Origin of the sequence: Paenibacillus sp. FSL W8-0439 (assembly GCF_038008995.1) — a bacterium.
Classification (GTDB): Bacteria; Bacillota; Bacilli; order Paenibacillales; family Paenibacillaceae; genus Paenibacillus; species Paenibacillus polymyxa.
Map to the genome: position 1 here is coordinate 2,622,501 of NZ_JBBPAK010000001.1, position 57,671 is coordinate 2,680,171.

The following is a 57,671-nucleotide window of genomic DNA, read 5'->3' on the forward strand; positions in this document are numbered from 1 at the left end:
TTGTTCCCTCCGAGACGGATCCCGAGTAGTGCGGGGCACGTGAAACCCCGTATGAATCCGGCAGGACCATCTGCCAAGGCTAAATACTCCCTGGCGACCGATAGTGAAGCAGTACCGTGAGGGAAAGGTGAAAAGCACCCCGGAAGGGGAGTGAAATAGATCCTGAAACCGTGTGCTTACAAGAAGTCAGAGCCCGATCTATGGGTGATGGCGTGCCTTTTGTAGAATGAACCGGCGAGTTACGTTCCCGTGCAAGGTTAAGGTGAAGAGCTGAAGCCGCAGCGAAAGCGAGTCTGAATAGGGCGACTTGAGTACGTGGACGTAGACCCGAAACCGGGTGATCTACCCCTGTCCAGGGTGAAGGTGCGGTAACACGCACTGGAGGCCCGAACCCACGCATGTTGAAAAATGCGGGGATGAGGTGGGGGTAGCGGAGAAATTCCAATCGAACCCGGAGATAGCTGGTTCTCCCCGAAATAGCTTTAGGGCTAGCCTCGGAAAGAAGAATCGTGGAGGTAGAGCACTGATTGGGTGCGGGGCCCGCAAGGGTTACCAAGCTCAGTCAAACTCCGAATGCCATAGATTTAGTTCCGGGAGTCAGACAGTGAGTGCTAAGATCCATTGTCGAAAGGGAAACAGCCCAGACCATCAGCTAAGGTCCCCAAGTGTGTGTTAAGTGGGAAAGGATGTGGAGTTGCACAGACAACCAGGATGTTGGCTTAGAAGCAGCCACCATTGAAAGAGTGCGTAATAGCTCACTGGTCGAGTGACTCTGCGCCGAAAATGTAACGGGGCTAAACACACCACCGAAGCTATGGCTTGATGCTTGCATCAGGGGTAGGGGAGCGTTGAATGCGGGTTGAAGGTGTACCGGAAGGAGCGCTGGACTGCATTCAAGTGAGAATGCCGGTATGAGTAACGAAAAGATCTGTGAGAATCAGATCCGCCGAAAGCCTAAGGGTTCCTGAGGAAGGTTCGTCCGCTCAGGGTAAGTCGGGACCTAAGGCGAGGCCGATAGGCGTAGTCGAAGGACAACAGGTCGAAATTCCTGTACCACCGTAATCCGCTATGAGCGATGGGGTGACGCAGTAGGGTAGTGACGCGGACTGATGGATGTCCGTCTAAGCAGTGAGGCTGATGTGTAGGCAAATCCGCACATCGTAAGGCTGGGCTGTGATGGGGAGCGAAAATTATAGTAGCGAAGGTCATGATCTCAGACTGCCAAGAAAAGCCTCTAGCCAGGAGAAGGTGCCCGTACCGCAAACCGACACAGGTAGGCGAGAAGAGAATTCTAAGGCGCGCGGAAGAACTCTCGTTAAGGAACTCGGCAAAATGACCCCGTAACTTCGGGAGAAGGGGTGCCTCGGTAGGGTGAATAGCCCGAGGGGGCCGCAGTGAAAAGGCCCAAGCGACTGTTTAGCAAAAACACAGGTCTGTGCGAAGCCGCAAGGCGAAGTATACGGGCTGACGCCTGCCCGGTGCTGGAAGGTTAAGGGGAGTGGTAAGCCTTCGGGCGAAGCTATGAACCGAAGCCCCAGTAAACGGCGGCCGTAACTATAACGGTCCTAAGGTAGCGAAATTCCTTGTCAGGTAAATTCTGACCCGCACGAATGGCGTAACGACTTGGGCGCTGTCTCAACGAGAGATCCGGTGAAATTTTAATACCTGTGAAGATGCAGGTTACCCGCGACAAGACGGAAAGACCCCATGGAGCTTTACTGCAGCTTGATATTGAATTTGGGTACGATCTGTACAGGATAGGTGGGAGCCGTTGAACCTTGAGCGCCAGCTTGAGGGGAGGCATCCTTGGGATACCACCCTGATCGTATCTAGGTTCTAACTTGGTACCGTGATCCGGTACGAGGACAGTGTCAGGTGGGCAGTTTGACTGGGGCGGTCGCCTCCTAAAGAGTAACGGAGGCGCCCCAAGGTTCCCTCAGAATGGTTGGAAATCATTCGAAGAGTGCAAAGGCAGAAGGGAGCTTGACTGCGAGACCTACAAGTCGAGCAGGGACGAAAGTCGGGCTTAGTGATCCGGTGGTACCGCATGGAAGGGCCATCGCTCAACGGATAAAAGCTACCCTGGGGATAACAGGCTTATCTCCCCCAAGAGTCCACATCGACGGGGAGGTTTGGCACCTCGATGTCGGCTCATCGCATCCTGGGGCTGAAGTAGGTCCCAAGGGTTGGGCTGTTCGCCCATTAAAGCGGTACGCGAGCTGGGTTCAGAACGTCGTGAGACAGTTCGGTCCCTATCTGTCGTGGGCGTAGGAAATTTGAGAGGAGCTGTCCTTAGTACGAGAGGACCGGGATGGACGTACCGCTGGTGTACCAGTTGTTCCGCCAGGAGCACCGCTGGGTAGCTATGTACGGAAGGGATAAGCGCTGAAAGCATCTAAGCGTGAAGCCCCCCTCAAGATGAGATTTCCCAGTATGTAAGACCCCTTGAAGACGACGAGGTAGATAGGTTGGGGGTGGAAGTGCAGTAATGCATGGAGCTGACCAATACTAATCGGTCGAGGGCTTATCCTAAGATAAGGCGCAATGAAGTTTCGGATCCAGTTTTCAGGGTGTAACCTTGAAGGTATGTAGAAATACATACGACAAGCGTATGGCTATTCATTCACACGATCTGTGATGAACCTAATAAGCATACGGAAGAATTTGCGGAGCAAATTCATGTTTGGTGGCGATAGCGGAGGGGTTCCACACGTACCCATCCTGAACACGACCGTTAAGCCCTCCAGCGCCGATGGTACTTGGACCGCAGGGTCCTGGGAGAGTAGGACGTTGCCAAGCACGAAAAAAGAGCACAGCCATTAGGGTTGTGCTCTTTTTGTATAACCGATTTATTTATCAGTCACCTGAACGGCTCATGCCATGCCTTCGGTTAAAAGTACTACAATACTCTGGTTGTTCCTTATACAGTACTGCCTGGAGGGCACTTAAGGATTGAAGTTTATGGGTAATTTCCTTTTGCCACTTTGTATCTCCGACTTGTACGGCAAGATTGAGAAGATCCAAATTCGGTTTTATTTTTGAAAATATCATGTTAAACTTTTCTCATAAAATAAACGGACTTTCAGAGGTGAGTTGTAGTGCTGGAACGCTCTATGGAGAATACAAGGGATTTAAACAACGGAAAGGGAGTGATTTAAAGAAGAAAAGGAGACGATGAGGATGAGCACTTATCAAACGGTTATTAGTGATGGATTTGAGCTGAAATATACTATAAGAGGTAACGGAAAGCCGATATTGGTGATCGGCAGTAGTGTATATTATCCTCGCATATTTTCAGACCATTTATATAAAAAGTTTCAGTTTATTTTCTTAGATCATAGAGGGTTTGCAAAACCAACTCGTGCTTTAAAACCAGAAGACTATACTTTGGATAAAGTCATCAAAGACATAGAAACAGCAAGACAATGCCTTCATTTAGATCCATTTATCATATTAGGACATTCCGGGCATGCTTTTATGGCTTTGGAATATGCTAAACAATACCCAGACTATGTTGAAAAAGTGGTGCTATTAAATTCAGCGCCTACGAACAGCCAAGAAAGACAACGGCAAAGCTTGTCATACTTTTATGAAACGGCCAGTCCAGCCAGAAAAGAACGTTTTGAAAAAGATATTGTTTTATTAGAGGATGATATCAAAAGAGATCCTGACAGAAGATTTGTTCACATGTGTATACGTATGGGAGCCCAAAGTTTTTATGATTATACCTATGATGCAGCTCATATGTGGAATGATGTGCACACGAACATGCCTATCATTGATTATTTATGGGGAGAAGCCTTCGGAAAGATAGATTTGATACAGTCCTTGGGAGATGTCGATAAGCCCATGTTTATTGGTCTTGGAAGAACTGATTACTTAGTCGCGCCTGTTTCATTGTGGGATCGGGTCGATGATAGCTATACGAACGTAAAAAAGGTGGTTTTTGAGCATAGTGGCCATAATCCGATGTTTGAAGAACCTCATTATTTTGATCAAACATTAACCGAATGGATTAATGAAAATCACTAGGTTTTTAAAACAGTCGATTCCGGTACTGGAAACAGACCTGAAGATGATGGCAGGTTGACCCTAAAGATCTACGAATGGAGAACAAATAGTTTGAATTTTAAAAGGAGAATGTTTACCTTTAGGCTTGTCACTGAAGCATCGGGGACAGCTTGAGTTAGCATTCTCCTTTCATTTATAAATCGCTATGGTAGTAGTTTGGCACGAAGCATGTTACTTCGCACTGGCTCAAACTCATAGAAAATATTACTCTATTCTTTTTGTCATGACTTGACGGATCAATGAGGTTCTGTATAATAACCGAGAGATCATACTGTAATGATAGTTTATTTCCATTTGATATGGAGGTTGGAGGTCGTTTTGAAATACGAAATTATTTTGTTTGATGTTGATGATACGCTGTTTGATTTTAAAATGGCAGAGAGCCATGCGTTACATAATACGTTCACCCAATTTGGATTGCCGCAAGGGGCCACAGAGTATAAATCCAGCTATGATGAGATTAACAGTGCATTGTGGCGAGAGGCAGAAGAAGGACTCATTACCTCGGCACAGCTGCGGGTGGAAAGATTTAAACGATTGTTTACTGTCCATAAGCTAGACTTCAATCCAGACGCCTTTAGTGCTGCTTATTTACGTTATTTGGGTGAAGGTGCTTTTTTGATGGACGGAGCGATTGAATTATGTGATGTACTATCTGAGTGTCGTTTGGCGATTATTACGAATGGAATCAAAGAGGTACAAACCTCAAGAATTCAGCTTTCCCCGCTGCGTGATGTGTTTGAGCAGGTAATTATTTCAGAAGAAGTGGGTTGCCAAAAGCCACAAGCTGGTATTTTCGATTACGCATTTGCCAAGCTAGCCATTTCAGATAAAAGTAAGGTCCTTATGGTCGGCGATTCTTTAACCTCTGATATTCAAGGAGGGAATAAGTACGGAATTGATACCTGCTGGTTCAACCCTGCCAGAAAAACAAATACGTCTGGTATTCAACCCACTTATGAAATAACAAGTTTAATGGAACTACTGAGTAGTGTACTTTCAATAGGGTCTGTACTGAATCGTACGTCGGCGGAAATCTAGATGAATGATGTAGAAATCAGAAGACCGAAAGTTAAAGATGCCGAAAAGTTAAATGAATTGTTTAGAATAGTGATTACAGACACATTTGCTAAAGAAGGTATTGGAAGCAAGCTGGAGGATATAGAGGGTGAAATTGAGACTAAAAGAGCGTATTTGGAAAGTGACTTAGAAAGCCACGGTGAGCAACGATATTTTTTAATCGCTGTAGACGGGGATCGAATAATGGGTTCAATTGAATATGGCCCGGCAAGTGAACTTATAAGTAAATCTACCAATGATGCATTAAAAAATTTGTGCGAGGTAGGAACTGTATTTGTTCACCCTGACTACCAGAGGATTGGAGTAGGAAATTTATTATTGAAATCAATGTATCTGGCGTTGAAAGATAGAGGAGTAGAAGAATTTTGTTTAGATAGTGGGTATCTTATTGCACAAAAAATATGGGAAAAGAAGTTTGGAACTCCTGATTATTTATTAAAAGATTATTGGGGAAAAGGCTTTGATCATATGATATGGAGAATCAAAATCAAGGATGCTATTAAATGGTCACAAAGTTATTAAACAAGGCAGGTCGGAAAATCGACCTGCCTTGTTTTAATTTTTTATCGTCACCGGCTGAACTATGATTAACAGGAGATAGCTTTAAGGCGGAAGGTAGAGCTGGCAAAATCCCCAGTGAGATCCGAGACAACAAGTCCAATCTTCATTAGACGGTCACCTCCAAAAATTTCACCGTCGAACGCCACACGGAAGGGGGAGACGCCATCTTCAGCCAAGGTACCACCGACAGGTTCTGAAGTATTGCTGGTTGCCCCGGTTTCGATTATATACTTTTTAGCTGGGTCAAGTCCTTTTAGAGTTAGTCGCCGGATAGGACCATTTGGCTCAGCCAACACACGGAAGTAAGCGACAAAAGCTTCGGACTGGTCCTCGCTAACAAACATCCAGGCAGTATTGCCTCGGCCCTCAAACGGACTAAGAAGTCGATACATATCTCCCTGCTGTACAAGGGAACGGATTTCTTTATACTGGGCAATTTGTCTGGCAGCAAGCTCTTTTTCTTCATTCGTAAATGCAGTAAGGTCAAGCTCGTAGCCAAAATTCCCGCTCATTGCCACGTCGCCACGTATGGCGAGGGAGGTGTTTCGTCCCACCTGGTGGTTCGGCACGTTCGATACGTGGGCCCCCATGGTACTGGCCGGATACACGATGCTGGTGCCGTACTGGATAGCCAATCTTTCAATAGCATCAGTGTCATCACTGGTCCATGTCTGCGGCATATAGTAGAGCATCCCGGGATCGAATCGTCCACCTCCACCAGAACAGCTTTCAAACAAGATGTCCGGGAAGCGTGAGGTCAGGCGTTCCAGCAGATCATAAAGTCCGAGCATATAACGGTGCGCAGTTTCTTTTTGACGTTCGCTAGTAGCGGTAGCCGAAGCAATCTCCGTCATATTACGATTCATGTCCCACTTGACATAAGTAATTGGGGCGATCGAGAATACGGAGCTCAGCGTCTCGTACAAGTAATCGCATACTTCCTTGCGGGAGAGATCAAGCACCAATTGGGATCGGCCTTCCGTCCGCCGCCGACCTTCCGCATGTAGGCACCAGTCGGGATGGGTGCGGTACAGTTCACTATCAGGTGATACCATTTCCGGCTCAACCCACAAGCCAAATTGTAATCCTTGTTCATTAACCCGTTTGGCTAGGTCGGTGAGACCTCCAGGTAGCTTGCGGCGGTCTTCGAACCAGTCCCCAAGCGAACTGTTGTCGTTGTCGCGCTTGCCAAACCAACCGTCATCAAGAACAAATAGCTCAATTCCAAGAGGTCCCGCTTCTTTGGCAATCGCCTCGATTTTATCGGCGTCGAAGTCAAAATATGTGGCTTCCCAATTGTTCACGAGAATCGGGCGTTCCTTGTCGCGATAAGTTCCTCGGCACAGACGTGTGCGGTAGAGTCGGTGATAGGTGCGCGACATGCCCCCAAGACCTTCTTCGGAAAAGACCAGCACGGCTTCAGGGGTCTGGAATGACTGACCCGGTTCAAGCCGCCAGGAGAAGTCAAAAGGATTGATTCCGATACTTACACGGGTCTGATTAAACTGTTCTACTTCCGCCTGCGCAACGAAATTGCTGCTGTAGATTAGACTGAAGCCGTACACATCCCCACGATCTTCTGTTGCATCTGGACGAAGCAGGGCCAGAAAGGGATTCATTTGGTGACTGCTCGAGCCTCGCCGGCTTTCCAACCGAATGGCGCCGGGTCCAAGATCGCGGCGTTGGATATGTCTTTCCCGAACCCAGGCGCCAGATAGATAGAGAGCTTGATAATTGGAATCGGCGAAGTCGACAGAGGCGCTCATCGCCTGCTCAATATTCATGACAGCGCTTCCCTTATGTTCAAAAAGAGTAGACCTAGCAATAGCGCTGTGGTTCGCAAATACAGTATAGAGCAGTGTAGCCTTAAGACCTGAGTGCTGGTCCTCAAGGAACAACAGGAGAGTTGTTGCTTCATCATCCGATTCGGTATAGACGGAAGGGAGGCCTTCAAGCTTTGGTTTGCCCGGTTCAACACGGTGGCCACTATATTTTAGCTCCGTAGTTCGAGTTCCATCCGCAAGCGCAACCTGATAAGCCGGTTGACGGAAGTCGCTTGTCCCATACTGTGGATATTCCTGTGGAAGCGCATCCAAAGAAAGCGTGCGATTGGAAGAAACAGGAGTGGGGGAGAAGGAGCAGCGCTCTCTAAGCTCCAATATACTTGCGAGACTTTGGTCATGATGAAGCTGAGCTCCCCAATAGACATGTGCAGGATATCCTTCTACCAACTGGATAATATAGCTGCAATCCTTGGACTGCAGGTGAAACAAACCAAGCGCTTCGTTAACATGAATGTTCATGATATTCACTCCTTAGGGGGTTATCATCTCGATTGACTCTCAAATATTGATTTTACTGTTGATGCATGAGCTTTCCCGTATGACAAGCTTAGTCCCGATCACGCTGTACGCAGGTGGTTCACGTCCCTCAAACCGTTCAGAGAGCAACTGCACGGCAGCTTTTCCCATTTGTTCGGGATAGGCACGTACAGTAGTTAGCGGAGGCTGCACGAAGGCCGCCATCTCAATGTCGTCGAAGCCGACAACAGCCATATCTTCGGGTACCTTGACTCCATGTCCATGAAGGGCGCGGAGGGCTCCAATGGCGAGCGGATCGCTAGCAGCGAAGCAGGCTGTCGGTCGTTCCTGCTCGGCTAGAAGCTCGTTCATCATTAGATATCCATCCGCAGTACTCCAGGCGCCTATGCGGACGAACTTCGGATTATACAAACCTCGTTCCCGCATGAATCGTTCAAAATAATGCGCCCTTCGCTCTCCATCGCTCTTCCCGCCAATAAATCCGATTTGTCGGTGGCCAAGCTCGAGCAGATGTCCAAGTGCCTGGTCAACCGCCTGCCGAAAATGGAGTCGTACGGAATCGTATTCCAGCTGCTCATGGTACTGGTCGACAAGGACAATGGTGTTCTTGTCCGGGTATAGCTTGGACACCTCTTCAGGATCAACGCCGCCCACGACAATCAGACCGTCCGCCTTCTGTAAGGTGTCGAGAGATGAACGGCCTCGCAGCGTCTGTCCCAATGTCAGGCCAAGCTCTTCACAGCGCAGTTCGATTCCACGGCGGATCGAGGCGTAATACGGATCGTCTCTTTCCTCCTCAATGGAACACCACAGCAGGAGGGAGACCGTTTTCCCGGCACGTTCCGTGTTCCTCTTTAACTGCCTCAGGCGGGAAGGCTTATACCCGAGCTGCTCAGCAATTAAAAAAATTCTGTTTTTGGTGTCTGGACTCACGGATAGTGACAGGTCGTTATTTAAAACCCTTGAAACGGTTGCGGCAGACACTCCCGCTTCGCGGGCAATGTCTTTAATGGTTGCCAAAGAGCTCACACCTTTTTAGTTAATAATTTTACTAAAAATCGACTTTATCCTAACACATACTTTTGGCACTTTCAAGATGGATTGTTGAATTTTTTTAACATTATTTTAGTTCTACTACTGTTCAGATTAGTTGTGTTAACATGATGAATATTCTCTGATGACGGAGGGGTCTTATTTGAATATTCTGTCCCTAGCTCGTAAGTGGTTTGGTCGCCTTCGCTTTAAAAGCAAGGTTATAGCGGTATTTCTCCCGCTGATCATTATTTCTCTGCTCATTCTTGGACTTGTGTCCAACCAACTTTTCAGTCGTTCATTGATAGAGCAAACGACCAGCAACGTAGTTGACGAATCTCAGCTTATCCTGTCCCGGACCGACTACATATTCAGTAGTGTGGAAACGGCGGCCAACATTATGGTCACGAATATTAACCGGATGTATGATTCATACGGTGCAAGACCTGATACTGCCATAGATCGTGTTCAATTTGGTAACCTGATGCAAAGCCGTCTATCTATTGATTTATCAATCTTTCGCGAAGTGGATGCGGCGGTATTTATTGATAATGAAGGGACAATTTTTGCTTCTTATACCGAAAGTGGGGATGATAGTAAAGTCTATAGCATGCTCAAGCGGGTAAGGGAATCCGAAAGTTATGGACAAGCACTCTGGTTTGATATGGAGAAGAGAGATTTCCTAACACCGGATCCCAACTCTCCGGTTTTGACGCTGGGAAAGATGGTCATTAATATAGACACCGGCGAACCCTATGGAACGCTTTTTCTGTTAGTGAAGGAAGAAGGTTTGTCTGATTATTTTCGTTCCAGCGATCCCGATGCGCCCAAATCTTATTATTTTTTAGATAACGAGATGCGTGTGGCTGTGGCAGAAGACAATGGGATGCTGATGAAGCCAGTGAGTTCACAGTTAGCGGAGGCCATCCAAGGCTGTGGATCTGATGTGTCCCCAAAAACATGTTCATTTGAGGATAGCGGCAATCTCGTAACGGTCAATGATTATAACCGGATGGGTTGGAAGCTGGTCAATATTGTTTCTCTTAGCCTGCTTACAGCTGATGTCCGGCAAAATGTAAGGCTTTCACTCTTAATCGGCGTATTTTGTCTTGCTTTTTCCTGGCTCGGTGCTAGCTTTCTGTCCAAAATGGTCGTTAGTCCTCTCGAACAGCTGACTAGAGCCATGCGAAAAGTAGTAGCTGGCGATTTACAATCGGTTGCGACAGTCCGAACAGAAGATGAAATCGGTACCATTGCTGAAGCTTTTAACTTTATGATAAGACGGATTCGGGAATTACTGGATGAGGTGAGGCAGGAGCAAAACCGCAAGCGTGAATATGAACTCGCACTGATGACGGCTCAAATAAAACCGCATTTTCTGTACAACACTTTAGATACCATTTATGCACTGAATGAGTTGGATCGTAATGATGAGGCTAGAGATACTACGAAGGCGCTGGCAGATTTTTATCGAATGGTGCTAAATAAAGGACGGGAACTCATTATTTTAGAAAAGGAAGCTCAGATTACTGATGATTACCTGACTATTCTGCAAATCCGTTATCCCGATGTGTTCCGCTATGAAGTGGATATCCCTCCAGAACTTGCGGGTACACCGATTCCGAAACTCTCGCTCCAGCCACTTGTCGAGAATTCGATTTACCATGGTCTTAAGAAGAAAGGAACCAAAGGTTTTATCCGTATTTTCGCTTTTGAACAGAACGATAGAGTGATCGTCCGGGTGGAGGACAACGGTGTGGGGATGGACGAAATTCAAGTTCAGAATATTATGTCCAGACATTTACCGAAAGAAGGAATACGATCAATCGGTACCTATAGCGTTCAGCAACGGCTGAGCCTGTATTTTGGCGAGGAGTATGGGATATCCGTGCAGAGTGTTCTCGGAGAGGGGACCATTGTTGACCTGTCGCTACCAACGCAGCCAAAGGGGAGTGTACACCAAGATGTATAAAGTGATGATTGTTGATGATGAGCCGCTGTTTCGAGACTTTCTGCGAATTAAGATAGACTGGGAAAGTCACGGCTTTCGGGTTTGCTGTGAAGCAAGGAACGGGCAGGAAGCACTTCAGGAAGCCGAGCGGCATCAGCCGCACCTTGCCCTCGTTGATATCAATATGCCCTTTATTGACGGAATTGAATTAGCCGAGAGGTTGAAAGTCAAGTTCGAACGAATCGTAATTGTATTCATATCCGGGCATAACGAGTTTGAATATCTACAGAAGGCCGTTCGAACTGGAGTGCAGGATTATTTGCTGAAACCGTTCAATGCAGAAGAAATGCTCTCAATGTTGGAGCGTATTAAAGCGAAATTACCAGTGCTTCCACAGGAGAGTGAAAGTGCAGAGTTAAGGGGACAGGACGGCGAAGTGTTGCATAGCAGAGCAGGTATGCCTGATTTGGGTCATCTACGCGATGCGGTTGTGCTTGACCTCCGAATGAAAGACAGTGAAACGCTAGAGGAGGTCCGCAAGGCAATCCGCCAGCTTAGTAAATATAAATGGGGAGATGAATACGCAGATGCGATGCTTATGGGAATCGTATCTTTAGCCCTTTCTTTTGCCAGTGAACGTGGCATTCCTTATGACCAGCTATGGGAAAACGGAGGAGACAAGTCTCCTTACGAACGGCTGCGAGAGTTAGATTCCTGGGAGGCTGCTGAAGGTTGGATGCTCGCCCTATACCGCAAGCTGATCCTGCTCATGGAGAATATGCGTCCTACGAAGGCTTCCAATTTATTCGCGGCGGCGATCAACTATATTGAGGAACATTATGCAGACGCAGAGTTGTCTGCTGAGCAGGTGTCGTGCGGAGTATTCGTCGATCCCAGCTACCTGCGCCGCGTATTTCGCAAGGAGTCTGGCTTTTCCATAGTGGATCACATTACACACATCCGAATGAAGAAGGCTAAGGAGCTTCTGCTGAAAGGCAATCGGAAGCTGTCAGAAATCGCTGAAAGTGTCGGTTACAGTGACCCCAACTATTTCAGCAAATGTTTCAAGAAACGTTTTGGTATGACACCCACTGAATATGAGCAACTCAAAAAGAGATAGCATCTGCCTTGTGAGGCAGAACACATCAATTTAAGCCTGGCGGTTTTCCTATATGGAGGACCGCTGCTCTATTTGTCCCGTTTTTTACTGATAATACCCGTTTTATTCCTTAAAGAAGAATAGAGGCAGCGGTATACTGTAGTCAAGCAAATGAAAGCGCAATCATCAAAGACTCTTCATGAGGGGGATAAAACAAATGAAAAAAAATCTTAAAATTTGGAGTGCAGCCTTGCTAGTACTCACCATGTCCGTAGGATTGGTTGCTTGTGGCGAAGACAACTCAGCCTCTTCCAATAACGGATCAGGGGACGGAACGATCAAATTGAAGGTGTATGCGCAGCATTTCGATGACGATACCATTAAGCCGTTCGATTATGCGGTGGCAGAGCTCAAAAAGAAGATGCCAAACGTAGAAATTGAATTGGATCCTGCCGTGCAGGACGGAGGCCAGAAGCTTAAAACATATGCGGCAACGGGCAACATGCCAGATGTTTATTTAGCGGATTGGTCTGTCCTGCAAACTTTTGCAAAATCGAAAAATGTCGAGGTTCTTGACAACTATGACACAACAGCCGAATTTAAGAAGAGTCTTAACCCGGGAGTTGAATCGCGTTTGGTAGCTCCTGACAATCATGTGTATGCTTACCCTGAAACTGGTATTGAATTCCAAATGATTTATTACAACAAGTCCATTTTTGAGAAGGTAGGAATCAAAACACCGCTTAAGACGATTGACCAGATGGCCGATGCAGCGAAAAAGTTAAAAGCTGCTGGTTATGTACCGATGTCGATCTTTGCAAAGGAAAAATGGATTACGACCGCTTTTTATAACGGACTGGTTACAAGAGAGCAGCCGCGTGGATTTGGAGCACTTGAGGAGAAGGGTGTAAAAGCATTGCCAGAAGCATTCGTAACAGCAGCACAGCAAATGAAGCAACTGCAAAGAGCCGGATTGTTCGATGCCAACGCTACGAACACCAATTATGATCAGGCATCCTCCCTATTTTATCAGGGCAAAGCTGCCATGTTCGTGAATGGACAATGGGAAATTTACAGTTCCCAGGAAAAGCTGGGCGATCAAGTCGATTGGATGTACTGGCCTGCAAAGGATGAAGCAACCTACGAGAAGTCCAAATATTTTATTGACGGCTCAGGTTCTCCGCAAGGTTATGCAGTATCAGCGAATAGCAAAAATAAGGAAACAGCCGTAAAGGTAGCGGCATTCCTTGCCTCGAAGTCAGCAGAGTACAGATACACTCAACTTGGAAGTCCGATAGTTCCAGTGAAAGTAGATAAGCCAATGGCCTCCAATGTTCCAGCAATGATGCAGCGAGTTGTCAAAGAGTTGCTGCCTAATGCGCAGGAATATGCTCAACTTCTGAGCAATACAAAAATTCAGAACACCATTAATGACAATACTCAAAATATGATGGTAGACAACTTTTCTGAAAACGATTTTGTGAGCAATCTGAATAGCACATTGAATAAAGAAAACTGAGAATTCAGGGAATCGGCAACCCTTGGCGGCATAAGGCGCTGGGGGGTGCTGTTCCAAAGATAAGGGGTGGAAGCAAGACATGAATAAATATTTGGGGAACAAACCGGCGCTCGCACTGTTTCTCCTCCCTGCTTTGATACTGTATAGCGTGATTCTAATCTATCCTGTTTTGCAAACCGTTCTTCGCAGCTTTTATGATTGGGATGGTCTTAGTACGCTGACCTTTTCGGGATTGAATAATTACCGAGAATTATTCTCCGATCCTCTACTTGGGACTTCGCTTAAGAACGGATTGATCTTTGCAATTGTACTGGCAGTCTTTCAGATCGGACTGGGAACGATATTGGCACTAATCTGTGCGGACCCACGTACACGCGGGCGGAAAATACTGAAAACGGCTTATTTTATCCCAGTTGTCCTATCGGTAACCGTGGTGTGCCAGCTATGGATTGCAATCTACGATCCAACCAACGGATTAATCAACCGACTGTTTGAACTCTTGAACATCCCGTATCAGCAAAATTGGTTGAGCTCCCCAACAACATCCATTATTGCCATCGCCTTTGTTAATGCCTGGCAGTTTATGGGATACCAATTCTCTTTGTTATATGCGGGAGTTAAGTCAATACCCGAAGACTACTTTGAGGCGGCCACGATTGACGGTTGCAGCAAATGGAAAGCGCATCTGCATGTTACGCTTCCTTTAATGAGGGAAACATACAAATTTTGCTTCATTATCGCGATAACCTCTGGAATAGGGGCGTTTGTGCAGATGCTGATTATGACAAATGGTGGGCCCGGCACTACAAACTATACAATGACATTCATGATTTATCGCTATGCTTTTATGGAGAGCAACTATGGTTATGCGTGTGCTGTATCCGTGCTGCTTGTATTAATCTCGTTATTGGCAACTGTAGTTATCAATAAGCTGTTCGACCGCGGACAAACCGCCTGATGAGGCGTGTATTGAAAAGGAGAACGAAATGAGTAAAACCGCTTTGAGCAAGTTCAGACATGCTGCCCTGCAGATACCACTGTGGTTGTATCTAATTGTTTCGGTCTACCCGTTGTTTTGGATGGTATCCTACTCGTTAAAGAACAACGATGAGATCTTCGTCTCTAACCCATTTGGACTGCCAACGCATTTTCGATACGAAAATTATATTAATGCCTGGACACAATTTAATATTCCCCGTTACTTTCTGAACAGTCTGGTCGTATCCACGATTTCGACTCTGTTTATCCTTTTACTAGCTCTGATGTTTGCCTTCGCAGTGGCTCGTATGAGGTGGAGATTTCGTTCTACTGTCCGGACTTATATGACCATAGGAATGTTTATGCCACTTCAGGTTATCATGATACCGCTGGCGATTCTGGTTCGCGATTTTAATCTAACGAATACGTATGGAGCTCTTATTCTTCCTTATATCGCAATTGGCCTTCCTTTCTCGTCCATGATTTTCTATGGGTTCCTTACAGGAATCCCTAAGGAGATAGAAGAGGCAGCATGCATGGATGGAGCTAATATTTATAGACTGTTCCTGAAAATCATTGTACCCCTTGCATTACCTGCAATTGCAACTGTAGCCATTTTTCAATTTTTGAACAACTGGAATGAGTTCACATTGGCCTATATTCTCATTTCTGATGAAAATATGAAGACATTGCCGCTAGGCTTGCTTTTCTTCCAAGGTTCTTATAGTACAGATTGGGGAGCCATGGGGGCTGTTATGACTATTGCCTCCTTACCGATGGTACTCGTGTATCTGTTCTTGAGTGAACAAGTGGAGCGGGCGATGACGGTAGGTTCCGCTGTAAAAGGATAAAAATAGACTTGCAAGCAAACTGCCTGGGTTAAGGATCAGAAAAAGATCCTCTAACCCAGGCAGTTTGTTCGATACAGACATCAAACAATAAAATCGATATTTTCCACTATAATAGATAATAATATCCCCTTTTTTTGGGTGGTTTTTCTTTATAATGAAGGCGCACCCATAACAATTAAAGGAGCTGATATGTTTTGACTCGTAACAAACGCTTAAGAAAATGGTCCACGATCCTGTTAACGGTGCCTATGCTCACGATGTTCGCCTCAAGTGCAATGGCCGAGCAGGATATGAACGGGCATAAGCCTCCGAATTCTGCTGGAAGCGGCGTGTTTTACGAAATTTATATCAATTCTTTTTATGATTCGAACGGGGACGGACATGGTGATTTAAAAGGTATTACGCAAAAGCTTGATTACTTAAACGACGGCAATCCCCGTTCGGGTAAGGATTTGCAGGTCAGCGGTCTCTGGCTCATGCCACTGAATCCGTCTCCAAGCTACCATAAATATGATGTAACTGACTACTATCAAGTGGACCCGCAGTACGGGAATCTGAATGATTTCCGCACCTTGACGAAAGAAGCAAAAAGAAAAGGTGTCAAGGTGATCATTGACCTTGTTATCAATCATTCAAGCAGCGAGCACCCTTGGTTCAAGGAGGCCAGTGCCAACCCGCAAAGCAAATACCATGACTATTACGTATGGGCAGATGAGAATACAAACCTGGATGAAAAGGGATCATGGGGCCAGCAGGTATGGCATAAGAATCCGAATGGCGAAGGGTATTTTTACGGTACCTTCTGGTCCGGGATGCCGGATCTGAATTTTGATAATCCCGAAGTCCGCAAGGAAATGATCAAAGTCGGTAAGTATTGGCTACAGCAAGGTGCAGACGGCTTCCGGCTTGATGCGGCGATGCATATTTTTAAAGGGCAAACGAAGGACGGTGCCGATAAAAACATTGCGTGGTGGAATGAATTCCGTTCCGAGATGGAAAAGATAAATCCAAACGTATATCTGGCAGGAGAGGTATGGGATAAACCGGAGACAATAGCTCCTTATTACGAATCGCTCCACTCTCTGTTTAATTTTGACCTGGGCGGAACGATATTGAACTCTGTGAAAAACGGTCGAGATCAAGGTATTGTTACATTCTCCGAGAAAACGCTGAAGCTGTACAAATCATACAATAAGGCGGCACTCGATGCTCCATTTTTAAGCAATCATGACCAAACCCGAGTTATGAGCGAGCTGGGCGGGGATGTACGAAAAGCCAAGCTGGCTGCATCCATTCTTTTGACGTTGCCGGGTCAGCCGTTTCTCTATTATGGGGAAGAGATCGGCATGAAGGGAGAGAAGCCCGATGAGTATCTTCGAGAGCCTATGCGCTGGTACAAGGGAGAAGGCCTCGGTCAAACAAAGTGGGAGGAACCCAAATACAACAAAGGCGAAGTATCGGTGGAAGCGCAGTTGCGGGACAATGATTCTCTGCTGGAAAGCTACCGCACGTTTATCCGTCTGAGGGAAGAACATGAGGCTCTTCGCAGCGACAGTCTAGAGCCGATCCAAGCAGGTTCTGCCAGCGTGACGGCATACAAACGTTCTTCAGGCAAAGAAACATTGTATGTATATCATAATCTGTCAGGAGAGCCGGTTACCATCCAGATGAAAGATCGAGATAAGGAAAAGCGGAAAGTGGTTTTCTCTACCTCAAAGGATGCTAAAGTAAGGAAAGAAACGGTGACGATTCCCGCTTACAGTTCTTTAATTACCCAAGAAGATAGAAAGAGCTGAGCTACGCAAACTTACAGCCACAATAAGGATGGATATTTATTGGTAAATACATGTGGGGGGTGTGAAGAACACCCCTCTTGTAAAACTGTAATATATACTCAAATATAAGCTCGTAAGGAGGATGCAACCTGATCTCTTCCACTCATCAAAAGCGTATAGTTGCTGTGATGAATTCGTTACCGGTAAAGCAAAAGTATTCTAAAAACGAATTACTGATTAATGATTTCAAATTAAAGTCTTCGGGAGACGTTGAAATGTTCTATTCCCCGCATAATGAATATATCAATTCTTCCGCGAAAGTAATGCTAGTTGGTATTACACCCGGTTGGCAGCAGATGGAAATTGCCTTTCGAACTGCCATAATATCTTTAAAGGATCAACAGTCATATGAGGAAGCTTGTAAAAAAGCCAAATTTGCGGCAAGGATGGCCGGTTCCATGCGAGACAACTTAATAAATATGCTTCAAGAAATAGGATTGCATGATTTTTTGAAAGTGTCGCATGTACGTAAACTATTTGATTCAGATTGCTCGTTGTTACATACAACTTCCTTAATTCGTTTTCCAGTTTTCGTGAATAAAGAAAATTATAATGGACATCAGCCTCCTATTATTAACCATGCTTTTTTGTATGGGTCAGTGCTTGAGTCTTTTCTTCCTGAATTAGAATGTTTGGATTATCCACTTATTATTCCATTAGGAAAGTCAGTCGAGACCGTTCTTCGTCGCTTGCTTGATGAACAAAAAATTCAAGAAAACAAAATTCTGTGGGGATTCCCTCACCCGTCCGGTGCCAATGGTCATCGAATAAAACAGTTTCAAAATTCAAAGAAGTCAATGCAGGAAATCTTGAGTGAGTATTTATCCAATACTGAATCCCCTAGATCTTAATATCCCCCTTTTTTTGGGGAAAGATTTCCTTTATAATGAAAGCGTATGCAATAACATCTTACAGATGACCTGCATGGCAGTAACCGATTTACAATTGAATTCGATCCGTGAGCAACCGTTTGATAGGTGGTGGCTCAATTTAGGAGTGGAAGGAAAATGAAAATGGACAATCGGAAATACAATGTAGTTATTATTGGTTATGGAGGTATGGGAAGCTACCATGTTCAATTAATTGAACCTATTGAGCAGCTTGCCATTGGCGGTGTATATGATATTGTCGATTATCGGATGGAATTGGCTGCAGCAGCCGGCTATAAAACTTATGCCAGTCTAGATGCCGTTCTCGGCGATCAGGACGTAGATATTGTATTAATAGCAACGCCTAATGACGTTCATAAAGAAATTGCGATTCAAGCATTGCAAGCTGGCAAACATGTTATTTGTGAAAAGCCCGTTACCATCACGAGCGCAGATTTCTTAGATATTGTCGAGGTGGCCAAGCAAGAAAATCGTCTGTTTACAGTACATCAGAATCGCAGATGGGATGAAGACTTCCGTATTGTCAAAGATATAATCAGTAAGAAGACTGTTGGCGATCTTTTCCATCTGGAATCGCGGGTTCAGGGAGCTAACGGCATTCCAGGCGATTGGCGGCAGTTGAAAGCGTATGGTGGAGGAATGCTGCTGGATTGGGGAGTGCATCTGTTGGATCAGCTACTTCAGATTACGGACAGTCAAATCGAAAGCGTGACCGCTACCTTAAGTTATATTTTGGGGACAGAAGTGGATGACGGCTTTAGTAGCTTCATTGAGTTTAAGGACGGTCTTACAGCGGTCATTGAAGTAGGTACAACGAATTACGTAAAGTTGCCGCGTTGGTATGTTAAAGGAACCGAAGGAACCGCAGTGATCAAGGATTGGGATCTGAGCGGAGAGATTGTCACTCGGAATCCAGATGTCGCTCACGTGGAACCCAAACCGATTCAAGCAGGTCAAGGGTTGACGAAAACGATGGCACCTCCGTCTGAGGAATCCACCCTTAAGTTCCCGATTGAGAAAATACCTGCTGCTGCAGAAAGCTTTTACGAAAATTTTGTCTCCACCATTGAAGGAAAAGCCGAGCTTGCGATCAAAAGCGAAGAAGTGCACCGTGTACTGGTGCTGATTGAGACGATTTTTGAGGCGGCAGCGAACAAAAGCGTGATTCGAAGAGATATTTAACGAATTGTAAACAAATCTAACCCCCATTGTCCTCATATTGAGGATAATGGGGGTTATTGTTTTAACTTTCAATCTGTTCTGAATATGGCTAGAAGCGATTTAATCTATTTTTAAACTTCAACAGCTTCAGGTCTTTTCACTTGAAGGGGAGGAGGCACCAGCCATCCTTTTTCTTTAGTCATTTGAAGAATCTTAACTCCTAAAGCTGTTTTGGTAGCATGATATTTTGCAAACAAGGCCCCTATATCCTCTCTAATGGATTGCCCCATCACTTGACTACAAGCCACCAGTCCCAATGAGGTATCAGACGCAATTTTAGCAGCAATCTCCGGGTCAGTAAAGCGTGCACCAACAGGAATATCTTCAAGTTTCACTGGAGGTCTTTCTGGTAAGACTGGCGCTGGAGCAATCCCATTATCAGTAAGGAGTGTATCACACTCTTTAATTTCAAGTTTCGCTTGATCAATGAGTGCATCCAATATTTTTTTCAAATCCTTATCTCCTGCATGATTCAGGAATGCTTGGTAGAAAGACAGAGCTCCTTTTGCGGCCAATGAAAATTGCCAAACACCGGAAATTTCACCATAGTGCATTGGTTCATCTTTTGGATTTCCACTTAATATTCCCATCATAACCGCTCCTTTAATATTTTTTACACCGATCTTATAGTTCCAATTAATGATTAAAAGTATCCAAATAAATTTGTAAATACACAATGGAATAAGGAGCAGTTTTTTGGAGAAATTATATGCATCACACTTTCAGGGAGGATTCCTTTTTATGAAAAAACAAATAGTCACTGCTGTAGCTTCCATGTTCTTCTTTGCAGCTTTAGTCGTTCCTTCATCAGCACAAAGTGCAAATGTAGATGTGGCCAATGACACAGCTAATAATGCTTATCACAACAACAATTCAACCTACAACGCTAACAGTGTACGAGCAAACGCCGTAGATAATGACAACGATATGGATTGGGGATGGATTGGCTTACTTGGGTTACTGGGACTGGCTGGAATGCGCAAAAGAGTATCTGACCATAAATAATTAGTAAACTACAATAGGTTTCAAAACAAAGCACCTTCAGGAGAATGCTTCCATTTCTAAATATGGAGGCCGATTTTGAAAGGTGTTTTTGTGTTGACCACTTAAGTCACTGCTTCAGAAAGGATTTTTTATAACCTCTATCTGTTCTTAAGGGTTTTGACCATTTCCGGTAACCCTGATAGAATTAATTATTCCCTATAATGACTCCTATAATATGTGTTATTTATACTTTAGAATAGAACGGGTGAGTCGAAATGCATAACAACAATACTATCGAACTTTTAAATATTTGGCTGTCCCTTACTAAACTCCAATCGAACATAAACGATGAATTGGAACATGCACTTCAAGAAAACTATAGTTTATCCTTAAATGAATTTTTGGTTCTGTATTTCTTATCTCAAACCGAGGAAAAGAAATTAAGATTACAGCATTTACAAGAGATGGTTGGGTTAAGCCAAAGTGCATTATCTAGACTGGTAGTCAGAATGGAAGCAAAAAGCTGCGGAGCTTTGCAAAGACATATATGTGAAGATGATCGTCGGGGAATCTATACAAGCATGACCGATTTTGGGGAAAAGAAGTTTGACAGAGCGCTCGAAACCTTCAACCAAATTTTGGAGTCGGCTCTTTCAAAAGATGAGTTGAAGCAAAAATTACAATCACTCATTGAAAAAATATAATTCTTTCATATAAAATTAAAACTTAATACGAAATTTAATGTCTGAATAGAGTAAAATTTAACCCTAGGTCTAGAGAATACAATCTCTGGGCCTTTATTTACGTAAATGCATAGTTTAAACGGTAGTTGACAAATAAAAAATGCATGCTGTATTATATGCATGTGCATGCATATAATATGTTCACTATAAAACCTAGAAAGGGGTCTTTCTTAATGAAAGATTTATTTAGTCCTTATAAATTTAAAGACTTGGAATTAAAGAACCGGGTCGTCATGCCTCCAATGTGTCAATATTCTGTTGACAAGAAAGATGGTATAGCTACCGATTGGCATTTTATGCACTATGTAAGTCGTGCCATTGGTGGAACTGGATTCATTATAGTTGAAATGACTGATGTAGAACCAGATGGACGTATTTCTGACTTTGACCTGGGATTGTGGTCTGATGAGCAAATTCCTGCATTGAAAAGAATTGTAGATGCCTGCCATAGTTATGGAGCAAAAGTAGGTATTCAAATTGCTCATGCTGGACGTAAAGCAGAAGATGCTGAAGTGCCTGTTGCTCCGTCCGCTATTCCATTTGATGAGAAATCTACATTACCTAGAGCACTTTCAACACAAGAAGTTAAAGAAATGGTGGAGAAGTTCCGCGGCGCTGTAGCACGTGCTGTGAAGGCCGGATTTGATGCCATTGAAATACATGGAGCTCACGGATATTTAATCCATCAATTTCATTCGCCTCTTACCAACCAAAGAGATGATGAATACGGGAAAGATCTCCTAAAATTTGGTCGAGAAGTTATTCAGGCAGCCAAGGCAGAGATGCCGGAAGACATGCCGCTTATCATGCGCATTTCCGCTAAAGAATACGTAGAAGGCGGATACGATATTCAAGATAGCATTTCTTTTGCCAAAGAATACCAACAAGCAGGGGTAGATATTTTTGATATTTCTTCAGGCGGGGAAGGACCTATCGCTGCATGGGGTAGACCAGGCAGTCACGCAGCATACCAGGTGTCACTTGCTCGAGAAATCAGACAAGCACTTGAAGTTCCAGTCATTGCAGTCGGAAGACTCGATGATCCGATCCTGGCTAATGCTGTAGTAGGAAATGAGGACGCAGATCTTGTGGCTGTCGGGAGAGGAATGTTAAGAAATCCTTACTGGGCTCTTGAGGCCGCAACAAACTTGAAAAAAGAGACAACGATCCCGAAACAGTATACTACAGGTTTTTAGATACAAAATATTCCTATGCTGCCAGGTGTTATGAAGACAGAATGCTTTAACATAGTAATTTAACATACACGTTGATACACCCTGGTGTTCTTGAAAATAAACTTGGAAGTAGAAATGACTCAAAAGCAACCGGTATGCCGGTTGCTTTTTTATTATGGTGGTCAAACATTCAGTAAGCATATATTAACAAAATTCACTATACTGGAATGATCAGAGAGTGCAATTAGTAGGTAAAATGGAAGTAATAAAGGAGGTCTCTATGTATGAAGAAGTCTCATACTTCTGAGCATATTAAAATTCCGCCAGGATTTTGGACAGGTTTGTATCAATTAGGAATTTCCGCTCACGACGTAGCTTGTAAAGCAAGACTGCCGCTCACCATTATTCATGAGCCCGTAGTCACAAGCGTACAATATCTCGCGATCTGGCAGGCATATTCCGATCTCATTGGTGACACTGCAAAAGGAATCGTTAAGCTTGCAACTGTCTTTGAGACAGCGAAGTACCCACCGACCGTCTTAGCGACTTACCACGCTCGTGACTACCGCGACGCTCTAAACCGAATGGCTCGGTACAAACAACTATGTCCTCCCGAAACCTTACGTGTCACTGAGGAGGGGGAGCACTGTACCATAGAACTGGAATGGCTATATACCAAACAGCCCGGTCCACCGATGCTGACGGGTATTACACTTGCATGTCTTCTGGAGCTTGGGCGCCGAGGCACTGGCCAGCCTTTGACGGCGCAGCTCGTAGAATTTTCGCAATCCATGGGAGATGTACAGGCTCTTGAAGCTTATTTTGGGTGTAGTGTCCAGGTTGGTGCAAAATGTAATCGATTGACGTTATATCGAAGAGATCTGGACCGAACTTTTGTCTCATACAACCAAGAGTTGTTAGAGATTCTCACACCCGCTCTGGACCGGTCGCTGGATGAACAGTGCAGCCGCTCAATTACTGAGGCGGTCAAATGGATTATAAAACGTAGCCTCACCGGAGGACGCCCCGACATTCAGGCTGTGGCGAAGGAGCTCAGAATGAGCGATCGTACCTTGCAGCGCCGGCTTACTGACGACAATACGAGCTTTAAACAACTGTTAACACAAGCTAGACATGAGCAGGCACTAGAATACTTGGCAGATCCCTCGCTTGATATAAAAGAAGTGGCCTTTTTGATTGGATATGAAGACCAGAACTCATTTTACCGCGCTTTTCGTCTTTGGGAAGGGGATACTCCTTCAAATTGGCGCACTACACATTTAGATACCAACTCGATATCAAAAGAATCGCTAGGAAGATCGACTATCTATTAATAGTTTCCCAACTCCATTCATTCTACAGAGAGCTTGTAATTACTGACCTTATTCATCTGGCGTGTTAAACAAGAACTTTGGCGCAATATGCTAGTTACTGAGCATTGCTGCCCAAGGTAATATAATCAGATACCAGAGCTTAAGGTTGTTTAAAAATAAGCTAAGAATTCGCTTGCCAGCAAAGATAAACGAATGAGAGGGAGAAAAGTATTATGGATATGGGATTAAACAATAAAACAGCTTTAGTTACAGGGTCTACGAAAGGTATAGGTAAAGCAATAGCCGTTGAGCTTGCCAAAGAAGGTGTGAATGTACTTATTAATGGACGGAATAATGAAGAGGTAGAACAAACTGTAAATGAAATAAAATCAAATTTTCCAACGACCTTTCCTCAAAATGCTACAGCCGATATTGTGGATCTGGAGCAGAGGGAGGTTTTGTTTGAAAAATACCCCAATATCGATATCTTAGTGAATAATATGGGGATTTATGAAATTATGCAATATGAAGACGTTGACGATGAAGTATGGGAAAAATATTTCCGTACTAATGTTCTTGCTGCAAACGGATTATCTAAATTTTATTTACCTAAAATGTTGAAAAACAATTATGGCCGTATTATTTTTATTGCGAGTGAAGAAGCAATCATGCCTTCAGGGCAAATGCCACAGTATTGTATGACCAAATCGATGCTGTTATCACTGTCAAAAAGCTTATCTAAATTAACAATAGGAGCAGAAGTTACAGTCAATACGATTATGCCAGGACCAACGCTTTCTGAAAATGTACACCAAATTATTGAGGGTATTTATGCCAATGATGATATGACTTTTTTAGAAAAAGAGAAACAATTTATGGCCGAAAACCTGCCTCAATCCGAAATACAACGATTTATTAGACCTATAGAAATAGGTAGACTAGCTACATTTGTATGTAGTCCTTATGCAGCCGCATTTAAGGGCTCTCCAATCCGTATGGATGGGGGAATGGTGCCAACTATTTTTTAACTAAACTCCTTTCTCTTTCGTTGAAAAGTTAACGTTAAATAAAGAGCAGAGGGGTTTATTTGAAGAAACGGTGAACCTATGACTCTCGCAATTGTCCTGACTCCCGGCGTCGCCGACTCATGAATACCAAAGTCAATGCAATTACCGTAAGGACAATCCCAAGCACTTGAAATCCCTCGAAGCTGAACTTACCTCCCATTACGATACCTATCAACAATGAAGAGAAAATGGTTCCCAGATATCTTGATGTATTAAACAATCCGGATGCTACACCGATTATTTCTTTTGGAGAACTTTGGAACAAGGCAGCTTGCATACCTACATTGTTCAGTCCGTTGCTAATACCGAATGCAGCCAAAGCCAAACACACGCTGATCACCGGAGAAGTTGGATTTAATGTTACAAGCCACACAGATCCCAATGTCATCAGGATTGCGGATACCAGTAATGCCGGTCTGGGTCCTGATTTATCAATCCATCGTCCTGCTATTGGAGAAGCAGCTAGCGAGCACAAGCCTAAGCTTAGCATGAGAATCCCTGTTTGGAACTCGCTTACATGCCTTACCACTTGCAAGTAGGACGGAAGCCCGAAAAAAAGCGAGTAATAGAGTACGTTAACGAACATGAATTCGACATTAACCCAAGTCAACGCAGGATATTTGGCGAACGTGCGTAAAGGAATAAAGGGTGACGTCGCTTTTAACTCATATCGTACGAATGCCCCCAGCGCAGCGAGGCCTATTAACCCGACAATGACGTTTTCTAACGAGATATGCCCAGATGATTTTGCCGAGAGTAATCCAACGAGCAAGGCAACCAGCCCTAATGTGAAGAGCAGGATTCCTCTTGCATCAATTAAATCAAACCATTTACGAAAGGACATGTTGCGTGCAACGGATGTTGGTGATTCGTCCTTAGGAATAGTCCTCCAAGCCAATAGAAAGCTGGCTACCACAAACGGAATATTGATGAAAAAGATGGCAGGCCAATTCCACCAATGAATCAAAACCCCGCCAATAAAGGGTCCAATTGCTGCCGCTCCTGATAGGAAAATGGACAAAACAGACAGCGCAGTCGCTTGTTTCTCTGTAATATGGATTCGAACAATGGCCATTCCAACCCCAACCATCATGCTTGTTCCGATGGATTGCACAATGCGGAACACGATGAGCGATCCAAAGTTTGGTGACAATGGGGCTAGTAATGATGCAATGAATGATACAACAAGACCTGTAAGAAATATCTTTCTACGACCGAATAAATCGCTGGCTTTGCCCATGACAGGTTGAGCGATGCTGCTTGCAATGTAGAAAGAAAAAATAATCCAGGAAACACCTGTAAAGTCAAGGCGAAATACCTTTTGCAGACTTGGAATCGCAACAGAAACCATCGAAGAATTTAATGGATTCAATAGTATCCCTAGACCAACTGAAATCATTAACCACCAGCTGCGAACACTCATTTCTGGTCCCCCTATAGCGAATTAATGTCATCGTACTCGAAATCGATTATTTATTCCAATGCATTTGATGTTATAATCTCATTGATTTGAGGGAATGAATGGAGGATGCGATTTGGAACTTCTTCAACTGCAATATTTTCTCGCTGTAGCTCGTTTGGAACATGTAACAGAAGCTGCACGAAGTCTGCACGTTACTCAATCGTCGCTCAGCAAAACGATTCAACGCTTGGAGGAAGATCTGGGGGTCCCTTTATTCGATCGAACAGGGAGAAAACTGCGATTGAATGAGTTCGGGAGCAAATTTCTTCACCGTGCAGAAAGGGCTTTGTTTGAATTAGAACAAGGGAAGCAGGAGCTTAGCGACTTATCCAGCCCAGAACACGGAACTCTCGAATTGGCAGTGACCACCGCAAGCACATTGCCAAATATCCTTCGAGAGTTCCGGAGAAAACGACCCTATATTCAATTTCATGTGCAAATGCTGACCACGCAGGAAATGGTTACACTTCTTCATAGAGGGGAGGTTGATTTTTGCTTATCCTCACCTCCTGTAGAAGGGAATGACATCGAATGTAAAATCGTATGTATCGACCCCATTCTTGTAGCTGTTCCAAAGGGGCATCGGCTTGCGGATCGAAATAGCGTATCCTTGACAGAGCTAAGGGAAGAATGGTTTGTCGGCGTAAAGAGAGGCTATGGTACTCGTGATTTAGTGGACTCTGTATGCATGTCGGAAGGATTTGTGCCTAAATATGTGTATGAGGGGGATGAACCTGCAAGGCTTAGTACTCTTGTGGAAGCCGAAATTGGCATAGCTTTCATACCGAGCACGGCACGAAATTCGCAGGAGCATCTCAAATACCTCCAGGTAGAGAATCACGAATTGATACGGGAAATTGCTTTATTATGGAACAGGAATCGGTATATTTCGCGGGCTGCTCAGGAATTCCGCGAGATAGTTGTAAAATATTTTGCGACAATTTCCAAACAAACAACTTAGTTCCATATATGTTTTTGATGATCTACCATTGAAAATAAATAAGTAGGAGATTGCGTTAATAAGATAGCGCAGAGGCTAAACATTGTTATCCAACGAGTGGAACTAACCGTTTTTGCTTTACCTCGTCATGAAATGATTATCGTCAAAAATAACAGGTGATATTTTTATTATTTTAGTGATAATATGGTTAGGTAATTGAAATTAAACAGATTTTTACTTTTATTTTGTGGAGGCGTTAGAATGAAGTACATAGTGAAAAGAAGGGCACAAATTAAAGGGGATAACGCATCACTGGCCCTATAAACTGCGTAATCCCTGGCATTTTTAAGGGGTTTGCATAATGGAAAAATCGATTGAGAAACGTATTCCTAATTCTTTGATTTGGCTGTGCGTGCTTGCATTTTTCAGCGTATTGAATGAGACGGTGTTCAACGTATCGTTGCCCGACATTGCCGCTCAATTTGGAATTAAGCCATCCGCTGCAAATTATGTTAATACCAGCTTCATTCTTTCTTTTGCTGTTGGAACGGCCGTTTACGGAAAAATATCGGATATTTACGGCGTAAAAAAACTCATTTTCATCAGTATGATGATATACGGCGGGGGATCGCTAATTGGCTTGCTTTTTCATGCCTGGTTTCCGATTTTGCTTGTTGCACGATTTATCCAAGGAGCGGGTGCTTCTGCCGTCCCTGGGCTGATTATGGTCATCGTCACCAAAAGTATCGAAATGCAGCATCAAGGAAAAGCTTTTGGTATGATTGGATCGACCGTTGCCTTGGGAGAAGGTTTTGGTCCTATACTTGGAGGCTGGATCGCGGACTATGTACATTGGTCCTATCTGTTTTTCCTGCCCATGATGACGCTAGTCACACTACCGTTTTTCTTACGGACGCTCTCTGACGAACCTGTGAAAAAAGGTGGGCTTGATGTTCCGGGAGGCCTGCTCTTTGTTCTTGGAACGGTTTCGTTCACTTTATTTACGACACATTACGAGTGGTGGTATCTGAACATCAGTGTCATTCTTTTCATAGGATTTGTGCTGAGAATTCGAAGAGCTAAGGAACCTTTCATAGAACCAGCTTTATTCAAGAGGAGAAGATTTATTGTCGGCGTATTTGTAGGTGGAATACTTCTAGGAACCGTTGCAGGATTTATGTCTATGATCCCTTATATGATGAGAGAAGTGCACCAGATGTCGACAAGCCTTATTGGAGGCGGTGTTCTGTTTCCAGGAACGATTAGCGTGATTCTTTTCGGGATCGTTGGCGGTTCTTTGGTCGATAGGCAGGGAGCTCGTTTTGTCATGGTTGCAGGGTTATTGCTTCTGGGGTCGGGTCTTTTAATCGTTTCACTTTTTGCCGATCGTAGCCCCTGGATCATCTCAGGAGCATTGGTTTTGATTTTTGGTGGACTATCCTTTGTCAAAACGGTCATCTCAACCATTGTGGCAGGCTCGCTAAGTGCTGACGAATCTGGCTCAGGTATGGGTTTTTTGAATTTTTCCTGCTTTTTGGCGGAAGGGATCGGTATCGCAGTTGTAGGCGGACTGCTTACACAGCTGAGGTTCAACTTTTCTATTTTCCCAATCGTTACTGACGTTGCAGCATATTTATACAGCAATTTAACGTTACTACTTCTAGCTGTAGTAATTACAGGCGGTGCCATTTTTATGATCGTGTTCAAGGGAGAAAAGGCTTCCTTGGATCATTAATAGGAAATAATAATTTTTATAGAGCTGACATTGATACATCATGATGTCAGCTTTTTTGTACAAAAAACTAAACATTTTACAGCATAAGGTTAAATCTTTGCAGGTTAAATAAGAAGAATTCGATGATAAAACACCATCTGTAAACGTTTACAATTAATAGATACGAGGCTGTTTTTGGCAATTAAACTCGTAGCAGAGCAAGGGAATGCAAACGGAAAATCTTTCAGTCCAAATCTTGGTGAAAACAAATACTATATGAATAGGATATACTTTTATGCTTAAAGCAAAGCTAGTAAAAGGCACAATGGCTCTGATGCTTATCGGTACATTGTTCTCCGTACCGATGATGTCTGTCGCCAGTGCTGCCGATGCGAGTTGCGCGAACGGTTACGTAGGTTTGACGTTCGACGATGGCCCAAATACCAGTAACACGACAAAACTGCTTGCGGCTCTGAAGCAGGCCGGTTTGCGCGCAACGATGTTCAACATCGGGCAGAACGCGCAGAATAGCCCGTCTCTGGTACGGGACCAAGCGGATGCAGGCATGTGGATCGGTAACCACTCCTATACGCATCCGGATATGACTACGTTGAGTAGCTCGCAAATGTCGTCAGAAATCACACGGACGCAGCAGGCGATCCAGTCGATTACTGGAACTGCACCGAAGCTGTTCCGTCCGCCATACGGTGCGACCAACTCGACCTTGAAATCCACCGAGAGCCAAAATGCTCTTACTGAAGTGCTGTGGAGCGTTGATTCCCAGGATTGGAACGGTGCCACTACGGCCCAAATCGTAGCGTCTGCGAACAGGTTGCAAAACGGCGACGTGCTCCTTATGCATGACCAGTACCAGACGACGCTCCAAGCGATCCCGCAGATTGCACAAAATCTCAAGAGCCGTAGCCTATGCTCTGGCATGATCTCGCCGACCACCGGTCGCGCGGTGGCGCCTGACAGCTCTACATCTCCTCCAAGCGCAGGTACAAAAGTGGAAGTCGAGAGTATGACCAAAGGCGGTCAGTACACCGGGAATATCAGTTTGCCGTTCAACGGAGTTGCTTTATATTCTAACAATGATTTGGTGAAGTACACGCAATATTTTGCGAGCGGCACCCATCATTTTTCACTCCGTGGTGCTTCAAGTAATTCCAACATGGCCAGAGTCGACCTAAAAATCGGTGGACAGGCAAAGGGGACCTTCTACTTCGGCGGGAGCAATCCCGCGGTCTATACTCTAACCAATGTCAGCCATGGAGCCGGAAATCAAGAGATTGAGCTCGTTCTAACAGCTGAAAACGGAACATGGGATGCATACATTGACTATTTGGAGATCAACTAGAAGCAAAGGAAGTTAAAAATGCACAAAGAAGAAAAGGGTAAACTTGTTGTCACTGTTATCAATGGATAAAAACATATACGCTTGGAAGTCGCCATATTGGCGACTTTTTTTTGTTTATTCGATATTACTGAACGTTTCCTATGAGGCTGAGCATCGCGTATAATATATAGTAAATGGTTATGTACTGTGTGTGAATTCGTTTATTTTGGTTTGGGGTGAGTGTAGTGGCATCTATCCATGAGGTGGCCAAACAAGCAGGGGTATCAGTGGCAACGGTATCCAAAGTGATTAATAATTATTCTGATGTCAGCAGCAAAACGAGGAATAAGGTAAACAAGGCGATTGAATTGCTAAACTACCAGCCGAATGTGGTTGCCCGAAGCCTCGTGAAAAAGCGTTCCTGGACGGTCGGGATGTTCCTGCTGGATTTCTTCACGAATCCTTTTATTTCGGAGCTTCTTGATGGGTTAAGAAAGTCTCTTGAAGATAGCGGTTATGACCTGCTCTTTCTATCACCGAATCTTAGCAATCCCGATTATACCTTCACTAAGCATTGCATCAGCCGCAATGTAGATGGAGTTGTCATGTTTGGTGTCGATCGAACTAATCAAAATTTTTTGGATCTGCTTCAGGCTGAGATGCCGACGATGATGATTGATACCGATCTGCTGGGACCTAGAACCGGCTATGTAACAGCCGACAATCGCAGAGGTGCTTACTTAGGTGTTCAGCATTTGGTGGAACTTGGACATAAACGCATCGCCTTTATTTCCGGGGATTTGGGATGTCTGGTTGGTCAAACGAGATTTTCCGGGTATCAGGAAGGGCTGCGCTCGAGGGATCTTCCTTACTATGCCAAATATGTTGAGGTAGAGAAATACAGCATTGAAGGTGGATATAAGGCGATGAAGCGCCTGCTACAGCTTCCGGAAGCACCGTCCGGCGTGATCTGCTCTTCAGACTATATGGCGACCGGTGCGATCGAAGCAATTCGCGAAATCGGAAAGCGAGTACCTGAGCACATTTCCGTCGTTGGGTTTGACAACACGTTCTATGCGGAGCTGACCATGCCTAAGCTTACGACGATCAATCAGAACATTACTCTAATGGGAATGAAAGCAGGAGAGCATCTCATCCGAATGATTGAGAATCCCGATTATTCACCGCCGACGGAGATTGTCCCGGCAGATCTGGTTGTACGAGACTCGACAGGACAGTATAAGGAATAGTTTTTTAAGAATTGACAAACACAAAAACAAATTGTATTTTAATTATGATGTAAGCGCTTAATATAAGTTTCCTTGAATCAAACATTCTTCTGCTCGTTCTTGTTTCATTCCCGAGTTATGGACAAAAGGGAAAGCCTCATATTGCGTCAGAGGGGAGGAAACTAGAATAGATATGATTTTGAAAGAAGGTGATGACCCGGAAGACGTAGGGAGATATGTTATAAACCCAATGCAAGCCTGGAGATGTTAATGGTTGAATCTATGGGAGCAGGAGGTTTTACTAACATTTTCAGCTTAATTACCGAAAACGTTTTCGAAAATTAAATGCTAAGAACTTGATGCCGACTGATCAAATTTCATATTCTTCTTTGAAATCAATAAATTTATACTTTTTGTGAAAGATATAAAACTAGAAAATTGGTATTGAATTCTAAAACGTTTTCGATAACAAGTATGTATACTGTCACTGTTCTTGAACCCAGCCGATATGCTGATGAATATCGGGGCTACTTGCCGAAATTTTTCGCGTAACCATGCCATATTAAAGGGAGAAGAGAATTATGAAAATGTCGTTCAATTCATTCACTAAGTCGTTAACCATGATCCTACTGTTCAGCTTATTAACGCTGCTTTTTCAAGCGGTCATACCTGCAACGCCTGCTTCTGCAGCTGCCTGCGCAAACCCTGTAAGCTATTTCGGTGAAATGAAAGCAAGTGGAAACAAGATTAACGGCTCCAAAACGAATCGGCCGATGATGGTCAAAGGGGCGAGTTTCTTCTGGAGCAACTGGTCCGGTCCATTTTGGAATACCACCACGGTGAATCGGATGGTGGATGAATTTCAAGTAGAGATCGTAAGAGCGGCATATGGTGTGGACCCCAGCGGAAATCCATATAACACGGCCGATGAGTCCAAAGTTCGTGACGTGGTCAATGCGGCAATCGCAAAGGGGATCTATGTCATTATCGATTGGCACTCACATGACGCGCACAATAACGTCAACGCTGCCAAAAGTTTCTTCAGCCGGATGGCGCAGGAATACGGAAGCTATGATAACGTCATTTTTGAGATCTATAACGAACCTACCCAAGTCTCGTGGGGGACAATCAAAAGTTACGCTGAGCAAGTCATCCCGGCCATTCGTCAACATTCCGACAATCTGATTGTCGTTGGAACGCCGTTCTGGTCTCAGAGTGTAGATCAGGCAGCGAACGACCCCATTACATCCTCTGGTAATATCGCCTATACATTGCACTTTTACGCTGGATCTCATTTTCAGTCGCTCCGGGACAAAGCCAACTACGCAATGAGCAAGGGTATCCCGCTGTTTGTTACCGAGATGGGCTTTGTTAACGCGGATGGCGACGGCGGCATTAATTACGATTCCACGAACCAATGGCTTGACTGGATGAACCAGAATAACCTGTCATGGGCCAACTGGGCGATTAATGACAAGACAGAAGGCGCCAGTATTTTCAATACGAACGGGAGTCTCACAGCAGGAGGTAACTATCTGAAAAGCATTTTAGCTGGGCACGCTCCATATGCCGAGTGGAGGCAGAATGCGGCTTGCGGTGGCAGTAGCGCACACACATTATATGACTTCGAGGGTAGTATGCAGGGTTGGACCGGTTCGAATATATCCGATGGTCCATGGAGCGTAAACGAGTGGTCATCCAAGGGCAGTAATTCTCTTAAAGCGGATATCATCATGTCTGCCAATTCCCAGCACTACCTGCTTCTCTCACAAAGCCGCAACCTAAGTGGTAAGACCACGCTAAGCGCGACCGTCAAACATGCATCTTGGGACTCCGCAGGTGACGGACTCCATGCCAAGATTTATGCCAAGACAGGATCAGGTTGGGCTTGGTATGCTGGCAAAGCCGTCAAGATTAATTCGTCTGGAGGTACGACGTTGTCGTTCAACCTTACATCTGTACCTAATCTTGACGATGTTAGGGAAATCGGCGTACAATTTCTTGCCTCGGAGAACAGCAGCGGTAAGTCAGCCGTTTACGTTGACAACGTGACGCTGCAATAACACATTCCTAACAGGTCTTCATGAAGTACCGTGTTTTGTAGTTGGGAAAAATAAGGCTACAGCTGCGAGGACATATAATTAAAAATTTTGAAAGACAACTGGTAAGAGAAGAGTTCGTCACCCTCATCAAGCGAGGAATTGAGTAATTTTTTGATCTTATTTACGCGGTAAAGCAGCGTATTTTTGTGAATATTCAATTCACTGGATGTTTTGGCGGTATGTTGTCCGTTGTGCAAAAATGCCATTAACGTGTGGCTTATAAATAGAATCAATAAACCTCCTTTTAAGTGCAACCTTATCTTAGTCCTCGGACTGGAGCAAGGTTGTTTTTCTTTGTTATAAAATAGGCATCTTTCGTTGTGTCACACAAAACGTCAGAAACGGCTGATGTTTTCATGAACTGCAGTCCAAGGTGCAAAGATTACTGTATTATGTTCCGAGTTGATTATTCCCTAACTAATCATTAACATTATGATATCGCGGATTAACGAGAGAAGACGGGGGTTATGATGAATAAAGCAAAAATTCTCATTATTGAAGATGATACACCAATAGCAGATTTATTATCATACGGACTTTCAATGGAGGGGTTTGAAACGCGAACTACGGCAAATGGAGCAGCAGGGATGGTTGAACTTCAACAATTTCAACCTAATCTTTTGCTACTTGACTGGATGCTGCCGGATCAAAGCGGATTAGATATTTGCAAACAAGTAACTGCAAGTTATAACATACCGATCTTGATGATTACCGCGAAATCGGATATCACCGATAAAATCCTTGGTCTTGAATTCGGCGCGGATGACTATATTACAAAGCCTTTTGATTTAAGGGAGGTTATTGCTCGGATTCGGACAATCCTCCGGAGGGTAGATCAAGCAAACAATGGAAAAAATACGGAGAGTAAAGTAATTCGGTTTAAACAAATCGAAATTATTGTCGAGGAACATCTTGTCAAACAAAATGGTATTCCAATTGACTTGACTCCGAAAGAGTTTGATTTACTTATGACTCTGATAAATCACCGAGGCAAAACGTTCACACGCTCGGAACTGCTGGATATTGTATGGGGATATGATTTTGTCGGCGATACTCGGACTGTTGATACACACATACAAAGGCTTCGCAAGAAATTGGATGCAAGCGATCTGATTACTACCGTGTTTGGTATTGGATACAAATTCGAAAAATAGGTGAAAAGCAAACCAAGAATTAGCCCTTACATTGACACGAACTTATTGGTAAACGACATGTGGAGACTGGCCTCGGTCGGATATCAGAGTACCATCGGGAAAGCGAGCAAATTCCTCTAGTGAAACTATTCAAGGGTATTTATGCTGGCAGAATAAATCCAAAGTCGAATGCAGCGCCTTTTCAAGCAAGCCAAGAGCACATTACTCGCTCTTGGCTTCTTTTTTAGGAGCTGTCCTGTTATCTAATAACATTATGACATGTGCTTTTATCATAGTGACATTCCAATACATAAGAATTGTTAGATATACTTGAGCTACCTAAGGTTAGGTCCTCAACCTTATAACATGTCTTGAGGGAGGCATGAAATGAAAAATAAGAAGCGGGTACGTGGGAGGTCAGCATTTCGCTAGGAATGAGAAAGGATGAAATCAGGTGACTTATATCGCACAAGAAAATCGATACGAACAAATGAAATATCGGCGGATTGGACGGAGCGGCGTCAGGCTGCCGGCCATTTCGCTCGGCTTGTGGCAAAATTTTGGAGGGGACAAACCGTTTGAGAATAGTCGTGCAATGATATTACGCGCCTTCGATCTTGGTGTCTCGCACTTTGATTTGGCAAACAATTACGGACCGCCTCCTGGATCGGCCGAAGAGACCTTTGGACACGTTTTAAAAAAAGACCTTGCACCTTATCGGGATGAGCTGTTTATTTCAACTAAAGCTGGCTACTATATGTGGCCTGGTCCGTACGGTGAGTGGGGTTCGAGAAAAAACCTGCTTGCAAGCCTGGACCGCAGCCTTCAACGAATGGGACTCGACTATGTCGATGTCTTTTACCATCATCGTCCCGATGGTGATACCCCATTAGAGGAATCGATGGGAGCGCTTGCTCATGCTGTAAAATCAGGCAAAGCACTGTATGTCGGTTTATCCAATTACGGACCGAAGGAAACGAAGCAAGCAGCTATGATCCTTAAGAACCTTGGTACACCGCTGCTCGTCCACCAGCCTATGTATTCAATGCTGAACCGGTGGATTGAGAACGGATTGCAGGACGTGCTGACTGAAGTGGGAGCCGGCACAGTGGCTTTCTGCCCGCTTGGTCGCGGACAGTTGACGGGAAAATACATCGATAAGCTGGAAACTGAGTTTAAAACAGGCCAGCGCACACTGAAACCGGAGGCCGTATCTCAGGAGCGGATCAACAAATTCCGTGCGCTAGAGACGATCGCGAAGCGCCGCGGTCAGACGCTACCGCAAATGGCGTTGACATGGGCGCTACGCGAAGGCGGCGTCGATTCGGTGCTAATCGGTGCAAGCCGTGTAGGTCAAATTGAGGAAAACGTGCTAGCAGTACATGCGGATCCGCTATCAGCAGCGGATCTTCAAGAGATCGACCAGGTTATGCATAATATCGGGGATGTCCCCTGGTAATGTCAGAGCAACAATACGATTCATTAAACGAACAAATCAGTCAAGGCTTGAAAGACCCATTAAGCTGTCTCTTTTAAGCCTTGCGCGAAAGTGTGATGGAGAAAGTCCCTTCACTTTTTTAAACATTTTGGAGAACAGCAGCGGGTCGCTATAGCCAACAGAATAGGAGACTTCCGTGATGGACAGCTGCGAATTGTCCAGCAGATCGCTTGCTTTGTCCATCCGGAGGTTCAACAAGTATTGCTGAGGGGAAACATTAAGAATTTCCTTGAAAAGAACGGACAGATAGACACGATCAATGCCAACTATGTGTGCGACCTCGGAAATGGAAACTCTTTGGTTATAGTTCATTCGAATAAACTCGACCGCTTTACGGATGTAGGCGTCTTTGGGCCGTACCTCGGGCAGTAGTTGACTCGTAGCAACCAACATTTCGATCCAATCGGCAAGTAACCTGAACAAAATGCTCTGTCTTCGCAGTTCACTGGTGCTGTGGTTCACGTCGCAGGCGGAAAATTCCTCCAAATAAGAATCAAACCAAAACAACGGGGAGTACCTGAATACGGGATGAAGGGGAGAAATGTGCGCCTGCTCGAATAGAGGTATAACCCCGTTACCCGAAAAGGCTATCCAAGAATAAATCCAAGGATCAGTTTGGTCTGCCTCCATGTAACAAAGAATGTTATCGTATACGATAAATCCTTCGCCTTGCTGAAGATGAAAGGTCTTACCGTCAATCTGGTAAACGCCTCTACCCGCATGGATAAACATGATTTTGTATTGTCCTTTGATGCCGGGTCCCCATGAATAGCTGGGTTCACAAACTTGTTTGCCGTGATAACAGTAACAAATATCCATCTGGTTGCGTTCCTCCTAAAATAGTACATCATGATATATAAGACCCTGAAAGTCACTTGCGATATGTCAATATACAGAGAAGAACAATTTATAACTACAAAATACATATGATATCACCCTCACAGGAAACTAGCCCCATTTCTCCGCATGTCTTTTAATGAGCTTGATCATTTCCTTCATAGCAGGTGAGGGCCATTTATCTTTGTGATATGCCAAATATGTTGATATTGCAGGACAGTCTGGTCCAACCTCTTCACCCTGAAGCTTGTAATGTTCTAGTTCCTCTTTAACGGAGAAAAAAGGAACCATGGAGATGCCTAAACCGCTCTTAACACATTAGCTCCCCAGCCTTCTTTCTCCAAGGCGACAAGGAAATCAATCTCACCGGTCTGAACAGCATGAGAGACATCTTGATAATCCAAAGATTTCAGAGAAAGATTGACTTTGGGATACATTTGTCTATATTCAACAAGCAATGATGGAATACGGCAGATCATTAACGACTCTGAGATTCCTAATGTCAAGTTGCCGGTAGGTTCATCATTGGTCGTTAGTGCCTGAGTGTAGAGCTCAATGATCTTAAGTGCATAAGGGAGAAACTGATGACCGTGATGGGTTAGAACCACCTTCTTACCTAAGCGATCAAAGATGGGCTTGCCGACCTCAGATTCCAATTCCTTAATATGTGTCGTCACAGAAGACTGAGCGTAACCCAAGTGTTCAGTTGCTTTTTTAAATCCTCCTGTTTCGACAATGGTTTTTAATGTGATCAAATAACGAAGTTCCATACGTCCACGTCTTTCGTTAATAACAGTTCAATTTTGTTGAATTAATCGTTCGATAACATCAATTTTACCGATAAAATATACCGGTTTATAATGTACTTGTTCGATGATCATAAATCAAGTATTGAATGTGTTACGAATGAATCTAATGTTAGAGGTGGATGTGAATTGGGACAACTAAATACATTGTTTAAGAGCGTGCAGATAGGTAATAACGTGTTAATTAACTGTGTAGGCGTAGCTCCAATGACACGTATCAGTGCTACATCGGAAGGATTAGCCACTGATCAAATGGCAGCTTACTATGCCTCTTTCGCTCGTGGGGGCTTGGTCTAATCATAACAGAAGGAACATATACAGATGAATTGTATAGCCAGTGTTATTTTAATCAGTCTGGTTTAGTGAATGAGGAGCAAATCACATCTTGGAAAAAAAGTGGTGGATGCTGTTCATGCAGCAGGCTCATCTATTGTTGTGCAGCTTGAGCATGCAGGAGCCTTATTACAAGGAAATCGATTCAAGTCCCAAAATCTAGCTCCGTCAGAAGTGCTTCCAAAGGGTGAACCTCTAGCTTTTTATGGTGGTGCTGAATCGTTTTCTACTCCGATCGCTGCAACGAAAGAAGATATTGAGGAAGTCATCCGTGGATTTGTTGCTTCAGCCGTTCGTGCGAAGAGCGTAGGATTTGATGGCGTGGAGATCCATGGAGCAAATGGTTATTTGCTTGATCAGTTCCTTACGGACTATACGAATCGTCAAACAGATGAATACGGTGGATCCATTGAAAACCGGATACGACTCTTGGTTGAAGTGGCTACTGCAATTCGCCAAGCCGTTGGCCCCGATTTTACAGTAGGCATTCGAATTTCCCAGGCTAAGGTTAATGATTATCAGCATAAATGGTCAGGAAAAGAGGATGAGGCCGAAGTTATTTTCATGTAATTAGGGCAAGCAGGGTTAGACTATAGGGAAAGGGGCACTTGCAAATCATGATTGGATAAAGAAGGTTAGAAATGGTGGTCCGTTATCTGAGCTGGATCAAAATAAAGTTTTAAGACCGGATGCAACCATTAAGGATTTCGAGATTAGTCAAAAGATAATCTTTGGGTAAACAACCATCTGGGGGCACGGTTATGATGCGGATGTGCTGGAATAAAATCGAAGGAACCATCGAAGGATGAAAAGTCCGGGGCGGTGGTTCTTTTTTTCTTTTGTTACCTGTGCCATCATTGTAGATGGAGGGTGATGAACCATGTTCCAAGATTTTAAGCTTGTTGGTGACCGTCCGGTCGCGATACAAGTAAAAGAATATATTAAACGTTTAATTATAAAAGGGACGTTTCATAAGGATCAGAAGCTACCCTCCACACGAGAAATGAGCAGTGTACTCAAGGTGAGTCGCAATACAGTTATTGCAGCCTATGAAGGTCTGGAGGACGATGGATTTACGTATACGATACCGAGTAGAGGCAGCTATGTGGCCGCTATGGTGGGCCGTTTGGCTGTGGATAACGGAGGGTCTGACGCCTCCTTCGCCTGGCAGATTGATTGGAAGACAAGAATGAGCAAGTACGCTGTATCGGCTGCAGAGCTTGATATGATGAAGCAGGGCATTCGCACCCCAAAAGGAACCATCTCGTTTACAAGCATCGCACCGGATGAGCAGCTGTTTGATCTGGGAGATGTAAGGCGAGCCTTTATGGATCGGATGGCAATCGAAGGGCAGGTGCTGCTCAACTACGGCTATGCCAAGGGTTACAAACCACTGATCGATTACCTGATGGGATATATGGAGAATAAGGGCGTCGATATAAGCGGCAAGGATATACTGATTACAAGCGGGTTTACAGAAGGCTTTGACATTGTGTTGTCGGCACTCCGCCCTTCAGCGCGCCGCGGTACGGTAATTTGTGAAAATCCAACCCATCACACAGCGATCAAAAATTTAAAACTACAAGGTTTTGAGATTACCGGTATTCCAATGGAGCGGGATGGTATTAATGTAGATCAGCTTGAAGCGGTATTGCAGAAGCAGACAAATAGCTTCGATCTCGCTTATTTGACTCCTTCCTATCACAATCCTACAGGCATTGTCATGTCACCAGCAAAGCGAAGCGCTGTAATGAATTTAATGATGCGCTATCAGATTCCGGTGATTGAGGATGGTTTTAATGAGGAGCTGCGCTATTCAGGAGCGCATATTGCGCCATTAATAGCAACAGCAGGGCGAGGGAACGGAGTAATCTATATAGGCAGCTTCTCCAAGGTGCTGTTCCCTGGCTTGCGAGTAGGCTGGGTGCTTGGAGATCGAGCGCTGATTGACACTCTGGAAAGCATTAAGCGGGCGCGCACCATTCATACCTCAACGATCGACCAATCGATATTATATCAATATCTGCTCAATGGAAATTTTGAGAAATATGTAAAAAGAGCACGTATGGAGTATAAGCGCAAATACGAGCTTACAAAGGCATGCTGTGAAACCCATCTCTCTGAGGCGCAACTATCTGGCGATGGGGGCTTACATGTGTTTCTTACCTTTCCGTCAGGCGTAAATACGCGCCAGTTGCTTGAAGTATGCATAAATCAAGGGGTTATATATACACCTGGAGACAAGTTTTTTATACAAGAAGGTGAAGGGACGAATACTTTGCGGCTTGGTTTTTCCCGAGTAACCGATGAACAGATCGAGCGGGGGATTCAGATCATAGGCCAACAGGTGCGTAACTTTCATAAGGCATGTGGTCATAAGAACAGCCTGTAATTGCACTATGATTTTTCAAGAAAATGGGGGGTCATGATGAAGATAGGCGTTATTATGGGAGGGACTTCCACTGAGCGTGAGGTTTCGCTGCAGACAGGTCAAGAGATGCTGAATCATTTGGACCGCAGCCGCTATGAAGTGGTTCCAATTGCGATTGATCAGCCAGCGGATTTAATCGCACAGGTTCAGCACGCAGGCATCGATTTTGCACTGTTGGCGCTGCATGGCCAATATGGCGAGGACGGCACGGTGCAGGGAGCGCTGGAGACACTAGGCATTCCCTATACAGGGAGCGGTGTTCTGGCAAGCAGCCTGTGCATGAATAAGCAGCTGTCCAAGATGCTGCTGAAGTCGGCAGGGGTGCATACGCCTGCAGGCCTCTGCTGGCAGGGAAGGGACGATTATGATCAGCAAGCGGTAGAGCAGTTGGGTTACCCCGTTATTGTGAAGCCAAATATGGGAGGATCCAGCATCGGCATCCAGCTTGTGCATAATGAGATGGAGCTTCACTCGGCTATTCAGGAGGCTTGCGGTTTGGATCAGACGCTTTTAGTTGAGCCTTTTATTCAAGGGACGGAGCTTACCTGCTCAATTGTGGATGGCGAGGTATTACCAATCATCAGAATTCGCTCCGCTCATTCTGAATGGTTTGACTATAAAGCGAAATATGAGATCGGCGGCGCTGAGGAGAAGGTAATCCAGCTTCCTCCCGTTATTGAGCAGCGTGTGCGCGAGACGGCACTTGTCAGCTATCGGCTGCTGCAGTGCAAGGTGTATGCAAGGGTCGATATGATTTTGTGTCAGGATATACCTTATGTACTGGAGGTAAACACCTTACCCGGAATGACCGCTAACAGCCTGCTACCGAAGAGTGCAGCTGCAGCAGGCATAACCTTTACGCAGCTGCTGGACCGTATTATTACTAGCTCACTTTATGAGCGGAATCGGGAATGGGAGAAGGTTTAATATGTTTGATGGATTATACAGAAAATGGCGAAACTTTGTTATAATGGTTAGAACGGAACAGCGTTAAACTGATGTAGATTTGAAGAATGTGCAGTATTAATGCAATTTGATTTTGCTTCAAGATGGGGGAGGTGAAAATGGATATTTTAATCAGAGAACTGAAGGCTGAGGACGGTGAGCGTGGTACTAACATTGATGGTAGCTTTATCGTGGATTCTACCCTTGTCTTGCAATTAACGGGACAGCAAATCGAATATACGGTGAAGGAGAGGCCTATTAGCAAAAAAAGCTACGATGATGATCAGCTTGAGGAAGATACAGTTGAGGATTATTCGAACTATATCAGCAATCCCGATCAAATCATATATTTAGCGCTCGTAAATAATCAAGTTGTAGGTCAAATTGTTCTGAAAAGAAATTGGAACAAATATGCATATGTGGAAGATATCAAAGTCGACAAGCAATATAGAAGCCTCGGTATCGGTAAGAAACTAATCGAACAGGCTAAACGCTGGGCGAAAGATGACGGAATGCCAGGGATCATGCTGGAGACACAAAGCAATAATGTTCGCGCATGTAAATTCTATGAAAGCTGCGGTTTTGTGATCGGTGGATTCGACTCCTACTTCTACAAAGGTCTAAATAGAGAAAGTGACGAGATCGCGATCTATTGGTATCTAATGTTTGCTTAGAACGACACACCTTTATTGAACAAGGGAGGACAAAAAGATGACTAAAAAGAGAATGGAATGGGAGGAAGGGAATTGGATCAATTCACCTCTATATGCCCGGAAAGAAGGAGATTTTCTTAAGGTTGCGCCTGAAAAGGGAAGAGACTTCTGGAAAAAGACTTTATATGGTTTTGAATTTGAGGATGGGTCCGCTCTATTATCGGATTGGAATCATAACACGGCGGTGGAAGTGTCGTTTCAACTCGCATCATTTACGGAGCTTTACGATCAGGCAGGTATTTTGTTATACCATGGCCCGGAGCAATGGATTAAAGCGGGGATAGAAATCAATGACGGCATTCCTCAGCTTTCCACAGTCGTAACCGCTGGATATTCTGACTGGTCGCTTGCGGCTGTGCCAGAGTGGGTCGGTGAAGAAGTCACCCTGCGCGCTTCCATCATCAAGGATGCTGTAATTATTCGCGCAAGGACGGAGCAGCACGGATGGCGAACGATACGTGTGGCGCGTTTTCCCTACACCACCGGAAATCAGGCCGGTCCTTATACCTGTTCGCCAACCCGAGAGGGTTTTGAGGTTACCTTTACTCGCTGGAACTTTACAGAGCGGGATCAAGACCTTCACAGTGATCCTCCAGTAGAACATCATTGAAAAACGACTGCACAACTGAGCACAGCAATATGAGATACTATAAACTAGCTTATATGCACATAAAGTAATGATTAAGAGCAAGCGTCTTATAATAAAATGGTTTTTAATGGACCCAAAAGGGAAGAGGTGTATTTGGGTGTGAAAGCCGGGACTGATGAGGATGGCCAAAGCGGAAAACTGCTACTTGACACATAAAATACATACTATAAAAATTCCGATTATGGCATTCCTAAGTTCAGTTTTTTCCGTAACAAAATGGGGTTAAAAAATATTTGATGTAAAGCATACCCCATAGAGTACACACAGGGTAGGTTAACATACTCAACTGTGTACTCTATGGGGCATATTTATATATGTCCTCATCCATTTTAAAGGTTATGCGGTTTAATATATTTATAGAGGAGATATGCCTTCCAGCATCTTACGGTCCTTCTCTTGGCAGGCAACTATTCCCCGAATGGCAAGTTCTCTTTAAGCGCCCACAGGTCATCATAGTTGAAAATACGGTGATCTGCCTTGGATAAATCCTGCTGGCCCGAGCCTGGGTTGTGTAAACCAATGCAGCGCATACCCGCACTCTTGGCCGCATGAACACCATTTCGTGAATCCTCAATAACAATACAATGGGCCGGGGCTATACCTAGCAGTTCGGCGGCATATAGGAAGATGTCCGGAGCCGGCTTACCCTGGGATACTTCTTCTCCGGTGATTCGAATATCAAAGTAACGGCCCAGTCCCGTTTTTTCCATAATGAGATCAATCAACGACCGTGGAGAGGAAGAGGCTACTGCAACCGGAATTCCTTTTTCCTGTAGCCAGTCCAGCCACCGTTCCAGTCCGTTGATCGCCACCAGGCCCTCGTGTGCTGTTATGGTCTGCATCACATTTTTTCGGTGATAGGCAAGCGCCTCTTCCAATGTATGAGTGAGTTGATGCCTGTCCAGCACTTGACGCCACATGGATTCGAGTGTCACTCCGACATAGGTATGGTGCTCTTCTTCCGTCATGGGTGCACCGAAATGGGCAAAGGAGCTGCGTTCAACTTCAAAATAAATCGGTTCGCTGTCTACCAACACCCCGTCCATGTCGAAGATGACCGCTTTGACCGGAACGGACGCTGATAGGTCTCCTGTGTATTCATTATTCGTCGGTGTAACATGATGGATGCTCGTCATGTCCATTCTCCCCCTTGTTAGTAGCTAAATTTAGTTGCCGGAGCCATTCGATTGCAGCACAATCTTGATCGCCTGCGACGAAGGCTGAAGTGTCCGCTCGCTGATATTGCATCCAAGCGTCTTGAAGGCTTCATGGTAGTCGTCCAGCGGATACGAGTGGGTAATGATTTTTTTGGCGGGAATGATTTGCTGCTCAATCAGGTAATGTGCCGTGGAGAACGTGCCCAGAGAATCAATGGAGCCGATGATTTTAAGGCTACGGTCAACTACCTCTTTCGGATTAAACGAGCTTATCCCATCTCTCAGCCCCACCAGCATCAAATACCCGCCGCTCGCAAGCTGGCTTAGTACCTCAGTGCCGACCACTCCTGTGGTGTCCACAATCATGTCCACCTGATTTTTTAACGGAGCCAGCTTATGAATGGCCGATTCCAGTGTGGCGTGCGCGGACCACCGTTCGGGGGCAATAGAATCCGCTATGGCGAGCCGTTCCTCCGAGATGTCAACAAGGCAACCAGTTACGCCTTTCGAAGCAAGAGCATAGCTGTACAGAATCCCGATCGGACCTGCGCCTATAATAACGGTTGTGAAGTTAGGCAGCAGGTTAATCTGGTTGATTCCGGTCAGCATACAGCTCAGCGGTTCGGTCAGCGTCGCTTCTTCGTAGCTGATATGGTCCTTCAGCTTGTACAAAAAACGGTCCTCAGTCACATAATAATCGGTGAACGTACCGTCGGCGCTGACTCCGGTCTCTGTTACGGATTTGTGTGTGCAATGATTCTGTCTTCCTGTCCGGCACATTTCACATTGCCCGCAGTAGTATGTTGGATCAATTACCACCCGGTCTCCAGGCTGTAGTGAACTGACGGCTGATCCTACAGCGATCACATCCCCCGCTGATTCGTGGCCCAAGATCGTGGACGGCACGGCATGATATTTGCCACTAATGATGCCTAGATCCGTACCGCATACGCCTGTCGCCCGAATCCGGACGAGTACATCGTTATCTTTTTTAATCTCCGGGATAGGTCTTTCCTCAAGTGCGACATCCCAAGCTGATTTGTATACCAGTGCAAGCATGAATAATTCCTCCTTTGGCCTATTGGGCAGATCGTTAGTGAAGGGTAGCAAGAACGGTGTCAAGCCGTTTAACAATTTCGACAATCTCATCTTCTGTAGCCGTGAGGGAAGGTCTCACTTTGACCACGTTGCCATAACCGTAACGGGAACCTCTGAGGATTAATTGCTGTTCCTCAAATGCACGATCGATAATTCCATTGCTTTTCACTGCATCCGGGCCATCGTCCTCGTCTACAATTTCCAGTCCCCACATCAGTCCGACGCCACGAGCCTCACCAATGCAATCATGCTTGTCAGCTATCTCGGTCAGCAGGGATCCGAGCAGGTTTCCTTTGGACCGGACGGCTTCCAGAAAACCGGGTTCGCTTACAACCTCCAGCGTGGATTTGGCTGCCGTGACCGAGATCAGATTGCTGCCCGAGGTAAAGGAATGCTCATGCTTCTCCAGGACATCGAGACGAGACTGCATCAAGACCGCCGCAACCGGGACACCAATGCCGCCCAAACCCTTGGCAAGAGTAATAATATCCGGTTGGATGTCAAACAGCTCACTTGCGAACATGTAGCCTGTCCGCCCAATCCCAGTCTGCACTTCGTCAGCAATCAGAATCATCCCATGCTCGTCGCATAGCTGACGGAGGCGCTTGAAATATCCTGCAGGCGGGATGATATTACCTCCGTTGCCCAGAATGGGTTCAATAATCATGCAGGCCACAGAGCCTGAGCTTGCATATTCAATGGCGTCCGATATGGCTTCAATACAGTGATGACCACACTTGTCTGGTGAAGAATTAAAGGGACAACGATAGCAGTAGGGGGCAGGCACATGCAGAGAATATGCCGCAGTTGAATTGGGAAAATTCTTGCGGCGAAAGGCATTACCGGAAATGCCTGTTGCGAACTGGGTCTGTCCATGATGTGACAGATGCAGGCTGATGATATCAGTTGCTCCGGTATATTTCTGAGCCAGTTTCACAGCACATTCATTCGCCGTGGAGCCGGTAATATCTCTCATCCACCCGGCATCGATGCCGTTCGGGGCATATTGGATTAGATGGTCTAGGACTTCTTCAACGTAAGGCTCGGTAAAGGATGAAGACATGTGGGCAAGATTGGCGACTTGCTCCTGTACTTTGGAGACGACATGAGGGTGATTATAACCGAGCGACAGATTGAAGGTGCCAGATACGCCATCCAAATACTCCTTACCTGAATCGTCAATCAAAGTAATGCCTTTTCCGTATCTGAAACGTTCTTTGGTCAAGGTATGCACGATATTTCCCCTCCATATCAGAATATACATTTCATTAAGTCATCCTTAAAAAGAGTAACGCCCAATCAGCATAACGAGGCTGAACTCACCTCCCCAAAATAAGAAAATCACCTTCCATGTCCTAATGGACAAAGAAGCCACAATTTGACTGTTCCTGCGATTTCACAGATATGAGAGATAACCGCAGCAACAGAATCTGCCCGAAAAGCAAAAACGCGATAGGCCTCACCTCCCCTAAGGACTAAAACAATATCATCCTTCCTTGCCCTGATGGACAAGGGAGTCAATTACTCGGCTGCCCCGATTATTCCACAGATGTGTGAGAATAAGTGCCAGCAGCAAAATCAAAGTAAATCCTCCTAAGATCCAGAGGCTAGCGGTCACTGGCCATTCGCTCATGCTCCAGCCTATTACGTATTGAAGCACTGAGCCGCCAATTCCGCCTGACGCAATCAGAATACTGGTCGTCCGCTCCGTCATTCCCGGAATCAGTACGTTGGCGTAGACAAGTGTGATACAGAAGAGTCCAGACATGAATATCCCTGCACCAAAAATTAGAAGGTATGTAGCCCATTGGCTGGATATAAACACCATAGCGACTAAGAAACAGAAAGTTCCAATTGCACTCCATAGCAGATAAGGAATATATCCTGCTGATTCTGCAATCCTTCCTGAGAACATACGACCAATGATCATTGCAATCCAAAGCACGCTGACACCTAGCGAGGCAACAGATCCCTGAAGTTGTAGCGTTTCGGTCAGAATAGAAGGTAGGAAGTTCATGAGTCCAAGTTCAAGACCCATATAAACAAAGAAGAAAATAATGAAGATTCCTAGCAATACACGGTGCTGTCCTGAGTAACGGGCTTGTTCAACTGAACGCTCAGTAGTGCGGATGTCTGCTTGAGTGAGGTGAGTGGAGGCGGAAACAGGCATGGTAAGCCAAAATAGCAATAGGATAAAAGTGAGAAAGGAGATGGTGTAAAAGGTTAGATTCCAAATTCCAAACCAGATATACAGGCTAACGATCGCAGGCATAAGCAGTGCACCAAGTGCAAAATAGACATCCAGCTTGGACATCGCTACGGCTTTTTGCTCCTCCGTAAACTCAATGGTGAACGCTCCGATGGATGATTCAATAATGCCTGAGCCGAAGCCAATCCATATAGCCATTACAATGACCCAATTCCAAGAGGGAAGTAGGCCCAAGATAGTACATGAGACGACAATACTCCCCAAGGCAATAGCAAGCATGGACTTGCGGCCCATATGTAGAGCCATGAAGGGAGTGAGCAGAACACCGACAAGAAAGCCGAAAAACTGCAAGAACAGCAGTAATCCACCATCGCTGTACCCCCGTCCATAGTGAGGCAGAAAAGTCGGCAGTAATGCCCCAAGCACCACGCTGGTGACGCCGATTAATAGATAGAAAGCACAACTTAAAGCGAAAAGTCTCTTCAAGGCCTGTCCCTCCATAAGGTCATATTTTTTTATATGAGCATTGTTTTTACTAGAATATACCATTACTCTGGAAAAGTATATATATAATTCCACAGAAATTGTAAAAATAAATCGATAAACTCTTAATAATATGCATCCTGCTCCTTATCAACGTGATACACATCAGTTTTATCTTACAAGGGGACTATCAGGGTTATGGTATGAAAGATAGATTATTCGCCTGTACTTTCGTACAATTGACTTTGATTTAGAAGTTGATCCATACTTCAAATGAACGGTTGACTAAAAACATTGGAGGGATCTTTCATGCGTTTGGGAGGAAAAGTTGCGGTCGTTACAGGCTCAGCATCAGGAATGGGGAAAGCGATTGCAGAATTATTTGCAAAAGAAGGGGCAAGTGTTGTTCTTTCAGACCTGAACATTGAAGGAGCAGAAGCGGTTGCAGCAGGAATTAAATCAGCTGGAGGAAACGCCATCGCAATAAAAACCAATGTTGCTGATTTGAATGATATACATGTTTTGATCGATACAGCTGTTAATGAATTCGGAACTCTCGACATTTTGGTTAACAATGCGGGCGTTATGGATAACATGGCGCCAGTAGGGGATGTGGACGACGAGACTTGGGATTTGATATTCGATATTAATACAAAAAGCGTTATGCGTGCGATTCGCAAAGTCATCCCGATCTTCCTGGATAAAGGAAATGGAGTAATTATAAATACGGCATCTACGGGTGGCTTCAGTGGTGCGCATGCAGGCGCTGCCTATACCGCCTCAAAGCATGCGGTAGTCGGTATTACGAAAAACACGGGATTTATGTATGCTCAAAAAGGCATCCGATGCAATGCCATTGCGCCAGGTGCAACAGCTACCAACATTACTTCAACGATTCATAACTTGAATGAGTTTGGCGCATCTCGAACGAAGGTCACGCAAGGCGTAATTCCTCGTGTAGGGCAGGCTGAAGAAATCGCGAAAATAGCCCTTTTCTTGGCTTCAGACGAGTCGAGCTTTGTAAATGGGGCAGTTATTGCTGCTGATGCGGGTTGGACGGCAGGATTTTAATCAGAGTTGTGGCCCGGTTCTACTGTTGACAACAAGCTAACAAACATGAGAATTACAAATCCCCCTGACCAAAGTTTCGTGGCAGGGGGATTGTTTAATGTAAGTTCTAGTTCACATACTTCTCTATGGTGCTTCGGACTGCTCCGGGACCTGATAGCATTTCATGAAACATGGCTTCAATCTTGTCGCCCAGACCAATCTCATATAATCGGACGCCGAACAGTTTTTCATCCTCAAGGAGGTTGCGAACCCCAGAGGTCTGATCGCCTAGCTTCGTATTCTGCAAATATCCCTGCAATGTTTCCAGTAACGGGTCCGGACTGAGTGTGAAGGGTGCTCCTTGATCATCCACCCCCAGCAAATAGCGACACCAAATCGCAATGGTCAAGGGAATAGCAGTCAAGTTGGCAGGATCAAGCCCTGCTGTGCTAACATACGACTTTATGGTTTCGCCAAAACGGATGCTCATCTTTTGAGAAGTATCTGTTGCAATCCGCTGTGGCGTATCTGGAATATAGGGATTGGCGAAGCGTTCCTGCAATACCTCGTTAATGAACGCTTGGGGTTGGATAATTCCGGGATCAACCACAACAGGCAAGCCTTCCTTGTAGCCGATGGTTTCCACCAGACGATGCAAGGTGTAATCCTTCACTTCATCTGCAATGAGCTGATAGCTGAGCAGACACCCGGAGAGGGCCAGCGCTGTATGTAGCGGATTGAGACAGGTCGTGACTTTCATCTTCTCCACTTTGTCTACCGTATCCCGATTCGTGAAGATGATGCCAGCTTCCTCCAGTGCAGGTCTCCCGTTTGTAAACTTGTCTTCAATGACCAAATACTCGCTAACCTCAGCATTGACAAAGGGAGCCGTATACGTATGCCTGGAGGTAACGACAATCTCCATGTCGGCTAACCCCAGCTCTCGAAGAGCAGATTGTACCTGTAAGGAAGGGCGGGGGGTGATTTTATCAATCATAGTCAGCGGGAAGGTTATTTTTTCCTCATTCTGCAGATAGTCTGCAAATCCTTTCTCTACCAGGCCTCTGCGCGTCCACTCCTTGGCGATAGCAATTATACTATCCTTTAACAGATCGCCGTTATGGGAGCAATTATCCATGCTTACCAAGGTTATTGGATGCTGTCCCTTTAAATAACGCCGATAGGCAAGCGAAGTAGCTATGCTCATCACATGCACCGGCTGTTCAGGACCATTCACTAAATCCCTCTCCACAACAGCCAGATACTTACCGTCGGGCCCGGTGAGGCCGTATCCTTTTTCCGTGACAGTGAAGCTGGCCATTTGCAGAGTCGGATTTTCAAATACTTCAAGCAGACGGAGATAGTCGTCCGGACGATTCTGCTCCGTTGCAAGGCTCTCAACGATGCTTGCGACCACACTTTTGTGAAATTTACCGTCTGCACTCATTAACACCAGCAAGGTTAGATTGTCGTAAGGCTTGTAGGCTTTGTCAATCATTTCAAAATCAAAGGTTTCGGCCGCAATTATACCTGTATCCGCTTTCAAACTATTCAGCAGTTGTTGCTGTGCATTGGCTACGAACCCCCGAAAAATATTGCCTGCGCCGAAATGCACCCATTGCGGTCTAACTCGGGTGTTATGGGCTACAAGCTCCAGATCATACTTCGGCAGTTCGATGCCTACTGCTTCCCAGGCCGCCTTATCTAAAAGACCTTTCCGGTCAAGCTGGAGCATCTATTTCACTCCTTTGCTTTGAGCGAGACTATCCCAGACACCAAGCAAGTACATAACTCCCAGTGCACGGTCATACAAACCGTATCCTGGCCGACAATTCTTTTCTTCTCCCCATAGATGTCTACCGTGATCTGGGCGCGCATATCCCTGATAGCCTTTTTCGTGATAAGCTCTAACCACTTCCGGTATATCGACGCTTCCGTCTTTCCCGCGATGTGACACTTCAATAAAGTCGCCACTCTCAAACACCTTGACATTACGAATATGTGCAAAATGAATACGATCATGGAACTCCCGAATCATAGCTGGCAAATCATTCTCAGGGTTAGTCCCCAGTGAGCCTGTGCAGAAGGTTAGACCATTATATGGACTGTTCACTGCATCCAGGATGCGCCGGATGGTCTCACGACTTCGGACAATTCTCGGCAACCCGAAGATGGGCCATGCCGGATCATCAGGATGAATGGCCATCTTGATGTCAACCTCCTCGCAAACCGGGATGATGCGCTCAAGAAAATACTTTAGGTTATCAAACAACTTGTCTTCTGTGACATCCGCGTAAGCAGCAAAAAGTTCATCCAGTCTCGCCAACCGCTCCGGTTCCCAGCCTGGCATGGTGAACTTTCCGGCTCCCTCGAGAATCCGATTCACCATTTGGCGGGGATCATCGGTAATGGCAACCTTTTCATAAAAGAGGGCGTTGGACCCGTCTGGCAGTTCCTTATAAAGCTCCGTTCTGGTCCAGTCAAAGACAGGCATAAAGTTATAGCAAATCACCTTGACTCCTACTTTGGCCAATTTGCGAATGGTATCAATATAAATGTCAATATATTGGTCGCGGGATGGCAGGCCGATTTTGATATCATCGTGGACATTTACACTCTCTACGACTGCCGTACTAAAGCCCTTGCTTGTAATCTGATCAGCTACCTCCTGAATTCGCTCCATTTCCCATATTTCACCGGCTATCTTATCATGTAAAGACCAAACAATGCCTATAACTCCTGGAATTTGCCGGATATGATCCAGTGTAATATTGTCATTGCCTTCCCCATACCATCTCCAGGTCATGTTCATAACGATACCCTCCCTGATTGATTTTTTAATCTTGTATACAAGATTGACTTGATCATAAAATGCAAAGTTTATCCTTGTCAATGACAATTTTTGAGGAGTCTATCACATCAAAATGCTTTATAATAAGACTAGATTTATAAAGTGAAGGCAGGAATGTTATGTTTACAAAGGAAGAAATCAAGCAGCTTTTGAAAAATGATATTTTGTCGTTGACCTTAAAGCCTGGGACTCTGCTCAGCGAGACGACCTTGTCAGAACGCTTCCAGTTGTCCAGAACTCCGCTGCGCGATGTGTTGAAACAGCTTGCGCTGGAGTCTTATATTGATATTTATCCCAAGAAGGGGAACATTGTCTCTTATATTGATCTGGAGTCCGTAGAACAAATGAGCTACTTGAGAAGCGCAGTGGAAAAAGAGATTATGAAGGAGCTTTCTACGCAATTTGCATTAAGCGATATACAGAAGCTGAGCGAAATTTTGGACAGGCAGAGGGCTGTCATTGATGACGATCATGCTACGGATCAATTTCTCATTTTGGACGATCAGTTCCACCATACTATGTTCCAATTGGTGGGCCGAGAATTTCTTTGGCAGCTGATTCAGCAATCAAATGTTCACTATATCAGATATCGCAAGCTCCATATGCTGGAAGCAGGGAAGCTGATGGAAATCTGGCATGAACACCAAACTATGCTTGAATATATGTTGAATCAGGATACAAGCAAAATGGATGATCTGGTTCACCATCATCTCCGAAAGGATATACATTCTCTCGAATTCCTCCGGCAGTTCGTTGACTATATCAAGAAATAATGCTGGTCTGTGTTATTCATTTTTTTGCTCGTGAGTCTAGTTGTTTGCCGTCAAGCGGTGGATGGAATTGAAGGATTTTCATAGAGGTTCGATATCTTGTATACAAGACAAGTGTAATCCTGCTTGAATATACGCATAGGAGAATGTGATAAATTAAAGCATGACCAATTGAGCAATGCTTCCTTCGACTTATTATTTATGTAAACGGATTCAGTTGAAACTATAGTAGAGCGTTGTTGACACACTAAGCCCCTTGCCACTTCGTAATTGTAAATAGAAGGGCAAGGGATGGAAAGTGAAGATTCTATACCCCCGAATAGGCCATAAAACCACCATCTATAGGAATGACTGCACCGGTCACAAAACCGGAAGCGGTTTCATCTGCCAGCCAAAGCAGCGTTCCGAGGAGGTCTTCAGGCTCACCGAAACGGCGCATAGGGGTGTGGTCAATAATCTTGGCCGAACGCTCGGTAAGCGAGCCGTCCTCGTTGGTGAGCAATTGTCGGTTCTGCTCTGTCAGGAAAAATCCGGGGGCAATGGCATTCACCCGAATGCCAGATTCGGCTAGATGTACGGCCAGCCACTGGGTGAAGTTGTTGATGGCGGCTTTGGCAGCGCTGTAAGCGGGAACCTTGGTCATTGGGCTGGGAGCGCTCATGGAGGATATGTTAAGGACCACAGCGCCAGGTCGTCCGATCATGCCTTTGGAAAAAACCTGTGTTGGGATTAAAGTCCCGATAAAATTTAAATCAAGCACATTGCGGAAGCCAGGTACACTGAGATCAAAAAAGGTAGTGATTCCAGACTGGTTCAGATCTTCAGGATGAAATGTCTCCAAACTCGTATTCGCACTGGGGTGGTTGCCGCCTGCTCCATTGATCAGAATATCGCACGGACCGAGCAGACGACGGACCGTCTCCTCAGCCTGCTTCACGCTTTCAACATCGGTCACATCGCAGGCAACAGCGATGGATTCTCCACCACTCTCACAAATTTCCTTGGCTATCAATTCGCCCTTATCAGCAGTACGGTTCAAAATAGCGACCTTGGTACCCTGGCGGGCAAGTTCCTTGGCCATGGAGCTGCACAACACGCCGGAGCCGCCGGTTACCACAACTGTTTTTCCAGACAAAGCCGGATGTAGGGGAAGACTAGTCAATTTACATTCCTCTTTTCGTTGGAAGATAAGCCCGCATTACGCTTATACGCGTTCCACAAGCTGTCATGAATTTTAGCCTAAAACTATAACAGATGATCTTATCTAGCTTTCTTTCTAAATTCCCTAGGTGTCATAAATACCGTTTGTTTAAAGATCTTACAAAAATACATGGACGAGTTGAAGCCACATTCGTTACCAATCTCGAGTATCGTTAAGTTTGTATTGATCAGCAAGTTGCAAGCATGTTGAATCTTAATGTTATTTAAATATTGAATAACCGTAAGTCCCGTGGCTTCTTTAAAACGATGACACAAATAATATTTGGACATGTAAAACGACTTTGCAATATCTTCGATTTTGGTGATTTTGTTATAGTTTTGGTTGATGTACGACAGAATAGGTCCAAAGTTAGCGTACTTGGAAGACTGCTGCTCCACTGTTTGGGAATCCTTATTATTATTTAATAGAGATAACAGTTCAGCTAAAAGTATAAAAATACGGTCACTCTCACCCGAGACGTTTTCTTTCTCCAGGGACTTTAATAGTCTTTTCACTTTCGCAAATACTTCTTCTTTCAAAGAGATAATTTCTGTATCAAAGCAGCCTAATAAAGATTTTATTGCCCGTTCCGTAAAATATAATCGCAAGAAACGCTCCGTAAAATAGACACATGTTCTGGCACAACCTTGATTTTGGTAGCTTTTATGGAACAGATTTGGTTTAAACAGTGCAACATCATGCAGCTTAATGTCATAGATGGAGTCCTGGATCAAAATCTGATGATACCCTTTTTCTAGAAAATAAAGTTCATATGCATCGTGATAATGAAAATTGGTCATGTTGTGGTCTGCATCATGGACGACATACTCGATTGAAAATAGGGGGTGCGTATGACTTACATCAGCAACCATTGCTCAACCTCCATCCTATAGCAATATAATATAATAAATCGATAATTCGGCAACATATTAAAAGATTATTGCTTGGTATTCAGGTATAGTTTAGCTACCAGATTTTCTTCCGAATGGAGCACACGAGGAGGTTAGACACTTGAAATCACACCAAGGAACCCAGAATGAATTTGAACTGTTGAAAAGAAATCACGAGGTGCCTGTTTTTGTTTCCGAAACGGAAAACAGCGCGGTGCATCTTGCTTTTTGCAATCTTATGCGAGATATTGATTGGGTTTGCGGTTGTAAGCTAGTGCGAGCAAAAGAAATGGACCAAAGCAGCATCGTGATCGGCACGATCACAGACAATGAGCCGTTACTCGCTTATCTGCAAGATAAAGGGGTATCGCTGAAAAAACTGATGCTGGAGGATGGCTCGTATCGGTGGGAAGCGTTTCTTCAGGAAGTCATTGACGGTGTGTTATATATCATAGGAACCGACAGGCGCGGTACCATCTTCGGAATCTATGACCTGTGCGAGGCGATGGGTGTGTCTCCGTGGTATTACTGGGCGGACGTACCGGTGAAAACCTGCGATGTATTTTGTTTGCCTTTGGACCTCTCCAAAGCAGATTGGCCAGCGGTTCAGTACCGGGGAATTTTCCTGAATGATGAGGAAGAGCTTGATGACTGGGCCAAGATTCATACTCAAGATGGCACAATCGGACCTGACGCGTATCAATCTATTTTTGAACTTTTACTTCGTCTGAAAGCCAATTTCATTTGGCCTGCCATGCATGTGAATTATTTTAATGAGAATCCCGAAAATGGAGCCCTCGCGGAAAGAATGGGGATTGTAGTAGGCACGTCGCATTGCGATATGTTGCTTCGCAGCAACCAGAATGAATGGGAGCCATGGCTCGCAGCCAAGGGTTATGACGACGCCTCATACGATTATTCCATCGAAGGTCGAAATCGCGAAATTCTACAGGAATATTGGCGGGAAAGTGTCGAGAAGAATAAAAATTACGAAGTGTGTTATACGGTTGGCATGCGTGGAATCCATGACTCTGGATTTCATACGCAGTCCATTGATGATGATAATTCCATGTCTAAGGAAGAACGGGCAAAAGCCAAGAGTTCTCTTTTAGGAAAGGTCATACAGGATCAAAAGCAAATTCTCAAGGACGTGATCGGCGAGTCAAAAGAAAATGCTTCATTACAGACATTTATCCCGTACAAAGAAGTATTAGAGCTATATGACCGAGGTCTTGATCTACCTGAAGGTGTGACCCTCATTTGGGCAAACGACAACTTTGGGCATATGCGCCGATATCCGAATGAGAAGGAGCGTCAACGCAGTGGAGGCAACGGTTTGTATTATCACAGTTCTTACTGGGCAGCTCCAGGAACGGCGATGAGTTATCTTTTTATCAATTCAATTCCATTGGCCCATACAGGGAATGAATTGAAAAAATCGTATGAATCGGGAATCCGGAAATTGTGGATTCTGAATGTTGGCGGGTTGAAGCCCCTTGAACAGGATATGGAATTCTTTTTGCGATCTGGCTGGGAAGCCGGCAAAGAAGAAGGAATGACCAAGAATGCATCCAAATTCGTCGAATCTTGGATAAACGCCAATTTTTCCGGCAATCACGGACCTGAAGCTGCGGAAATATACGAAACATTTGCACAGGTCACTAACGTACGAAAGATCGAACATATGCAATCCAATGTATTTTCACAAACTGTATTAGGTGATGAAGCAGGGCGTAGATTAATGCGGTTGGAGGATGTTTTTCGTCGAGGCAATGCCATAATGTACAGCCTTCCGGTGCAGGAGCGGGTTGCATTTTTCCAGATGTTTCTCATGAAAATTCACGCATCGTATTATACCAACCATGAGTTTTATTTTGCCGACAGAAGCACGCTTTCTTATGAGCGCGGAAACATGCAGGCTGCTGACCTATATGTGGAGCTTTCGGTAAAAATGGCGGACTATAAACGAAGAATGCTTCATTTCTATAACGCAAAAATGAGTGAAGGCAAGTGGAACGGAATCCTCACACCAGAAAGCTTTCCACCACCGCCTACCGCCTTGTATCCTGCGCGAAAGCCCGCATTGAAAATTGCTCAAGGTGGCATGAGAATCGATCTTTGGAATGAAGAAACAACGCTGCGCTTTTCCATCCATGGTCAGAAACAAAAATGGTTCGAGATTGGAAACCAGGGGAACGGAACCATTCCATTCACGATTGAGGTAATGGAAGACGCAGATTGGATCATTCTTTCCGAAAGTGAAGGATCGATCCAAACGGAGAAAAGAATTCTTGTCTCGGTCATCGATCCGTATAAGCATGCGGGAAAGACTGCGCAACTGACCGTCCGAAACCATAAAGATATGACATCTGTTCCAATAAAGGTGCAAGTTGAGAAAGGTGTAAATGTTCCTGAAACGTTTTACGGACATATAGAGGCAGACGGGCATGTGTCTATCCCAGCAGCCTCCTACGACCATAATGTTCCCGGTGTAGATTCGACCGATAAGTCCGGTTGGGTGGCCATACCGGGGATGGCAAGGTATGAGGGAGCCGCGATGATGGCCTGGAGCGGTGAACTACGACCGCTTGCAGGAGAGCTTAAGAATCATCCATATTTAGGATACGATATTTTTTTGAAAGAGGCTGGACAGTTTACCTTAGAGATTCATCGTTTTCTTACTTTAAATTCGACAGGCAATATTCGTTTCGGTATTGGAGTCGATGATACAGCACCCATTCTGGTAGAATCAGAGACTCGTGACGAGTGGTTGGGGGCTTGGCAGGAAGCCGTCTTTAATAACGGTGAGAAAATGAGAGTGGAGCTGCCCTACCTGGCTTCCGGTATACATGTCTTAAAAATTTATATGGTAGATCCTTATGTCACTATCAACAAGTTCGTGATATATACGAAAGAGCAAAAAACGAGCAATTTAGGACCGATTTCCAGTGAGCATCATCATAGGCTGGTTACCGATCATGGACTGGAAAGTTCTACTGTGAATTGGAATGAAGTCGAACAATTATGTAATCAATTTTACGAAACGGGAGAGCATGAAGTACCTCTTCCCGTCGTCCTTTATGCCACAAGAGATTTTTACGCCACCATCGATGAAATCTTCTTGAAATGTTTTGATGTTC

46 protein-coding genes, 2 rRNA genes and 2 pseudogenes (2 of these 50 cut by a window edge) are annotated in these 57,671 nt (G+C 44.8%); 35 read left to right on the top strand and 15 right to left on the bottom strand.

Annotated features, from left to right (window positions below):
* The 5 genes from MKX36_RS11415 to MKX36_RS11435 form a co-directional block, all read left to right on the top strand.
* Nucleotides 1-2,532 (top strand): 23S ribosomal RNA (locus MKX36_RS11415) (it extends 394 nt beyond the left edge of the window).
* 150 nt (nt 2,533-2,682) lie between these two features.
* Nucleotides 2,683-2,799: ribosomal RNA gene (rrf, locus tag MKX36_RS11420) — 5S ribosomal RNA — on the top strand.
* A gap of 381 nt (nt 2,800-3,180) precedes the next feature.
* On the top strand, nt 3,181-4,032 hold the full coding sequence (locus MKX36_RS11425) for an alpha/beta fold hydrolase (RefSeq protein ID WP_340864694.1): 852 nt from the start codon (nt 3,181-3,183) through the stop codon (nt 4,030-4,032).
* A gap of 357 nt (nt 4,033-4,389) precedes the next feature.
* Nucleotides 4,390-5,112, top strand: a complete 723-nt coding sequence (locus tag MKX36_RS11430) for a YjjG family noncanonical pyrimidine nucleotidase (RefSeq protein ID WP_340864695.1) — start codon at nt 4,390-4,392, stop codon at nt 5,110-5,112.
* Complete coding sequence (locus MKX36_RS11435; protein WP_340864696.1) at nt 5,113-5,673, top strand: GNAT family N-acetyltransferase; 561 nt, start codon at nt 5,113-5,115, stop codon at nt 5,671-5,673.
* 65 nt (nt 5,674-5,738) lie between these two features.
* On the opposite strand, the gene MKX36_RS11440 is transcribed toward MKX36_RS11435, so the two are convergent.
* Nucleotides 5,739-8,015: an alpha-galactosidase gene (locus MKX36_RS11440; protein WP_044787921.1), complete on the bottom strand. Its 2,277-nt coding sequence runs from the start codon at nt 8,013-8,015 to the stop codon at nt 5,739-5,741.
* Nucleotides 8,016-8,054: 39 nt separating this feature from the next.
* Entirely contained in the window at nt 8,055-9,053 is a 999-nt protein-coding gene (locus MKX36_RS11445; protein ID WP_016818754.1) for a LacI family DNA-binding transcriptional regulator, read from the bottom strand.
* 175 nt (nt 9,054-9,228) lie between these two features.
* Here MKX36_RS11445 and MKX36_RS11450 point away from each other — a divergent pair, with 175 nt between their 5' ends.
* The 8 genes from MKX36_RS11450 to MKX36_RS11485 all read left to right on the top strand — a co-directional run bounded on the left by MKX36_RS11450 (nt 9,229) and on the right by MKX36_RS11485 (nt 19,370).
* On the top strand, nt 9,229-11,037 hold the full coding sequence (locus tag MKX36_RS11450; RefSeq protein WP_340864697.1) for a sensor histidine kinase: 1,809 nt from the start codon (nt 9,229-9,231) through the stop codon (nt 11,035-11,037).
* Complete coding sequence (locus MKX36_RS11455) at nt 11,030-12,136, top strand: response regulator transcription factor (protein ID WP_016818756.1); 1,107 nt, start codon at nt 11,030-11,032, stop codon at nt 12,134-12,136. Before MKX36_RS11450 ends, MKX36_RS11455 begins: the two co-directional genes overlap by 8 nt.
* Before the next feature lie 196 nt (nt 12,137-12,332).
* Complete coding sequence (locus MKX36_RS11460; protein ID WP_025364847.1) at nt 12,333-13,634, top strand: ABC transporter substrate-binding protein; 1,302 nt, start codon at nt 12,333-12,335, stop codon at nt 13,632-13,634.
* A 79-nt stretch (nt 13,635-13,713) separates the two neighbouring features.
* The gene (locus tag MKX36_RS11465) at nt 13,714-14,592 is read left to right on the top strand and encodes a carbohydrate ABC transporter permease (RefSeq protein ID WP_016818758.1); all 879 of its coding nucleotides are present in this window, start codon (nt 13,714-13,716) and stop codon (nt 14,590-14,592) included.
* Between the two features lie 28 nt (nt 14,593-14,620).
* Nucleotides 14,621-15,463, top strand: a complete 843-nt coding sequence (locus tag MKX36_RS11470) for a carbohydrate ABC transporter permease (RefSeq protein WP_013371135.1) — start codon at nt 14,621-14,623, stop codon at nt 15,461-15,463.
* 194 nt (nt 15,464-15,657) lie between these two features.
* Nucleotides 15,658-17,259 (top strand): alpha-amylase family glycosyl hydrolase, encoded by a 1,602-nt coding sequence (locus MKX36_RS11475; protein WP_102998127.1) that lies wholly within the window; start codon nt 15,658-15,660, stop codon nt 17,257-17,259.
* 254 nt (nt 17,260-17,513) lie between these two features.
* The gene (locus MKX36_RS11480; RefSeq protein WP_290410512.1) at nt 17,514-18,149 is read left to right on the top strand and encodes a hypothetical protein; all 636 of its coding nucleotides are present in this window, start codon (nt 17,514-17,516) and stop codon (nt 18,147-18,149) included.
* Between the two features lie 156 nt (nt 18,150-18,305).
* Nucleotides 18,306-19,370: a Gfo/Idh/MocA family oxidoreductase gene (locus MKX36_RS11485; protein ID WP_044787916.1), complete on the top strand. Its 1,065-nt coding sequence runs from the start codon at nt 18,306-18,308 to the stop codon at nt 19,368-19,370.
* A gap of 110 nt (nt 19,371-19,480) precedes the next feature.
* Here MKX36_RS11485 and MKX36_RS11490 read toward each other — a convergent pair whose 3' ends face one another.
* Nucleotides 19,481-19,999, bottom strand: a complete 519-nt coding sequence (locus tag MKX36_RS11490; RefSeq protein WP_044787915.1) for a DUF3231 family protein — start codon at nt 19,997-19,999, stop codon at nt 19,481-19,483.
* 151 nt (nt 20,000-20,150) lie between these two features.
* Between MKX36_RS11490 and MKX36_RS11495 the strand changes: the two genes are divergently transcribed.
* From MKX36_RS11495 to MKX36_RS11515, 5 genes are all read left to right on the top strand, one after another.
* Nucleotides 20,151-20,414, top strand: a complete 264-nt coding sequence (locus MKX36_RS11495) for a WGxxGxxG family protein (RefSeq protein WP_016818763.1) — start codon at nt 20,151-20,153, stop codon at nt 20,412-20,414.
* A 254-nt stretch (nt 20,415-20,668) separates the two neighbouring features.
* Nucleotides 20,669-21,097 (top strand): MarR family winged helix-turn-helix transcriptional regulator, encoded by a 429-nt coding sequence (locus MKX36_RS11500; RefSeq protein WP_016818764.1) that lies wholly within the window; start codon nt 20,669-20,671, stop codon nt 21,095-21,097.
* A gap of 212 nt (nt 21,098-21,309) precedes the next feature.
* On the top strand, nt 21,310-22,332 hold the full coding sequence (locus MKX36_RS11505) for an NADH:flavin oxidoreductase/NADH oxidase (RefSeq protein ID WP_045245259.1): 1,023 nt from the start codon (nt 21,310-21,312) through the stop codon (nt 22,330-22,332).
* A gap of 263 nt (nt 22,333-22,595) precedes the next feature.
* The gene (locus MKX36_RS11510) at nt 22,596-23,645 is read left to right on the top strand and encodes an AraC family transcriptional regulator (RefSeq protein WP_045245260.1); all 1,050 of its coding nucleotides are present in this window, start codon (nt 22,596-22,598) and stop codon (nt 23,643-23,645) included.
* Nucleotides 23,646-23,857: 212 nt separating this feature from the next.
* Nucleotides 23,858-24,652 (top strand): SDR family NAD(P)-dependent oxidoreductase, encoded by a 795-nt coding sequence (locus MKX36_RS11515; RefSeq protein ID WP_340864698.1) that lies wholly within the window; start codon nt 23,858-23,860, stop codon nt 24,650-24,652.
* A gap of 76 nt (nt 24,653-24,728) precedes the next feature.
* Here MKX36_RS11515 and MKX36_RS11520 read toward each other — a convergent pair whose 3' ends face one another.
* Nucleotides 24,729-26,114 (bottom strand): MFS transporter, encoded by a 1,386-nt coding sequence (locus MKX36_RS11520; RefSeq protein WP_103042410.1) that lies wholly within the window; start codon nt 26,112-26,114, stop codon nt 24,729-24,731.
* Between the two features lie 112 nt (nt 26,115-26,226).
* Between MKX36_RS11520 and MKX36_RS11525 the strand changes: the two genes are divergently transcribed.
* The 5 genes from MKX36_RS11525 (at nt 26,227) to MKX36_RS11545 (ending at nt 33,438) form a co-directional block, all read left to right on the top strand.
* Entirely contained in the window at nt 26,227-27,114 is an 888-nt protein-coding gene (locus MKX36_RS11525; protein ID WP_090891434.1) for a LysR family transcriptional regulator, read from the top strand.
* A gap of 340 nt (nt 27,115-27,454) precedes the next feature.
* Nucleotides 27,455-28,828 carry an MFS transporter gene (locus tag MKX36_RS11530; RefSeq protein ID WP_263560334.1) on the top strand — a complete coding sequence of 458 codons (1,374 nt, stop codon included), beginning with the start codon at nt 27,455-27,457 and terminating at the stop codon, nt 28,826-28,828.
* A gap of 274 nt (nt 28,829-29,102) precedes the next feature.
* On the top strand, nt 29,103-30,167 hold the full coding sequence (locus tag MKX36_RS11535) for a polysaccharide deacetylase family protein (protein WP_016818771.1): 1,065 nt from the start codon (nt 29,103-29,105) through the stop codon (nt 30,165-30,167).
* A gap of 224 nt (nt 30,168-30,391) precedes the next feature.
* Nucleotides 30,392-31,396, top strand: coding sequence for a LacI family DNA-binding transcriptional regulator (locus MKX36_RS11540; protein WP_340864699.1), 1,005 nt, complete (start codon nt 30,392-30,394; stop codon nt 31,394-31,396).
* A 560-nt stretch (nt 31,397-31,956) separates the two neighbouring features.
* Nucleotides 31,957-33,438: a glycoside hydrolase family 5 protein gene (locus tag MKX36_RS11545; RefSeq protein WP_340864700.1), complete on the top strand. Its 1,482-nt coding sequence runs from the start codon at nt 31,957-31,959 to the stop codon at nt 33,436-33,438.
* A 56-nt stretch (nt 33,439-33,494) separates the two neighbouring features.
* Here the strand turns inward: MKX36_RS11545 and MKX36_RS11550 are convergent, their stop codons facing one another.
* Nucleotides 33,495-33,683: a helix-turn-helix domain-containing protein gene (locus tag MKX36_RS11550; protein WP_340866093.1), complete on the bottom strand. Its 189-nt coding sequence runs from the start codon at nt 33,681-33,683 to the stop codon at nt 33,495-33,497.
* A 264-nt stretch (nt 33,684-33,947) separates the two neighbouring features.
* Here MKX36_RS11550 and MKX36_RS11555 point away from each other — a divergent pair, with 264 nt between their 5' ends.
* The 3 genes and pseudogenes from MKX36_RS11555 (at nt 33,948) to MKX36_RS11565 (ending at nt 36,069) form a co-directional block, all read left to right on the top strand.
* Complete coding sequence (locus MKX36_RS11555; RefSeq protein WP_025364861.1) at nt 33,948-34,631, top strand: response regulator transcription factor; 684 nt, start codon at nt 33,948-33,950, stop codon at nt 34,629-34,631.
* Nucleotides 34,632-34,646: 15 nt separating this feature from the next.
* Nucleotides 34,647-34,759, top strand: a pseudogene (locus tag MKX36_RS11560) (LCP family protein); the annotation flags it as partial.
* A gap of 305 nt (nt 34,760-35,064) precedes the next feature.
* A complete protein-coding gene (locus MKX36_RS11565) occupies nt 35,065-36,069 on the top strand; it encodes an aldo/keto reductase (protein ID WP_340864701.1) in 1,005 nt (334 codons plus the stop codon).
* 36 nt (nt 36,070-36,105) lie between these two features.
* Here MKX36_RS11565 and MKX36_RS11570 read toward each other — a convergent pair whose 3' ends face one another.
* Nucleotides 36,106-36,927, bottom strand: a complete 822-nt coding sequence (locus MKX36_RS11570) for a helix-turn-helix domain-containing protein (RefSeq protein ID WP_044787906.1) — start codon at nt 36,925-36,927, stop codon at nt 36,106-36,108.
* A gap of 129 nt (nt 36,928-37,056) precedes the next feature.
* Nucleotides 37,057-37,715, bottom strand: a pseudogene (locus MKX36_RS11575) (LysR family transcriptional regulator).
* Between the two features lie 165 nt (nt 37,716-37,880).
* Between MKX36_RS11575 and MKX36_RS25385 the strand changes: the two are divergent.
* The 6 genes from MKX36_RS25385 to MKX36_RS11600 all read left to right on the top strand — a co-directional run bounded on the left by MKX36_RS25385 (nt 37,881) and on the right by MKX36_RS11600 (nt 42,783).
* Complete coding sequence (locus tag MKX36_RS25385; protein ID WP_162835295.1) at nt 37,881-38,048, top strand: hypothetical protein; 168 nt, start codon at nt 37,881-37,883, stop codon at nt 38,046-38,048.
* A 69-nt stretch (nt 38,049-38,117) separates the two neighbouring features.
* Nucleotides 38,118-38,654 carry an oxidoreductase gene (locus MKX36_RS25390; RefSeq protein WP_445671819.1) on the top strand — a complete coding sequence of 179 codons (537 nt, stop codon included), beginning with the start codon at nt 38,118-38,120 and terminating at the stop codon, nt 38,652-38,654.
* 310 nt (nt 38,655-38,964) lie between these two features.
* Nucleotides 38,965-40,476, top strand: a complete 1,512-nt coding sequence (locus MKX36_RS11585) for an aminotransferase-like domain-containing protein (RefSeq protein ID WP_016818778.1) — start codon at nt 38,965-38,967, stop codon at nt 40,474-40,476.
* Between the two features lie 36 nt (nt 40,477-40,512).
* Nucleotides 40,513-41,442, top strand: coding sequence for a D-alanine--D-alanine ligase (locus MKX36_RS11590; protein WP_016818779.1), 930 nt, complete (start codon nt 40,513-40,515; stop codon nt 41,440-41,442).
* Nucleotides 41,443-41,579: 137 nt separating this feature from the next.
* Complete coding sequence (locus tag MKX36_RS11595) at nt 41,580-42,134, top strand: GNAT family N-acetyltransferase (RefSeq protein ID WP_025364866.1); 555 nt, start codon at nt 41,580-41,582, stop codon at nt 42,132-42,134.
* A 37-nt stretch (nt 42,135-42,171) separates the two neighbouring features.
* Entirely contained in the window at nt 42,172-42,783 is a 612-nt protein-coding gene (locus tag MKX36_RS11600; protein ID WP_016818781.1) for a DUF1349 domain-containing protein, read from the top strand.
* A 446-nt stretch (nt 42,784-43,229) separates the two neighbouring features.
* Here MKX36_RS11600 and MKX36_RS11605 read toward each other — a convergent pair whose 3' ends face one another.
* The 4 genes from MKX36_RS11605 to MKX36_RS11620 form a co-directional block, all read right to left on the bottom strand.
* The gene (locus MKX36_RS11605) at nt 43,230-43,958 is read right to left on the bottom strand and encodes an HAD family hydrolase (protein WP_103042415.1); all 729 of its coding nucleotides are present in this window, start codon (nt 43,956-43,958) and stop codon (nt 43,230-43,232) included.
* A 30-nt stretch (nt 43,959-43,988) separates the two neighbouring features.
* Entirely contained in the window at nt 43,989-45,038 is a 1,050-nt protein-coding gene (gene gutB1 / locus MKX36_RS11610) for a 2-amino-2-deoxy-D-mannitol dehydrogenase GutB1 (protein ID WP_019687253.1), read from the bottom strand.
* Between the two features lie 34 nt (nt 45,039-45,072).
* Nucleotides 45,073-46,341, bottom strand: coding sequence for an aspartate aminotransferase family protein (locus tag MKX36_RS11615; RefSeq protein WP_019687254.1), 1,269 nt, complete (start codon nt 46,339-46,341; stop codon nt 45,073-45,075).
* Between the two features lie 222 nt (nt 46,342-46,563).
* The gene (locus MKX36_RS11620; RefSeq protein ID WP_340864702.1) at nt 46,564-47,772 is read right to left on the bottom strand and encodes an MFS transporter; all 1,209 of its coding nucleotides are present in this window, start codon (nt 47,770-47,772) and stop codon (nt 46,564-46,566) included.
* Nucleotides 47,773-48,078: 306 nt separating this feature from the next.
* Between MKX36_RS11620 and MKX36_RS11625 the strand changes: the two genes are divergently transcribed.
* Nucleotides 48,079-48,840, top strand: a complete 762-nt coding sequence (locus MKX36_RS11625; protein WP_340864703.1) for an SDR family oxidoreductase — start codon at nt 48,079-48,081, stop codon at nt 48,838-48,840.
* 106 nt (nt 48,841-48,946) lie between these two features.
* On the opposite strand, the gene MKX36_RS11630 is transcribed toward MKX36_RS11625, so the two are convergent.
* Nucleotides 48,947-50,554, bottom strand: a complete 1,608-nt coding sequence (locus MKX36_RS11630) for a mannitol dehydrogenase family protein (RefSeq protein ID WP_340864704.1) — start codon at nt 50,552-50,554, stop codon at nt 48,947-48,949.
* Nucleotides 50,555-51,631 carry a mannonate dehydratase gene (gene uxuA, locus MKX36_RS11635; RefSeq protein ID WP_340864705.1) on the bottom strand — a complete coding sequence of 359 codons (1,077 nt, stop codon included), beginning with the start codon at nt 51,629-51,631 and terminating at the stop codon, nt 50,555-50,557. It lies immediately after the preceding gene.
* Nucleotides 51,632-51,789: 158 nt separating this feature from the next.
* Here uxuA and MKX36_RS11640 point away from each other — a divergent pair, with 158 nt between their 5' ends.
* Nucleotides 51,790-52,443, top strand: a complete 654-nt coding sequence (locus MKX36_RS11640) for a GntR family transcriptional regulator (RefSeq protein WP_340864706.1) — start codon at nt 51,790-51,792, stop codon at nt 52,441-52,443.
* Between the two features lie 304 nt (nt 52,444-52,747).
* On the opposite strand, the gene MKX36_RS11645 is transcribed toward MKX36_RS11640, so the two are convergent.
* Both MKX36_RS11645 and MKX36_RS11650 read right to left on the bottom strand, forming a co-directional pair.
* Complete coding sequence (locus tag MKX36_RS11645; protein WP_340864707.1) at nt 52,748-53,602, bottom strand: SDR family oxidoreductase; 855 nt, start codon at nt 53,600-53,602, stop codon at nt 52,748-52,750.
* 98 nt (nt 53,603-53,700) lie between these two features.
* Complete coding sequence (locus MKX36_RS11650; RefSeq protein WP_045245274.1) at nt 53,701-54,513, bottom strand: AraC family transcriptional regulator; 813 nt, start codon at nt 54,511-54,513, stop codon at nt 53,701-53,703.
* 139 nt (nt 54,514-54,652) lie between these two features.
* Here MKX36_RS11650 and MKX36_RS11655 point away from each other — a divergent pair, with 139 nt between their 5' ends.
* Nucleotides 54,653-57,671 carry the 5' portion of a glycosyl hydrolase 115 family protein gene (locus tag MKX36_RS11655; protein WP_340864708.1) on the top strand. The gene runs 629 nt beyond the window's last position, so the window shows 3,019 of its 3,648 coding nt (coding positions 1-3,019); it begins with the start codon at nt 54,653-54,655; its stop codon lies off the right edge, out of view.

Coding starts and splice junctions, on each gene's coding strand:
- MKX36_RS11435 (WP_340864696.1), top strand. CDS start 5,113: ATGAATGATGTAGAAATCAGAAGACCGAAAGTTAAAGATGCCGAAAAG.
- MKX36_RS11590 (WP_016818779.1), top strand. CDS start 40,513: ATGAAGATAGGCGTTATTATGGGAGGGACTTCCACTGAGCGTGAGGTT.
- MKX36_RS11495 (WP_016818763.1), top strand. CDS start 20,151: ATGAAAAAACAAATAGTCACTGCTGTAGCTTCCATGTTCTTCTTTGCA.
- MKX36_RS11625 (WP_340864703.1), top strand. CDS start 48,079: ATGCGTTTGGGAGGAAAAGTTGCGGTCGTTACAGGCTCAGCATCAGGA.
- MKX36_RS11585 (WP_016818778.1), top strand. CDS start 38,965: ATGTTCCAAGATTTTAAGCTTGTTGGTGACCGTCCGGTCGCGATACAA.
- MKX36_RS11535 (WP_016818771.1), top strand. CDS start 29,103: ATGCTTAAAGCAAAGCTAGTAAAAGGCACAATGGCTCTGATGCTTATC.
- MKX36_RS11570 (WP_044787906.1), bottom strand. CDS start 36,927: ATGGATATTTGTTACTGTTATCACGGCAAACAAGTTTGTGAACCCAGC.
- MKX36_RS11485 (WP_044787916.1), top strand. CDS start 18,306: ATGAAAATGGACAATCGGAAATACAATGTAGTTATTATTGGTTATGGA.
- MKX36_RS11460 (WP_025364847.1), top strand. CDS start 12,333: ATGAAAAAAAATCTTAAAATTTGGAGTGCAGCCTTGCTAGTACTCACC.
- MKX36_RS11615 (WP_019687254.1), bottom strand. CDS start 46,341: ATGTATATTCTGATATGGAGGGGAAATATCGTGCATACCTTGACCAAA.
- gutB1 (WP_019687253.1), bottom strand. CDS start 45,038: ATGCTTGCACTGGTATACAAATCAGCTTGGGATGTCGCACTTGAGGAA.
- MKX36_RS11500 (WP_016818764.1), top strand. CDS start 20,669: ATGCATAACAACAATACTATCGAACTTTTAAATATTTGGCTGTCCCTT.
- MKX36_RS11530 (WP_263560334.1), top strand. CDS start 27,455: ATGGAAAAATCGATTGAGAAACGTATTCCTAATTCTTTGATTTGGCTG.
- MKX36_RS11510 (WP_045245260.1), top strand. CDS start 22,596: ATGAAGAAGTCTCATACTTCTGAGCATATTAAAATTCCGCCAGGATTT.
- uxuA (WP_340864705.1), bottom strand. CDS start 51,631: ATGAACATGACCTGGAGATGGTATGGGGAAGGCAATGACAATATTACA.
- MKX36_RS11440 (WP_044787921.1), bottom strand. CDS start 8,015: ATGAACATTCATGTTAACGAAGCGCTTGGTTTGTTTCACCTGCAGTCC.
- MKX36_RS11480 (WP_290410512.1), top strand. CDS start 17,514: ATGTTCTATTCCCCGCATAATGAATATATCAATTCTTCCGCGAAAGTA.
- MKX36_RS11465 (WP_016818758.1), top strand. CDS start 13,714: ATGAATAAATATTTGGGGAACAAACCGGCGCTCGCACTGTTTCTCCTC.
- MKX36_RS11605 (WP_103042415.1), bottom strand. CDS start 43,958: ATGACGAGCATCCATCATGTTACACCGACGAATAATGAATACACAGGA.
- MKX36_RS11425 (WP_340864694.1), top strand. CDS start 3,181: ATGAGCACTTATCAAACGGTTATTAGTGATGGATTTGAGCTGAAATAT.
- MKX36_RS11640 (WP_340864706.1), top strand. CDS start 51,790: ATGTTTACAAAGGAAGAAATCAAGCAGCTTTTGAAAAATGATATTTTG.
- MKX36_RS11505 (WP_045245259.1), top strand. CDS start 21,310: ATGAAAGATTTATTTAGTCCTTATAAATTTAAAGACTTGGAATTAAAG.
- MKX36_RS11555 (WP_025364861.1), top strand. CDS start 33,948: ATGAATAAAGCAAAAATTCTCATTATTGAAGATGATACACCAATAGCA.
- MKX36_RS25390 (WP_445671819.1), top strand. CDS start 38,118: ATGAGGAGCAAATCACATCTTGGAAAAAAAGTGGTGGATGCTGTTCAT.
- MKX36_RS11650 (WP_045245274.1), bottom strand. CDS start 54,513: ATGGTTGCTGATGTAAGTCATACGCACCCCCTATTTTCAATCGAGTAT.
- MKX36_RS11630 (WP_340864704.1), bottom strand. CDS start 50,554: ATGCTCCAGCTTGACCGGAAAGGTCTTTTAGATAAGGCGGCCTGGGAA.
- MKX36_RS11595 (WP_025364866.1), top strand. CDS start 41,580: ATGGATATTTTAATCAGAGAACTGAAGGCTGAGGACGGTGAGCGTGGT.
- MKX36_RS11600 (WP_016818781.1), top strand. CDS start 42,172: ATGACTAAAAAGAGAATGGAATGGGAGGAAGGGAATTGGATCAATTCA.
- MKX36_RS11515 (WP_340864698.1), top strand. CDS start 23,858: ATGGATATGGGATTAAACAATAAAACAGCTTTAGTTACAGGGTCTACG.
- MKX36_RS11545 (WP_340864700.1), top strand. CDS start 31,957: ATGAAAATGTCGTTCAATTCATTCACTAAGTCGTTAACCATGATCCTA.
- MKX36_RS11455 (WP_016818756.1), top strand. CDS start 11,030: ATGTATAAAGTGATGATTGTTGATGATGAGCCGCTGTTTCGAGACTTT.
- MKX36_RS11550 (WP_340866093.1), bottom strand. CDS start 33,683: ATGGCATTTTTGCACAACGGACAACATACCGCCAAAACATCCAGTGAA.
- MKX36_RS11470 (WP_013371135.1), top strand. CDS start 14,621: ATGAGTAAAACCGCTTTGAGCAAGTTCAGACATGCTGCCCTGCAGATA.
- MKX36_RS11490 (WP_044787915.1), bottom strand. CDS start 19,999: ATGGGAATATTAAGTGGAAATCCAAAAGATGAACCAATGCACTATGGT.
- MKX36_RS11520 (WP_103042410.1), bottom strand. CDS start 26,114: ATGAGTGTTCGCAGCTGGTGGTTAATGATTTCAGTTGGTCTAGGGATA.